The organism is Paenibacillus sp. FSL P4-0338 (assembly GCF_038002365.1).
Classification (GTDB): domain Bacteria; phylum Bacillota; class Bacilli; order Paenibacillales; family Paenibacillaceae; genus Paenibacillus_AQ.
This window is the reverse complement of the sequence record NZ_JBBOCG010000002.1, coordinates 1,382,420-1,439,278: the sequence shown is the minus strand read 5'-3', so window position 1 is coordinate 1,439,278 and position 56,859 is coordinate 1,382,420. Positions and strand designations below refer to the sequence as shown.

The window sequence follows — 56,859 nt, the reverse complement described above, 5'->3', positions numbered from 1 at the left end:
AGACTTCACAATTGTGGAATATTCCGTCATATCACCAATATTGATTGTGAGCGCATCTTCAATGTCTCTATTAAGGATAACAACCCTAAATTCTTTCTGATACGCAAGTGAGCTATCTTTATGAAATAATATTTTGGGATCGCCAGTTTCAAATTCAACAAACCGATATTGGTGATTTACTGAATAATCACCATACTCCACTTTGCCTGTAGCGTACTCCAAGTTTTCTCCATCAAGGGTACTTGTAATATTTCGAATGAATAGCGTCGCGGGAATTACAAGAACATACTCTCCGAACTCATCTACCATTTCATTTCTCTGCTGTTCAGTAAATACTATTTTTGTATTCACCCGACCCTCAATCTCTTCTTCAATTGGCTCTAAATCATCCAAGCCAAGTGCCATTGAACAAAAAACAGGTTTGTGTAAAACCTCATCATATCTCAATGTCGATCTTTTTGCTTCCGAAACAAATAGCACTTCATTAGTTTCCGGATGCATGATTGTCCACTTTACATCATTCATCACTAAAGAACCTTCCGTGACATCCCCCATGCCCTTCTTTTGATTTTCTGATTCCAAATCAATAAAATATTTCAGATTCTTCATGTAGACGTTTCCTTTTTGAAGTAACTCTAAATTCTCTTTTTTGCCGAATTTCAAAAGAAATAGTGCCTTATCTTCTGCCATAGTTATCCTCCATTCATTATTTTCTATGGAAATAATACTCCTTTAATTTAGGATAATCTAGTAACTATTTGATATTTCTGCAAGAATAAATCTCATGTCAAAATGGACTGCATCGTACAGCGGCAGCGGATTATTTCCTCCGGTCGGCCGCTCGGATCTCCCGGAAACATCAGCTTGCTCTTACCGACTTCAAAAGGCTTATCCAGCGGTTGCACCTGGCCGTTCGCTTTACGATGTGTCTTCCTGGTGCGGTCTCCCTTGGAAGAACGCCACTTCTTACCGTTGACCACTTCTGACTGCTTCCATCCCTCCAGCTTGCCACCGTTGGCGGCTGCCGTGCTCATAGTTCGGGATACAGTAATAGCCCGCTCCATATTAAACGGGCCGGCGTCGCCCTTGGAAGCCGCAGCACTGACCTCTCGTACAAGCAGCGCCCGCTCGGATGGTGTCTTCCCCTCCTTGATGGCCTTCTGAAAAGCCCGGGTCATAACATCCGCGCTTGTCCCATTCATATCGGGGACAAGCTTATTCAGGTTCTTGGCAAACCGGGACGCCGCCTTGTTTTTCGTGGACCAGGTCTTGTCGGTGTTAAGTACCGTCAGCTCAGACTCGCCGGCCAAGTGATACAGTGGCGTGAAGGAATCATATACCGCCTGCTCAAACTGGACAGTGAACAAATCACCGGACTGTACGGACTGTAAAACCTTGCCCAACTCCCCGATATCAATCAGCAGCTCCTCGCTGAGCTCCTCAATGGCATAATGAAGGGCCTTCCCCTGCAGCTCAAGGATCTCGACTATCCGATTCTCTCCCTGCTTGTACAGCTCCTCCAGCACAGCCCGCTCCGCATGGGTCAGTTCAAGGCTGTCCAGAAACTCAGTGTCGTCCGCTTTTGCGATGAGCTCCCAGCAATCCTTACACATGATCGGTTACCTCATCATGACTCTGCCGCAGCAGGCGCTTGGCAATCGTGGCCACCTGCTCCTGCAGATCGTTCACATCATAGTCAGGTTCAGGCACGGTTATAGCCGGCTGACTGTTCAATAGCTGTGCTATTGGTGTGTCGAGGTATTCCGCACTGTACTTGGATTCATCAATGGTAGTATCCAGCACTTCCTCAGCGATCGGAATCAAATCCCGGACCAGCATAATACCGTTGTCTGCAATAAAGTCCAACAATGCCTTGCGGTCTTCTGGATCAATGATACGCGGCCCGCGCAGGGTAGCCCGCACGCGAAAGATGCCCATAGCCGGAAACAGCCGTTTATTGAAGATCTCATCCATAATCCACTTGCGGTAAGGCTCGAAGACCTGTTCTTCTGCAAACCGCAGCGCGGCCTGCGCCGTGGCGCGGTTGTAGTCGGAGCTCTGGCCAACCAGGATCGGAGGCAGTCGGAACGATGATAGAATGTCAGCTTTCTTGTCCTTACCGTATTCCAAGAAAAGGGCATCCTGCTGGAGCAGATCATTCAGCTTGTCCAGTTTGATGGCCACCTTCTCGACTTTCTCATCCAGCGGTCCGCCCGTCTCCTCCCCGATCGCTTCCAGGTAGAGTATGCCGCCCTGAGACTGCGCGCCCTTAACATTCCGCAGCAGCTCCATAGATTGATTGGTCAGTCGGCCATTGGTCACGGTCAACAGCATAGAAAGCATGCGGCCATTACTGAAGTAGGAAACGTTCAACTCCTCTGCCTCCCGGCTGCCGACCACTCCAGGCGCGTTACCGAACCAGCGCGGCTCCCCATATGGACCGTCATTCCCCAGCTTCAAAGGGATAATCTGGTTGCCCTGACCCTCTGTTCCGAACGGCCTGAACCATACCACTGACTGCCCGCGCTTCATAGCATACTTCCGGGAGTAAATATCCTGAGAAAACTCCTCAACCTTCTTCGATGACCGGATCAGGCGCTTCCGCTTGATGGTCACTTTATCCGTCTCCCGGGTACAACGAACGAATTTAGGATTGATCCGGTACAGTGTAGGGAACTCACTGCCTGTAGGCCAGGCGACCTCCACATTTGCATTCCCGCTGCTCTCGATATCTTCAATAAGGGAACTGATAATCTCATCCGGTGTATCCTCTAGGTTACAAGTCTCCAGAAACTTGTCAGCCTTGTTCCACTCTTCCAATGCCGTCTGATCACTCTCCCCCGGAATGTACTCCAAGGCAATGCCGTAGCCGGCGATATTTCGGCGGTATGCTTCAATACACTGCGGGATGATGTTACTGTTCTTGACCAGCAGCTTGCAGGAAGCAGGGTCATTGCCAGGAGGAAACGGCAGTAGCCCATGCTGGTCATATAGGTTCTCAAAGCTATCCGGCAGCTGCGCGCTGGAAGGGATATGCCGGTCTTCTGCCTTTGATATCTGGAACCACTGTGCTTCTCCACTCATGCGTTACACCCACCCCACACCATGATCTGATCGCTCCTCTCTGTCCTTTTTCCGCTGTTTCACACGCTGAAGCAGGTAATCTGTATGAATACCATATCGGCGCGCATCACAGGTATGGTCATTTTGCTTGATGGGCTTGTCCTCGCCACGCTCGGCGGCTTTTTCATCCCACACGTAAGACACCAACTCCTGAAGGGAATTGGTGTTATCAGCACAGATATATAATTCATTACGCTGGAACCGGTTGGACACGGTCTGAATACCATCCAGCACTGTATTCACAGCAGCCTTAATGTTTGAAATGCCCCGTTTCTGCAGCTCAATAATAAAAGCCTTCGCTGACGGGTCGATGAAAATTGCATACTCATCGCCGTCAAGAAAGGCTTCCAGATCATCAGCGTATTCGCCATTTGTTTTCTCACCCTTGCGGCGGATGTTGTGATAATACTCATCCAGCTCATAATAGACGTTCCCGCTTACTCCGTATTTCAGGAACGCTGTCGGGTTATTGGCCCCATAGTCGATACAAATGAACTTGCGGTCAAACTTTGCCGGGAACCAGTCCCGTGCCTTTTTATGGACCGCGTCATTGAACTTCGAGAAGATGACTCCTTCGGCCATAACCCACAAGCCCAGGATATACCGCTGGTAGAAGATCCCGCTGTACATGCGCCGGTAACGCTCGCGCACCCGCTCAGAGAGGGACAGGTTGTCCTCCATCGTGAAATGCAGGTGCAGCGCGTGCTTCTTCTGAAGCTGATCGAGCCATTCCATCTTAAACCAATGATACGGACCTGCAGGGTTGCAGTTAAACCACAGCTTAGCACCATCCACAGAACAACGAGCAGTCGCCTGGTCAACGAAGGACTTCGGCATCAGGGCCACTTCATCAAAGAACATACCGGCCAGTGTAATCCCCGCGATCAGATCCTGCGAGCTTTCATCTCGGCCGCCAAACAAGAAAAACCGGTTGCTGATCAGCCCCCGGGTAACGGTTAATACATTTTCAGATCGGTTATCGTGAACGTGATACCCACGGCTGGCCAGCATGCGCTTCAGCGGCCCAATCACGTTACGCCGCAGCGCACCGATGGTCTTACCAGACATACCGAACTGCTCACCAATGAAGGTGTCCATCGCCCAGGCAATAAAAGAGAACGACATGCAGACCGTCTTGCCAGCACGGACCGAACCATCACAGATGATTGCGTCCTTGTCACGATGAGGGCTATCCGGCGTCCACCAAGTCAGTACCCTCAACTGTTTATCCGAGAAAGGTGACCATTTGAACGCCGGCGGCTTGAGTTTAAGCTTCGCCATCGTCGCTCCACACTCCCGCCGCCATACCCTTCAGGGCATCGATAAAGCCATCATCCTCGAAGTCTTCCTTACCTCCACCGCCACGGAGCATCTGCAGCTCATACTCCATGGTTTCAATGCGGATACGCTTCTCGTCGTCGGTTAACCGATTCTTCAGCTCAATGGCCCGGATCTTCTGGAGCTGGATACGGGTAAGAGCTTCTTCCAGCTTCACAATGTCGTCCAACTTCCGGAATCCCTTCTCCTCGATCTTCGACTCCATCATCTCATTTCGAGCATGCGGAATCTTCTTCGTGATCCCGGTCTTCTCATCATGGATGGTTGCGACCTCCTTGATAGCCTTCAGCTCATAAAGGACGTTGCGCTCCGTTTCGGTAAGGCCATCCATCAGAGCTTTGATCCGCTGCATCATGCGGCGCTCCCGAATCGTCAGGAGATAAAGGGATTCATCAGCTTGGACAATTGGATCAGTGTCCACCTGATCGATGAGCTGCTGCTCGATTTCGGTCAAGGTATCTAGCCAGATGGTTTCATGTTCACCAGTAGTGACGGCCTTCTTGTTACCAGGCGGCCCGCCGGCCCCGCCGCTGTTCCCCTTTGCGTTCTGATTACCTGGGGGAGCGCCGCCGCGGTTACCGACTGCATTTTTGTTCCCTTTGGGGGCGCCGCGTTTAGTAACGTTACCATTAGCTTCATTGGTAACGTTACTATTCAGGTCAGCAGCCCACTTATCCTGGGACTTCCACTTTCGGACCTGCGTTTCTCCTATAGAAAGAGCATAGGCGATGTCTTTTAGCTTCATCGTTCCGCTGCTCTCCAGCCACATTTCCTTTGCCTTGTCCCGCTCGGGACTACGTTCTCTGGCCATTCATAAATTCACCACCTCCAGAAGAGAGCATGTCCAATAAAAAAGACCAGACATAAATATCTGGCTAACATAATAAATATGAAAATAGCCCCCCACGGGCTAAGAAGGCTTTTTCTCAAAAAAAAGAAGGGAGGTCGAAGAGTTATGAAAATCAAGCAAATAAGTAAGCTAAAGATTAAATGGATGCGGAAATATATATTGCACAAATTAAACTTCAGCATAAATCTGCTTGGATTAATAATTATCCACTTCCACATGGAAATTAAACGAAACTCTTAGTGTGGTAGCCAGGGAGAACTCGCGATTCCCTCTGGCTGCTTCTTCCCCTCCGTTAATTAATAAATATAATAAAAATGAGCAAAAAAGAACCTTTCTTCATATATTTATTCCTTAAATCTCATCCTTCTGCAGCTCAATATCTATTTCAATCAGCTTCTTCAGATCTTCCACCGTCTTAATCTCAATCCGGCCGTCCTGGAAGTCCTTGACCCACTTGGCTATGCCAGCCTTAACAATCTTCCGGTACTGCGCCTTGCTTTCGAGGATACCGGCCATGATTTCAAGCTCATGTTGCAATAAAAGTTCATCTTTTGTTCCCATTGCGTTCCCCTCGGCTTCCGTGTATATTTGGAAACGAGACAGCGGATGTCTGGAAATGCCACGCGTGGCGCGCCGCTGTCTCAGCCGGGGGATACCCTGGGTGAGTGGGAGGACGTTAGCGCGTCCTCCTTTTATTTTAGGCAAAAGAAAAACCGCCAAGAATAACGGCGGTGGATAATAAGTATTATTTTATAAATAGAAATTTCTATTTGACGCGTTCCTTCGTAAGCTCTACATACCACTGTCTGTCTTCATCATCTTGGAGCTCAATCTTTTTCCCGATAATCAAATCATTACTACCATCGTCTACTTCATTCTCAAATGTAATAAAACCACCATTGGGCATATATGCTTTGGCTATATAATAAGCTCTTACGCTGGAATCGTGCTCCTCCCCCTCGCTGTCAACGTAACCCACATCACGTGATGATGCTAAAATATCAGCTTTCACACGATAATTCTTTGCTTCAGATCCATCCGGAAACATATTCACATAATATTGAATCTCATAATATCCTTTTCGTTGAAAAAAACTACCAATCGATTTACTTCCGTAATTATTGATTAAATAATCTCCTGCAAAAACAAGAACTACCAAACAAACTATAATTACGTTCTTGATTTTTCCGTTGTCTTGATTTACAGAAAAACAATAGATAATTGCGTTGTACAAGACAACAGCAGCCAAACAAAAAAACCAGAATATTTCCACAATTCCATACCTGGTATATTGATAAAAAATTGCGCATGAAAAAAAGGCGGCAGCAAATAACGACGGATTATATTTTTTCGGCAATTTTATCAACCCTTCTTATTTAGAAGTTTCATATAAGAAGTTTACCATAAAATTACTTGAATCAGTCGCTCAGCTTGGTTATATATAACCCTCTGTTAACCTATTTAAAAGCAGCACCGGCTCTGTTCCAGTTGTAGCCTGATATCTCTTCTTAATTACATCACAAAATACCGGATCAAGCTCCATTGTCCTGCAGGAGCGGTCAAGCTGCTCGCAGGTCATCATGGTAGAGCCACTGCCGCCAAAGAAGTCAGCAATGGTATTCCCGCGCTGGCTGCTGTTCTTGATCGGTATGGCCAGCAGCTCCAATGGCTTCTGTGTAGGATGAACGTACTTGGTTACATCCCCCTTCGAAACCTCCCACACCGTTTCCGGCAGTGGATCTTCTGCCGGTAAACCTGACCGCCAGACCGTAGTCTGAGTACGATCGCCGTACCATGCCGGGGCCTTGCCCTTCATATGGCCATAAAAGACCGGCTCATGTTTCCAGCGGTATTGAGCCCAACCGAAAGTGGCCACGTTCTTGACCCAAACGCACTGGCAGCGCACCGTAATTCCTGCGGCGTTCATCGCGTCCTCAAACTCCCGTTGATATGATGAAGGATGGAAGACATAGATTGCTGCGGTTGGTTCCATGGCCAGCGCGTACTGTTCAAAAACAGTATGCAAAAAGCCCGCAAACTCCTCTGCGGGCATATCGTCGTTCATTATTGAGCTGGTGCCAGCTTCAGCCAGGCGGGCAGAGTCGCTCTGCACCGCGACATTGTACGGCGGGTCCGTCACAACCAAGGCCGCCTTCACGCCGTCCATCAGCCTGGCAACATCTTCGGCATCCGTAGAGTCACCGCACATAAGGATATGCCGGCCAAGCTGCCACACATCACCGCGTCGCGTTTCAGGCTCTTTGATCTGATCGAGAGATCCCTGGACGTCGAAATCATCTTCAACAACCGGCTGATCAATCTCTGTATCAGGTGTGTTCGCAAACTCTTCAATCAGCTCCCCAATCTCATCCGGCTCAAAACCGGACAACCCCAGGTCAGCCCCACCTTCCTGCAGCTCATTCAGCAGCTGCGCCAGTGCCTCCTCATCCCAGCGGCCAGTAACTTTGTTCAGTGCCAAATTCAGCAGCCGCTCCCTCTCGGGGTCCAGGTTGACCACAGAAACAGCCAGCTCCGTACAACCTTGCTCATTGACCAGCACCTTATAACGCTGATGGCCACCGACCATGTTGCCGGTCTGCTCATTCCAGATAATAGGGTCGACATAGCCGAATTCGTCCAGGCTGCGGCGGAGCTTCTCGTACTCTGGATCTCCGGGCTGAAGGTTGACGCGGGGGTTATAGACAGCTGCGTTAAGCTGCCCGATCGGTATGATTCTGATGTCCATATGAATTCTCCTTTCAAAAGAAAAAGCACCGGTTAGGGTGCCCAACGCTCACTATAAAATTTTTCCTTGTCTTCAGATTCAGCAAATCTATTTAGCATTTGTTCCTCGACATCAACAGTTCGGACCCTTCCATCTGTGTAGTCAATTGTAACTTGTAATGCATCCGAATCCACTATAAACGACTTAATGACATTTGAATTAATTTCAAACTCCATTGTCTAATTCCCCCCTCGCAAGTTATCTTACCTCACCAGCAGATATCGGAATACATATTTCGTCAAACAATGCCTCAATTCAACTGGCCCACTTTGAGTTGAGTTGGTTTTTCATCTTTGGGTAGGCGTAAACTCAGCGAGAGACGAAGAGAACCTGACCGCTCTGCTCTTTTCCACGCGGCATCAAACAAAAACACGTCCATGAATTCGAGGCCTGAGAATGGCTTACAAAGGGCTGATTATAAGCACAGGAAAAACACCCGCTAAGAGTGCTTAGAACCTCAAACTTCTTCTAAAGGATAGTACTTTTTATCCTTAGTAGAGTTTATTACACCTGATAACTCCATTCCTATTAACTCATTCGCAACTTCTTCTTCGCTTATCATATAGTAATTGAATGCGTGTGAAGATTTATAGATTTCCGAAATGCTTAGTGGTGGATTAATGCTTAGTACTTTAAGAACCGCTTCTCTAATTCTTTTCTTTTTTGAAGAGCTCATTAATCGTCTATTTCCAGATTGCTTCTCGGTTTCTTCTGCCATTAGTTTTTGAACATCTTCAATCTTAATAGTGGTTTTCTCTTCAGAGCCTTCAGAGAGTAACTTCAATTGACTAAGAACTCCTTCTCTCCATTCCTGAGTTTCAGTTATTTTTACTAGCAGTTCATCCTTTAGTGTTGTGACTTTTTGTAGTTCAATAGAGAATTGAGCAATTATAGATTTTTCATCTTCAACTGATTTTGCAAGATTCTCTGCTGCTGTTCGCATCTGATAAACATTCTCTTTTTGTGCCGAGCTATCCACATAAGTATAAATAATCGCTAACACTGCGAGAATTATTGAGACTAGCGTCGATCCGACGCTTATCCCGAGGATAGCTTTTTCAGAATCATAAAAAATAATGGTGCATAACGTAGCAGTACCAAATAAAAATAACATTATTACAAAAATGTACATAAACTCTCTCTTAGAACTCATGATTATCCCCCCAGACATCATATTTCGACGTCCAGGAAGTTTTTCCCTTCTGACATTTCACTCTGCCACAAAACTGTGCTGTTCCTTCCCATCGGCCCCAAATGCAGCCCTTGCATTTAGCCGGCTGCCGGGGCGGATCTTTTAGACGCCGCTGCTGTTTCCTTTTCAAATCAATTCCCCCAATAGAAAAAAGCCGCCCAATAATGAGCGACTTCGGAATATGTATTCAATTTAATCGTGCTTTCACTGATCTATAGAAAGGCGTCCGCTCCGCATCCGCAGCAAATGCGCTGCGCTCTTTACTTAAAATCTTTACGGACTTTGTAACAAAGGAGAACAACTCCATTTTACTGAGACAGTGAAATAAGAGTCAAAGCCACTAACACTGAATAATAGACTTGAGTACATCAATTAGCATAATATGCTTTAAATTACTCACTATTTCACTTAGGCGCTCGTCTTAGCATTATTGACTTTTTTAGCAGCGGTCATCTTCTCTCTCATTTGCAGAAGCATTTCGATAAGCTCTTCACGGCCGATGAGACGCACATTATTTGATTTCGCCAGTTTATAAGCCTGCTCAGTATAATCTCTATTCGTTACAACCCAGGCAGCCGAAGCGCCATAATGTGAAACAGCTCCACGAACTTCTTGCACTGCCTTCAATCCAACGTTCTTACTGTACCGCTTAGCCTGGACTACTATCCGCTTACCATCTTTGGATAGAACCAGATCTGCACCGTAATCACCGGCTGCTTGTGTAACTTCAGCTTTGTATCCTTGAGATCGGAAGAGGTGTCCAAGGTATTGTTCAAACTGTACACCTTCCATTTTATCAATCTCAGCAATACCAGATTTCTTTAAGCGTTCGGCCCGCTTCTGCCCTACCACAATCATCAATGCAACTACAACAGCCACACCGACAGCTGCTCCAACGATAGCACCTTGCAAGGTTTTGGTTAAATAGTATCCTCCGAGTGCTAATCCCATTGCTGCGAATCCAGCCAATCCCTGAAACAACTCCTCTTCCTGCTTCGCCTTACTCTTTCTTCTTGCCACTTGAAACCCCTCCGCGAATATGATCGTACAGGACTGTATTCGTCACAAAGGAAGGAATTTCCTCTTTTGATGCCGAACTTTTGAACCAAGGGAGGAATATGATGAAAATTGATGATAGTATTTATGAAGAAATATTTGGAAAAGTTTTTCACCTGCTTATTCTTTTAGCTGCAGCTATAGCATGCCTTAGAATTCTAGCTAATAGTTTACTCAATATAAGAAAACCGAGAGTGGATTTGCACCAATCAGTGTTCTCGTATTTTTCTATGTTTTAATATTAACATGGGATTTCAGTCAGATGATAATCAAGCTAAGTTTAAATTGCATTCATAATATGTTCAAATTCAGCATGTATGTTTGTCAATAAGCTAGACTGTCAAACTAATTTACATAAGTCATATTAAAAATGGAGTGGTATGCATGACAAAAGAAGAGATGGAAAAGTACTTTTTCTCCCAAAAATCAGTAGAGGAGATAGTTGATACTGCAACTATAGTTGTAGACACAAATGTTTTATTATCGGCTTATCAATGGAAAGAAGCAGCATTTAGGGAAGTTTTAGACGTATTAATGAGAGCATCGAAAGTGGGCCGTTTAAAAATCCCTTTTCATGTTCTGGAAGAATTCATGGATCAAAGACCAAAATTGATTACTGCTGCCATAGATCGTATTAACACAGATATTTACTCAAAAATTCAAAAGCCTAACAACCTTTCTTCAACCTTACCCTTGATCGGTCTACTTTCAGAGCATAGTGAGTATATTCAGAGTGAAGAAAAATATAATAATAGTTATAAAGAATACCGTAAAAAAATTGATGAATTATCTTCTAAATTGAGAAGTTTCTTCCGAAAAGATCCTGTATTGGATTCTCTGAGGTCGATATTTGAAGTTTCATGTTTTACCTCAATAGACAAAACTGACAGTCATATTATTAAAGAGGCCTCTGACAGATTAGTCAGTAGGAAGCCTCCATTAACTGGTGGTGACTCTGGTAAAAAGGAAAACATGTATGGAGACTATTTTATTTGGAAAGATATACTTTCTCTAAACGACGATGTTATCTTTGTCAGTACTGATTTCAAAGAAGATTGGTACCATCTTGATTCTAAAAAAAATCCAATCTCTCCAAGAAGAGAATTAATAGAGGAATTTTATGAAGTAACCCGAGGAAAAACCTGTTGTATTATTTCCTTGGCTGATTTTATACAAGCATCCGCTCCTACTGCGAGTGAGGAAATTATTATTAATCTTATGGAAAACCAAACCCTTAATACTAATACTGTAACTACTGAGAGTACACAGTCTAATCAAACCAATCAAATTTTCATGCTAACATTTAAACCTAATGAAAAGAATGGCTTCAAAAAATTAGCTCAAGATGTATACTCTTTTTTGTATTTTATCCATGATATTAAAATTTTTGCACATAGTGATATTTATATGGATCCTCACGCTAACAAATATGAATATCTCTATATCAAGTTTAAAATTGTAGATGGTAGAATTCCTTCGAATACTCTACTTAAAGGGCTTCAAAACTGGTCAGGAAGTGGTAAGTCTTCATACCAATTAATAGATATTGAAGAGATCCTTAATGCTGAAAGTATAGAATTCACAAATCTTAACGCAAGCTATAATTAATGTTGAATTAATTCATGATTAATAACAGAATACAAAAAGCAACAAACTAGACTACCTTAGTTTTGTTGCTTTTTGTTAACTATTAAAATTCATTAGTGTCCTGCTCAAAAAAACCCATCAGTTTCAATGTATTCGCGCTACTCTCGATTCCTTCAGCGAGCTTCCTCTGAATTGTACTATCACTCATACCATACCGAAAAAACATTACTGTCTCTTTAAATGAATGACCCGCAATATATCTGTGCTGTATTGCACGCTTTGCATCTTTGTCTTGAATCAATCCCACCGCCCGCAGAATTATCTCAGTATACAGCTGATATTGCTCGTACACCCAACGCTGCTTTTCCAACAGAATGACAGCATTTGCCGCCTTATCAGCATGCAGTTCATCTTGATCGATCCTACGAGCAACTTCTCCATCGATGCCAACTTGCTGCAGATCTTTTGTGTAATTTTCATAGTCAGCCATCAGCAATGTCATGCTTCTATATTTACTTAGCAGGAATTTTGTCCGTTTAATCTCAACTTCGTTTGCTTTTGGGAAAAGCTCGCTTTGCTCAAAAATCCCCCATGCCATCGCCATCCCCCACTCCCCCTGTGTTATAATGTCAAGAGGAATAGTATGGTAGAATGACCCCCGCCCCGGCCAAGGATATGGGGGTCTTTATATCTCATCGGTTGTTAATGCCCGCAAGCTTCTCGCGCAGCTCCGCATTCTCCTGCAGTAGCCGGGCGTTATCTTCCAGCAAAGTTTTATAATTTTGCACTGAAACCTCTTCCTCCCCCACCACCCGCAACGTCCGGACCTCAAAATTTGTCTTCTCCAAGTAACCTTTATTCACTAATTGCTTGACCAGCGAATGTGCTGTGGAACGAGACTTGATCTTAAGGAGATCCGCAACCTCGGAAACCGACGGGGCATATCCCTTTTGAGCGATAAAGCTTTTTATAATATCAAGTGTCTGCTGCTGCCGGTTCGTTAATGGCTTGATTTCCATGTCTTTGTTCCTCCATTCCTGCAGAGATCTTATCCCAGCAGTTCCCGCATAACGGCGGCTCAATGGGCAATCCCATACATCCACATTCACGGCCATCACAACAATATTCCGGGTCATACTCTATGGTTGTCCCGCACTCCATGCATTTCCAAGACTCAGACATCATTTATCTCTCCTTATGGTATGTGCCTGCTTAAAATGGGAGATCAGTTACCGTGAACAAGTGCCATACGAATTGCCCCGTTTTCACCGTTGATACAAATTGGGCGTTGCCTTCATTCGGAAGACTCCATCCGGTACCTATAACCAGGTACTGCAGCGTGTTTACGAATGGTTGATCTGGATTGTGCTTCAGCACGTACATTGCTATCTGCCCTCCGTACGCCACCGCTGAAACTATGAAACTGTTTACCGGAACCTGGAGTTCTTGAACGTCTGGTGATGGAGTAACGATATATTTATGAATTACTGAATGTTGCATGTCTGTTCCCTCCTGGGGCATTAAGCTCTGATATATTCGTTTAGCAACTTCCCCCCGCCGATTAACCGGAAATTGCTCATGATGAATTTTTCGATCTCATCCCGGGTGAATCCGGCGTGCTCAGTCTCATTCTCGAACTGCCAGAAATGCTGTAAAGGTTCAAGCTTTTCAGGATACTTGTTCTCAACAATCTCCAGAATTTTCGACCAATGTCCAACAAAAGGGCAATCATAGAATGTGTTGTCAGAATTATCGACCACCCCTAAGCCGGTTGCTCCATGCCCCTTGCATTTGTGGTCAAACTCCAGTTTTGTGTACTTCTCTGTTTTGTAAATCTGCTCAAAGATGGCGGCACATTCTGTTGCCCAGTCATTGAAGGTGATGGCCTCAACACCGGAAGCAGTTACATAGTCTTCAAGAACCGATTCAAGTTCTTCGTCCGTCATTTGATATAGGAAGTCGTACATTGCAAATTGCTTGGCCTTATAGAATTTCCCTTGAATAAATTCTTCAACGTATTTCTGTAGGAAGATCCTAGTCAAAGCTAACGGGTCATAGGTGAAACTGAGTGTTTTCATGCGGCCGACTCCTTCCATATTATTGAATCCATTCTCCTAAATCTTCGTATTAGTTTTGAGGTGATAGAATGACGCTAAAAAAAATATGGCGTTGGGTAAAAATTGTATATTCATTACTTTTTATTCTTTCAATACTTGCGTTGATTTCTGTCTTAGGGTTCCTAATGACTGGTATATTGCTTGATAAGAACTCTCTACTCAATGCCGCTACGATGAACTCCATAACCCTGATAATGGGTCTTGTTTCGTTACCCGGCATCCTGGTTCAATTGATGTCTTTGCTAGAAATCAATGAAAAAAAGAAATTTACTGCTACCACCAAATGTCCAAACTGTAGACACCTTATTGATTTGAAACTTACCGAAGATTGAACGGATGGGATTTACTCCATCCGTTCTTTTGCCTTCAATCCCATAACGGGATCTCCTTTATCCGAACCCGCAGCCCCTGGAGGGGAAGTTCCTTCCTGCCTACGATGAAGTAGTCCTCTCCGTTATGCTCAATCCGTGAGCTCACCCATCTGGCATCTTCCCCAGGCTCCGTCAGCAGATACTCTATATAACCACTGCTGGAAAAGTAAGTCCCGTCCTGCAGGCCGTACCGTCCATCTGAACGCTTGTGCAGAACCCCCTCTTTCAAAACCGGAGCTACCGTAAACCGAATCAGACGCCGAGCATCGTTCAGCTTGCCTTGAATCTGGTAGAACATCCCCCGAAGATACATTTCCTCCGGATTTTCACTGCTATATATTCCATCATTCTCAGCATCCTGAATAAGTTTCGATACCCGTTTCAGCTGCGGCTCCAAATTGACCAAAGCCGATTGAATTTTCTCCTTCATATAAGACCCTCCTGTAAGAGAAGAAGCAGCTTACGCTGCTCCCCCGTCACCCTTCATCATTTTCCGTTCAACCCGCTTCTTGTAGGCCCCCCACTTGGCCGACAGCACAGATGGGCTCACTTCCTTCTCCTGGGCAATCTCCTTCCAGGTCTTATTAAGCTCTAGCCGCTCCTGCAGCAGCTCGGGGAAAAGAATCGGCGTGCCGTCAATCTCGATGTCGTCATAAATGGGCCGGTTGGTCAGAATGAAAGCTTCCAAGGCATCCTTGCTGACCTCTTCAGGAGCGTTAGTTCCTTCGGGGTTCTGCCCCTCGCCCTGTTTCTCTTCACCAACATTCTCTCCAGCAGCAGATCCGCCCTCAGCGCCGCTGCCACCACCTTCACCGTTCAACCACTCTGGTTCCAGACTCTCGTTCTGGTCTCCATCCACATGCTTAGGCTCGTTCTCTGTTCCGTCCTGCTGCCCTTCTGACTGTTCTTCTGTCTGTTCAGTATCAGAAGCTCCATCTGGCTCAGAACCTTCACCAACCGTGCCACCTTCGCCCTCCTGGTCAAATAGAAGGACCTGATTGGGATCGTTCCCTTCCCGCTGCTCAATGTCCACAACAACACCGGAAGCATCGGTGGTCACACGGCGACCGGTTACTTCCCGGTAGATCTCCCCATCCTCTTCACCGAAATCAAAGGCCGCCTGCGGATCTCCCATGAAGACATTGATCTTCTCGCCCTGATTACTGCTCAGGAACAGGAAATTCTCCTGCATGACTCTCAGCGGCAGCAGCAGCTTGATCTCTACCTCCGTGTCACCGACCTTAATCCCCTTCGCTACTGTCGCACTGAATTTCGCATAATCCTTAATCATTCTGATCTCATCTCCTATGGTTTTATTGGAGTTGCTTAATTTTGACTTCAATCCGTGGCCTTGCGCTGTACCGCTTCTTCACAAACGCGTCCACAACCTGGCTATCGTCCTTCCAGATGATCCCCTTCAGCGCGTCCTTGACGCCCTTCAGGTAGTTGTCTGCATCCGGTTTGGTTGTTGGCAGGATCTCTCCGCGTTCAGCAGCCGCCGCTTTCTTCTGGCTGAAACTCTTAGGCGTAGAACGATAGGCTGTGACAGCAATACCTAATGCTCCCTCCAGCAGAGCAGCTGGCGCGTACTCCCGGGCGGCCAGCCGAACGTAGTCTTTATAGTCCCTGGACTTGGCCGGATCATATGCCCGGGTGAAGCCTCCGGCAGTACTGAATTTCGGTCTACCTTGGGCGACGGGTTCGCCGTAAACGGTGAACTGAATCATTCTGCTTTTCTCCCCTCTGTCTTGGCGGCATCATCGATGTATCCAGTACAAACACCGTCCCCGCCAGCTTTCCGCCGTCGTCCCAAACGGTGAAGTAATTCCGCCGCTGGAAGAACGGATCAATCGGCTTGCGTGTGCTCTTTGTCATCTGGTACCGCCCCCCGTTTCCGCTTACCGATCGCAAGCTCAAACTCTGCAACGCCTTCGTCGATCTCCCCCGGCTCCAGCTCCGCGAACTCTTCCAGGAGGTCCATGCGCTCCGCTGCTACGCCCGTGGCGATATAATGCCGGCGTAGCCAGTTATACACGTGCCAGTAATTGCGCCCGCTCATTACACACCCTTTTTGATCTTCTTGGGCTTGCCCGTCTTACGACTAACCAAGATCAGTTCTTCAGGTGTGTCACGCTCTATAAGCCAGCTTTTCGGGTCAACCCGGTCAAGACCCGCCAGCATTTGCTTCTGTTTCCTGGTCGGTCGCTTTCCCTGCTTCATTCATTTCCTCTCCCTCACGCCCATTTGCGCTTGTACATGTCCTTCACATTCCCCGCAGGTGGCTGGGGCTGTTCCGAATGAGCACGCTCATAATTAGCGAATTTGTTGAAAGCCTTTAAGAACACCAATTCCACAGTGCCCACCGGGCCGTTTCGTTGCTTAGAAATAATGATTTCGATAATATTCTTCTTCTCAGCATCTTGGTTGTAGTAGTCGTCACGGTACAAGAAAGCTACGATATCGGCATCCTGTTCAATCGAACCTGATTCACGAAGGTCACTCATCATCGGGCGCTTGTCCTGACGTTGCTCGACGCCGCGGCTGAGCTGGGACAAGGCAATCACTGGAACCTCAAGCTCCCGAGCCAGTTGCTTCAATGTCCGGCTGATCTGGGATACCTCTTCCTGGCGATTCACGCCCCGCTGCCCCCTGCCCTGAATAAGCTGCAGATAATCGATGACAACCATGCCGAGACCTTTTTCCTTCTTCAACCGCCGGCATTTGGCACGAATTTCGTTAACCGTGATACCTGGCGTATCGTCGATATGGATATCCGCCTCAGATAATGCCCCCATTGCAACGGCCATTTTCTCCCAATCATCTTCTTCGAAGTGTCCAGTCCGCATTCGACTGGCGTCGATATTCCCTTCAGCGCAGACCATACGCTGAACCAGCTGAGGGGCCGACATTTCGAGGCTGAATACAGCGACCGTCTCCCCTGCTCTCACCGCGACATTCTGGGCGATGTTCAGGGCGAACGCTGTCTTTCCCACCGATGGCCGAGCTGCAACGATGATCAGATCATTTCGTTGGAAGCCGGACGTCATCTTATCAAGATCATCAAACCCAGAACGGATGCCGGTTATTCCTCGTGTCGATTCCCGCACATTGTACCGCTGCTCCGCATCTTCCCATACCTGCATCAGTGCATCTTTAATTCCAACAAACTCACGGGCCGGAACTGATTGATCGGAGAGTTTCGAAACAGCGTGCTCCGCCATAGCGATAAATCCCTTCACATCCTGTTCCTCGCCCGCATTGCGCAGCAGCCCCATGGCCGTATCGATCGCCTGGCGGCGAAGGAACATATCCAAAACCCTCTCGGCATAATAGCTGGCATTCGCGACAGTCGGCACAGCGCCGGCCATCCGGGCGAGATAACTCACACCTCCGACCTTTTCAAGCTCTTCGCTGTCCTTGAGTTGGGATGTAAGGCTGACCATGTCGATTGGGAGCTCAGCGTCGGTCAGCTTGCGCATAGCCCGGAAGATACGGGCATGGCCTTTGTCACTGAATTCCCCACCCTGCAAGATATCGGCAGCAGCCTCATAGGCCGTCTGGTCCAAGAGTGCGGCTCCGAGTACTGCCTGCTCTGCCTCCAGGTCCACCGGCGGTTGGATGCCCATTTGCTCGAGCATTTGTTCCTGGTTAAGCATCTGCTTCACCTCGAATCTTCCGCTTTACTTCTTCCCAGTAGCCCGGTGGGGGTGGCTTACTCGCAGCGCTCCAGGAATCCAAATTAGCAAAATGCTCTGCAGTTGACTCCTTCATCCGCTCCCGCTCGATCTGCTCACCGAGTCGGCCGCGGATCTGCGATATTTTTGGCGGGAAATCATTGGTCATGATGTGCTGACGAATATTGGAGTAAGCGACATCGTAGGGGATATCGTGAAGCATCCCCAGGTCTTCCTCCACCGCTTGAAGACTGGCGTCGAAATTGGCGTACCGCTTCTTGATTTCCTTGTACAGCTTAGCGACCTCCAGCTTGTTCACGGGCCTCCTCCTCTCTGATCCAGCGGTCCAGATCATCAATCTCTTGCTGCTGCTTCGTCTTTTTAGGCTTCTGAGGTGCTTGCTTATCTCCCGGGGCGACTCCATCCATCGGCGGGCCGGTAGTTTGGGAGTTAAGCCAGGCTTTCTCAATTCCGTCCACGTAATACAAAAAGCTTGTCGGGTACTTAAAATTTTCACCTTCACGTTCGCGCTTTGCCTGAAGCAGGCTCTCCATAGTTCGGATGGTAAAAGGGTTAGGCGTACCTCCGGCGACCATCTTACCCATGGCTTCACGTTCACGCGGGGAAATGTGAATATCAAGTCTGTGATTCAATTTGCAAAAGGCATTTAACAGCTCGAACATATCTCCTGGCTTGTCTTGATCAATCTCATCAGCGAACTCATTGTCAGTAGAAGTAGTAGTAATAAGATCTTTTAATACAGTGTCCCGAAAGTGGTTCCCTGAGGTTACAGCTTTCGGAAAGTGGTAACCTGACGTTACAACTTGAGGGTCAACTTCCGAAAAGTTGTTCCCAAAGTGGTTCCCTACGGTTACAACTTCCTGCCCTACTTCCTCCGACCTGTTACCTGAGGTTACAGGTTTCGGTGATCCAACAAGTTGAAAATGAATGGTATAGCTTCCTCTTGAAGACCCCCGGGGAGGTGGTTCGTATGCAATGATTCCGGCTTCTACCAGCTTGGAACGATAGACATTCAGGGTCTTGCGGGTTGCAATTCCTGTCTGCACCTGAAGCTCTGTGTTGGTCATTTGAAAGGTTTGTAGCCAGCCTAATTTGCTGGATTTTCGCCACAATGCAACAGCAAGGGCGAGCCCTTCCGGGCCGAATTCCTCCGGGCCTCCAATCGCCTCGAACTGATTTAAAAGACCGGAAAGGGATGGTTCTCTAGCTGTGTCTGACATATATTCCCCCCTCCCGTAGGAGCCCATTTCTATTTAGCTCCGCACAATCTTAACGAACTCAATTGGCATGCTGGTAAATTCCAGCCCCGATTGAAGTCCGCTCGTCAGTGCATCCATACTCCGCGTCATCAATGGTCCAACGGATTCCGGCTTAGAAGCCGCCAGAGCAATGCAAAAGCCTGCTACATAAGCAGAAGCAGTCAAGAAGTGCAGAACGGCCTCTTCTCCTTCGTCCGTTGCTGCCTTCATCTTATCCAGCATAAAGTCAGTGATTTCGCCAGTTTGCAAATTAATTCTCGAACGCTCTTTCGTTTCTGAACTGTTACTCATATTGCACGCTCCCTCATCGTTTTGTCCTTCCACGCCTTGTCCCCCAAACATTGTCTGGGAGGTACTTCATAGTGCCGGCGGCCCTGCACGAAGGTGACAAACAGGTCTGTCTCTCGCTCATAGTACAGGCCGTTCAAAATCGGTACCGGTTTGACTGGCGACTTTGGCTTAGGGTCAATTAGTGCAAATAGATCAAGCTGGTATACCTTGCTCATGGTTGAGTTCCCCGCTCATCTTGGATATAAATGAAGGGATAGGCTGCTCTGACAACCCGGAAACCTGGGTGCGCAATGGCATAGTACGCTCTAACAGCCTTTTTAAAAGCCGCTTCGTCCACCGTTCGCAAGGCCCACAAACGTTCACTGATCATGCTCTTCCAGATCCACTCGCCCAGCGGGCCGTTCATCGATCGGCTACCCGGACAATGGCGCCGGTCAGCTCCGTAATCTCCCGCTGGAACAGATCAGCATCGCTATTGCCGTCAGACAGGTGCAGCAACCAGATCTCATCTACATTCCGGGTATCATTGGCTATCAGAAATTCCTTAACATGCTCCAGGCTGAAATGAGAGCGAAGCAGCCGCTTCTCCTGAGCCGGATGAAGTTCTCCGGCCAGAACACGGCGATTGACAATATCAATGGAATAATTGCACTCAATCATGATGTGAGTAAGCCCCTGGAACTTGTACCGGCAGTAATAGGAGTCAGTGAGGAACAATAACTTGTCACCGTCCTGATTGGCCAGCAGCCAGCCCAGTGGCTCCGCTGCGTCGTGCTCTACGCCGAACCCCATAATCGTCCAGGTCCCAAGCGTAAGCGGCTCCAGCGGCGGAACAGGGCGTAAACGATGCCCGGACAGGCCAAGTGCATCCGCCGTCCCGCGGCTGGTATACACAGGGATACCGGCGCGCATGACATCTGCCGCCGCCCGGCTGTGATCGCCGTGTTCATGGGTGATAAGGCAGCCGGCTATATCTGTCATCCGAAAGTGAAGCTCCCGCTGAATCGACTTATAAGGAAAACCAGCTTCCAACAGAAGCACGGTGTGGCCGTCCGATATACGGTAGGCATTACCGGCACTGCTAGAGCCGAGGCATTGGATGTCGATCATTAAAAATCCATCTCTTTATCCATAGGCGGCACATCGTCAGTAAAGTCATAAGGATCGCTAACAGCCGGCTTGATATCAATCATTTCTTTGTTTGCATGCTCTGCAATCTCTGCTTTGACTTCTTCAGGCGTCACATCAACACGCTCTTCGTATTCATTTTCAGTCGATCTATTAATTGCATCGACCAACAAATCACTGTCGTCACTGGTGTTGATGTAAGCCTTGGCCGCACGGTTGATTACCGTCCGCTTCGCCATTTCCTGGGGAAACTTTTTGTGTACAGCTTGGCTCGTTTTGGATTGACTCCAGGAAGCGTCAACTTCCTTTTTCGTCATGATCGTGAGGATATCTTCATCTTCAGCCGACTTCACGATGGCATACACACCAAGAATTTCATTGTCCCGATTCGAAAAATTGGTTTCGTGCTTAACCAATTTTTCGCGTCCCCCAGCCACTTCATACTCAAATACGTCGCCCTTATAAATTACATTTGCCCAGATATCCTTGACGTTGGACAATCGTTTAAGAACAGCCTGTGTTCCAAAGTAGGAGCGATTAAGCTGAAGCTTGCTGCCGTACACGATGAAGTAGCATTGTGTCTTGGCCGGGCTTAGACCTTGCACAACCATATCCAGCAGTGCATTTGCGACAGATTCCCGCGTACATACCTCCAGCGCAGGCTTGCCATTCTTGTCCTGAACCTCCTGGAGCTTGAAGAAGGCGCTCTTTAACGCGTTGCTCGCATTGTAATTCGGGGGCAAGATCAATCCATCTTCCTGCAACCGAGTAAGGCTCCGATTCACATCGTCGGTGATGTCCTTTTGAATAATCGCCACCTGATTACCTGTACTCATTTCTTAAATCGCCTCCTGTATGGCTGCCGTCTCGATGCGCAGCTTCTTATCTGCTTCACTTACTACCAGCCGGATGACCTGAGCGTCCGTTCCTATCAGCTTGGTTACGGCCTCAGCATTATCCACGAAGATCGGAGCGCTGAAGCCGTAATGCTGGCTGAGCGTGTTGATGATGTCCAAGCCGACATTGATGCGAGCGGCATTATTAAGCCCGCCCTCGTACGGAACGCCCTTGTAGAGCGTGTCGCAGACCTCTTTTAGCCCACCATTGACCTGCTCTTCGAATAGTCGGAAACGCGCCAATTTAAACTTGCTATTGATCTTGGCATCCAGCAGATTAACCTTGGTGCGGGTGAATTCTTCACAGAGGAACAATTCGTGCTGCATCCGCTCGTATTCGGCTGCCAGGCTGCTCTCCTGCTGCTCCAACTCAGCGACACGTTGCTGCCCGCGCTTAACGCCGTCGAACTTAGCCAGGTCACGTTCCATTTCCTCGACTTCAAGTCGCAGCCTGCCGATCTCTTCCCGGACGCCCGCAGCCGCCGATTGGCTGGATTGTCGAAGCTCTACAATCTCCTGCTGAAGCCGGGCCGCCTCGGCAGCCTTGCCAGCATACTCCGGATCTACTGCCGGGTCCTTGACGCCCGCCCGCAACTCAGTAAGCTCGGTTTCTGCTGCGGTGATCTCTGTCTGCAGAGCAGCCAGGGTGTTGTTAAGATCGTCAATATCTAATTGAAGCCGTTTGGCTTCCTGCTCAAACTTCTCAGCATCGGCAACGGCAGCCTTCCCATCCGCGTTAATACGGGCCTTCCGATCGGCAAGGCGACGATTAAAATCCGCCTCTGCCTTATCGTGAGCTGCCTTGACCTGATCCTCTGGTAACTCCTGCCCGCAGGCGGAGCAGTGCGCAACGTGATCACCGACAGGTTCAAAGATCACACCTTTCAGTTCAGTAAACTCTGCCCGCAGCCGATCTGCTTCCTGACGGCGCCCTGCAGCCAGACGTTCATTCTGTCTAATCCGCTGCTGCTTGTCTTCGATACTCCTGCGGTACTGGTCGAGCTTCGAATGTTTCAAGTTGACTGCATTCCGCTTCTCAGCCAGCATATTCAGCACCGATGATTGCAGACGGGATTTTATTCCAATTTGCTCTGCCTCGACTTCACGCAGGCGCTTCTCTTTCACTGAAATTTCACCGCCGGAGAGAATGCGAGATATCTCCGCCTCCCGGGACTCAATACGGTTGCGTAAGAGGGCCACATCTTCCTTTAGGAGTTCCTCGTCCAGTTCGGCAACATCAGGCATCTGCCGCTGAACCTCGCTGATGCGTACTGGCAGCTCCTTAATCTCCTTATTAATGGCTGTGCTGCGTGCAGCAATGACCTTTTTGTGAGCCTCCAATTCCCGGCCTGCCAAGATGGCCGGCAGCACAGCGAGCTCCTCGTTACTATGAATGACCTCGGCATCGGTCAGATCACCGGACACTTTCAGGAGCACCTTGCGGCGCTCCTCCTTCTTCAACACTTCGTTAAAATACGAAGGGCTGGTCAGCAGCCGGAACAGGTCCTCTTTGATGATAGAGTCAACCTCACCCTGGAATTCCCGCATGCTGAGTGGGACACCGTCAACATAATAGGTGGTGGTGTGGCCCTCGAAGCTTTCAACCGGTGCGCCACGCTTCTTCGTCCATTTCTCGGCGTATACCCGACGGAATATCCGCCGGCTGCCATCCACCAAGAGGGAACCTTCAATTTCATGCTCCAGTTTATGCTGTTGAACCATGCCGACAAAATTCAGCTCTTTGATCTCGAATTTCTGTTCTGTACGATTCTCACTGTCCTTGCCAAACAGGAGCCACAGGAAACCGTCGAAGATTGTGGTCTTTCCAGTAGCGTTATCGCCATAGACATCAGCGTCCCCGCCGTTGACGGCGAGGACAAATTCTTTAATCCCTTTAAAATTACGGAGCGTCAGGCGCTCCAGTATGATTTGCTTCAAGCGATTTCCTCCTCGATAGCCGCATTGCATTCATCGTGCAGCAGCGATTGCTGATCTGGTGTTTCGGGATAACGAATACCATCCAAGTATGTCCGGATCTTATACTCCAGCTCCGCAAGCTGTTCATTGCTGAAATGATGCTGGATGGATTCCCCGCCTTGCTGGATACTCAAGACCGGAGGGTTAAAGTAGGTCTCCGAATCGATGGAGAACTCAATGAATTCCTCAGATAAGAGAAATGAGTGCGTTCCACGCATGGATGATTCCCCCTCTTGTGTAGTTGGCCCCCACCTGCTAAAATGGGGGCAAGTAAATTTGATTTTCAAAGAACGAAGATGGCCGCCTGCCTGCGGTCATTTTTTATTTCTGCAATAAGGGAACTGGAACATCGTGCTCAACGATACTCTGCCAGTCGATGATGACCGGCGCATTCTCCACGCTTGCGATCAGTTCACCATTTTCGTCTTCAACATGAAATTCAGAATGAACATGATCCTCGTAATTCACTCCAACCTGCCGGATCTCAATGACTTCCCGGCCATCCATTTCCGTGCCAACCTCAAAAATTCGTGTCGGGTTACCAATAACCGTCAATTTCCGAATAATTTGCATACGCCGCCTCCTTTCTATGTACTTTTCAAGGTGGGCGAGGGAGTAACTGCACCAATGAAGACGGTCCCTTCGGCTCCCTTGACCTATGTGATCCGCCACCACCTTGGATGCGTCAGCCGCATCTTGGAATCCCGGACGGAGGAAAGGTTATTTCTAAGGTCCGACATTCCAAGACAGTGGCTGAGGCCGCTGTCCTTCCTGCTTAAATCCTAGCCGCTGCCGCCATTTGCTGAATGATTGAGCGGCTGTATAGCTTCCCTTCGAACGGGACCAGGTCTTCCTGACTGCCAGTAATCGCACACCCAGGAACATACTTGCGGAAGATAATCTTGTCATCGTCCACGAAGATCTCCACGGGGTCCTTAATCTCCAAATTCATCGTTCTGCGCAACTCAATTGGAATAACGATCCGTCCAAGCTCATCAATTTTGCGTACAATTCCGGTAGATTTCATATTAGTTAGCCTCCGTAGATTTTTTTTTTTGATAATGTTCAGAAAAGGCAGTTTGGAGCTCAGGAGGAAGATTAGAAGTGACCTCATCCCATGTATCATAAGTAGCTTGGGCAATATCCCGTTTGCGCACCAGCTCCAGAACCTCATAACGGGTTGATGTTGAAGAATAAATCGATTCGCGGAACCGGATCTCAGCAGCAGCCCTTTCATCGCTCACCTGTTTGAATCTTTCAGCCAGCGCCTGACCGAAATCTTTAATCTGCTGCTCAGTCACGCTGCACCCTCCTTGCGCTTTTCACTTTTCGGGGTTAAAATGGACACCAAGAGATTCTCTAACCGAGATTTCAAACCACGTGACTGCCCTGGCCGGCGGTCATTTTTCATTTCAGCTTCAGCTACACGAATCATATTGTTCAGATAACCCTCCGCAAAATCTTGTTCCCCCGGCAACATTGCATCCGGATTCTGACGGATCAACTGAAGGTTATGCTTTGCAGCTTCACCAACTCGCCGCGCTTCGGCAACCAATTGCTCTCTTTCCACGGTGTTCCCTCATTTCATATATTTTTTAGCTTTCAGTTCAGCCCGGTGCTCTTTCCAAGTTCCCAACCAACTGAAGGAATACTCTTTACATAACACTGCAGCCAGATGAGTCAGCGCTGTAATTGCCTCTACCGTCTCCATAAGCAGCCTTTTTATCTGCTGGCGCTCAGTGTCATTAATCTGCTCATTGGTCTTGCTGATCGGAGCTAGCCCCGAAGCGTCCAGCACTTCCCTCATCTCTTCGAGTGTTTTGATTAACACGCTGGCTCGATGTAGGTCCACATTATCCAGCCAAGGAGCAGAAGCACCCCCGGTGACTTCCGCCGCCGCAGCCAGAAAGAGTTGTCCATCATCGTAATGTTCAACCGCTGCTCTCATGACCGGTTTGGAAGCTTTTCTGGACCCTCGTGCAATTTTCCCTACTAATGATGCATCAGCGTTAACAATGAGCCCCGCCTTCTCCCGAGTGTCACCTGATCGTTTCAGTGCTTGTTCTAATGCTGGTCCGAATTGTCCGATTGCCAACTTTTGATCCCCTCCTTTGTCCGGTTATGTGGGTTATATCGGACATAGGCCTGAAGTATAATGTTCTTAAGCAATTCCCCTTGCCGAATCCCCCACCCGCCGTAGCCGGTACAGCTCGGCGGGTTTCCTCTATCCCGCACTCTCTTCCTTAGATTCCCGGCCAGCTGCGATTTCCGCTTGATACTTGATGTTCGTTTCTGCCAGCATGCGGTGGAGCTTATCCCACGCCTGTTGTGACATCCCTGGGTTATGCGGTCCTTTTGAATGTTCCACCGTTTCCTCTCCAGTTATTTTTGGGAGCCGTTTCTCCTTCATTTAGATCACCTCCTCAACAGAATGTTCTTTAAAGGAACATTCTTCATTAAAAAAATTTTCCCATGGAAAATCTAATGCCTTAGCAATTGCTTTTGCAGCTGGTACTGCTGGAGTTTTAATTCCAGCTTCAATATTTGTATAATAACTTCGAGAAATACCAGCTTCGTCGGCTACTTGTTCATGAGTTTTTTCTAATAATTCACGAAGTTCCTTCAACCAGATTCGCAAGATTCACACCTCCAATTGTTCCTTAAAGTAACTTGATAATGCGATTATATGTTACTTTAAGAAACATGTCAACTAAATTTGATCCTTATAGGAACATTCGTTTATTGTTCCTATAAGGAACGTTATAATAGCTTTATTCTTATAGATGGTGTGGTGTATATGGAAATAGTCGCTAAGCGTTTAAAGGCTGAGAGAGAGAAATTAAAAAAGTCCGATTCCAAATGGACACAAGAGTATGTAGCTGATCTTGTTGGTATAGCAAGACCTACATATACTGCCTATGAAAATGCAACTAAACTGCCACCGATCGACACTCTGAATAAGCTTGCTGACATATTTGATGTCGACACCGATTATTTAAGTGGGCGTTCAAACATACGTAAAAGACCAAATACAAGTATGTCTTTCTTTGGTGGTCCAGATAATTACACATCTGATGAGATTGAAGAAATGGAAGCAGCTCTCTTGCGATATAGAGAGATGAAGAAACGTGCTGCTGAGCAAACTAATCAAAAATTATGAGCAAATCCTCCAACCGATGGAGAGTATTCAGGTGATAGCGTGCAAAATGAAGTTAGAACAGGCGTTAACCAAGCAAAGCAAAGCGAAGAGGGAGCAAACTGGTTTTTTGCCGAAATATTCATTGTTTCTGTTGTTTCTGGCTTCTACTTCTCTTCTTGGTGGGTCTTTGGAGGAATTTTGTTAGGCTCAATCTTGCTTGCAATTTATAAAAAAACTAGACTTGCTTTATTAATCTTATTAACAGTTGGCTGCGGTTCAGTCGGTTGGATCATAGGATCTTGGTTTGATAGTTCGGGCGCTTCTGTAGTTCTTACTATTTTTAGTTTATTGATATCCGGAGGCTATCATATCTGGGCCTATCGTTGGATGGAAGATAATTAGTAATTCTGTTAAAAATCAAAAAAGCCAGCAATGGCTTTTCTTTTCACACAAAAATAGAACGTATGTACCCATAACGGAGGTTATTACATGATTTTTTCCAACTACTTCAGAACTCCTCTGGAACAATGGATTGAGGAACAGTACCTGTTAGGTGGCATCTTGACTCCACACGATCTTGATATAGACAAAATCGCGATGACCTTTGGAGTAGACATCATTTATCACGATAATAGCCCTTTCAGCGAAAATGAGGATAAGGTTATCTTTCTCGACAGGCGGGATGATTACATTGAGCAGCGAAAGATCTTTTTCCACGAGCTTTGTCATGTAATTCGTCACTCCGGTGATCAGCGGTGGATGCCGGAACTGTTCCGTGAAGCCCAGGAATATGATGCGAATCAGTTCGCTCTATATGCAATGATCCCATTCTATATGCTTGAACAGATGCAGTTGCCCGTGAACCGAAGTCAAGTGATTAGCTTGCTGGTCAGCGAATTCCACGTATATCTGGATTTTGTTAAATTACGCCTCAATCAAATTGAAGATCGAATAACCGAGTCAAAATTAATGTCGACCTTTACATATACCGGGAAGTCTTCGGACAATCATGCTACAACCATTAACGAATCCTCTATGACTGGCCTCGATTACCTCCAGCAGCCTCGTATTCGTTCCTTGTATGGATTAGAAGATCTCTCCCGCCCGGAAGCCTTGGTCATCGAGCAACGTCACGGGTTCAACTGGGATGAGCCTTTGCTTCTCAATGTGGAGCGATCCTACAAGCTTCATGATTCGTCATTCTATCGTTCCAGACAAGATGCTACCGTTCTCCCTGGCGATCTATCCCTCCCCCCAAACCAAAGAGGATACGTAACGATCAACTTGTCACGTGTAGCCTGGCGACATGGCCAGAACGTAACACGCCTCATTCTACCGATAGAAGCCGTCGATGACGCCCTCAATTTTTAACACAAGGAGTGTTGGTTTTGAAAACAGCCATTTATATACGTGTCTCTACAGATATGCAAGTCGAAGATGGCTTCTCCATTGAAGGCCAGCGTACTCGTTTGAATAGCTTTGCTGAGTCGCAGGACTGGGAGATCTATGACTTTTACATTGATGACGGGTATTCTGCTAAGGATCTCAAGCGGCCTGAAATGCAACGAATGCTGCAGGACATGGAGGATAAAAAGTTCGAAGTGGTTCTTGTCTATAAACTTGACCGACTTACCCGATCCGTTGCTGACCTTCACGCTCTTCTAAAGACATTTGACTTATACAGCGTCAAATTTAAGAGTGCTACAGAGATTTTTGAGACCACTACAGCCATGGGGCGGTTCTTCATTACACTCGTCGGTGCAATGGCTGAGTGGGAGCGTGGAACGATCTCAGAGCGCGTGCGCTTTGGTATAGAGCAGATGGTGCGCGAAGGACGTAGACCAGGAGGTGTATTGCCCTACGGGTATACTCAAGAAGGCAAATTAATCCCCGAGGAAAGTGTGCTCATTCGTGAAGCCAGAGATTTATATATGACGGGGCTGGGATATAAATCCGTCGCTATGCGGCTAAATCGTGCGGGTAAACTACGAAGAGGCCAAGAGTGGACTTCTGCAACAGTTGCTTATACGATTGAGAATCCATTTTATGCTGGAATCATCCGATTAGGCTCTAAAACTGCAGAAGGTAAATATGTGAATTCTAAGCGGGACGAGAGAGTAAAGAATCTGTACGGTGATTCTCCATACCCGGCGATATTTACTCGGGCTGAATATGAGGAGACTAAAAAATTCATGGATCGTAAAACGCACGGTGGGTACAGTCAGATCAAAACGTATTGGTTCAGCGGAGTACTACGTTGTGGTCGCTGCGGAGGAGCCATGTTTGGGCGGCTCACGACAAAGCGTTCAACGACAAAAGGAATAGTCCGGACACAATACTACATTTGCTCGAACAAGCACCATGGCAACACCTGTGATATGCCTATTTTTCGTCAGGTGCATGTGGAGCACCTGGTCATGGAATACATCAATAAAGTTCAAGAAGATATGGACAAGCTTAAGATGGAATCCTTGGAGATGGCCGCTGAAGAAAGTAAGAAGACGACTGAGATCGATAAAGCCAAACGGGAGCTGGCAAAGATTGCAGAGCGGCGAGAGAAGTGGCAGTACATGTTTGTGGAGGGCTTGATAACTAAAGAAGCTGTCCGGCAAAAGATGACTGAAGAGGATGCAGCAGAAAAAGAAGTGCGGCAGAGAATTGCCAGTAATCAAAAATCATTATCTGGTATTCCTAAACTTGTAGAACTCGCAGGTTTGGCAGAGGCTTGGCACTATTTGGATGATGATGAGAAAAAGGATTATGTCTACACAATTTTCAATCGCATTGAAGTGAATACGGATCTAACGCGCCCGAAAGGTGTTAAAAACAAGTTCTTTGATGCTTATATTCAAGAGGTGTTGTTTAATTAATGCCATTTTATAATCGACGGGGAACCGTCATGGCCGGTGTTCATCGCCTGCAGCATATCCAGACATTCAGCTCCACGCACCTCGCCGACGACAATCCGGTTCGGCCGCATCCGCAGCGAGGTGCGGATCAGGTCACGAATGGTGATCTCCCCCCGCCCCTCCGTGTTAGCATTCCGGGTCTCCAGGGAGACCAGATTCGGAACCGTAACGATCTGCAGCTCTGCCGAATCCTCCACCGTAATGACACGCTCCTGCGGCGGGATGTATTGCGATAGAGCATTCAGAAAGGTTGTTTTCCCTGAGCCAGTCCCCCCGCTGATGAAAATATTGTATTTGGCAGTAACCAGAATCTGCAGCAGCTCAGCCGCTTCCTCCGAGAGCGCTTCACGTCTCACCAGCTCTGCCATCGACATCGGTGTCTCCGGGAATTTGCGGATGGTCATGGCTGGACCCTTCAGCGCTGCAGGCGGCAGTACGATATTGACACGCGAGCCATCCTGCAGCCGCGCATCTACAATCGGCGAGGATTCATTGACCACACGGTTGACGCCGGAGACGATAATCTGAATGATATCCTCCAGTCTGCTCCCCGATTCAAAAGCCAGCGGCAGCCTGCGGATCATGCCCTCTTCCTCAATAAAGATCTCCTCATGGCTGTTGATCATAATCTCGGTGATCGCCGGATTATCCACCAGCGGCTGAAGAATATCCAGCCCCCGGAAGGAATCGAACAGCTTCTTCACCAGCCCGTGCTTCTCCTGGGCAGTCAGGAGGCGTAATTGCTCCCGCTCCAGAATGATCCGTTCGATATAAGCTGCCAGCTCATCATTCCCGATGACCGAGGTAACATCCAGCCCTGCCCGGATATCGCTGCGCAAGGCACGGAACATCTCTTCATTCATACAGGAATCCCGGTGAACACCAAAGGCAATTCTGGCTCTACGATAGCTCTGGAGAGCTGCTGAATACCGTCGATGAATTGGGGAGAGCTTAGGCAGAGTTCTCCATAATGCTGTAAACCCCAGGATGGAATATACGGAAGTACAGCATCCAACCGGAGGGCAGCGGATAGCGGACCTTCACTATCTGCTCCGGTACAGCCGTTCATAACGAATCGGCTCCTGTTCACCAGCTCCGGCTGCATGCCGGAGTGCGGACTGGCAATATAATCGAGCCAGCGTTCCGTCTTACGGATACTGGCCTGGTCATTCTTCAGCACCCACAGCAGAATGCCGCATCTGTTCAGAACAGCCTGGGCCCGCTCCTCCTCAATAGCGCCGGTGTCTACAATAACCACATCATAGCTTCCAGCTCCGGCCAGCCCCTCCAGGAGATCCATTGTATCCTGCCGCGACATCTGGAGCATCTCCTTGAAATTCTCCACCGGCCGGAAAGCATCACACCGCAGACTGTCATGTCTGAACGCATAATCGGTCCATTTCGGCTGCCCTCTTCCTCCCTTATTCTCTGGCCTTCCGGCCTTAAGCTCATATAAAAGCCGCTCCAGACCGGGAACATGGCTCCCCGGCATACGCAGGATGAATCCGCTGCTGTCCACACTCTCCAGATTAAGATAGAACACGGACAGGCCAACTGCTCCAAGCTGCTTCGCCATGTTCAGTGCTACCGTGGTTTTGCCGCTGCCGCCGCTGGCCGAGACGATCCCGAGCAGCAGCGTTGCTTCCTTAGGCAGAGCAGCCGTCCGGACACGCTTCTGATCGCTCAACTGGAGAATCGCTTCCATTAGCGCCGGCAGAGCCTGATACTTGGCAATATGCCTTTCCCCCGCCAGATCCCGGCCATTCGGCAATTCTCCGCCTTCACTTAAGACAGCCCAGGGAACGGTACTTCTCCCTTCCACCAGCCAGGCTTCAATGAAAGACGGGTCAGCGGCAACCGCATCCGGCAGCTCGTCACCTGTCATAAATTCCATAAAAGCGTCCAGTCTGCTGAAAGCCGTAATCCGCAGCATCTCTCCATATTCGCTATGGTGAAGATAATGAAGCAGCGGTTCAATATACTGGCTCTCCCGGACTGCAAGTACGATTCTTGCCGTCATGAAATCCTCCTCCTCTCTTGGATACATAAGAAAAAGAACAGCAAAAAAGCACCGCCAATAACCGTGAATACGGTCATTGAACGGTGCTTCCGTTACTGTTCCTGTAATTTACTGCTATAGTAGCATATATATAAGAGGTCGGCAATAACTTTTTCTCCACTATTTGAGAGAATCCCTCAGAATCCCCCTTACCGGCTACAGAAATCTGCGCTTCATATCCGGTGTCGGCAGCAGACACTGCTCATCCCGGCCGAACCAGCGGTAGCGGTTCCTGGCCACAATCTTGTACATCGCGTTACGCAGCGGCCCAGGAATCAGGATGAACACATAGGCGGCAGGCCACGGAAACCGGAGTCTGCGGGCAATCCTCAGCACTGCAGCCGATTTCGTATAATACTTGCCGTCTTCTATCAGTACCACAGTATCCAATTGCTGCTCCGGCAGACCGCCTGCCTTAAGCAGTTCCCGGGCCGCATCACTCTGCAAGGAGGCAAATTTGAAGTTCGCCTTGGGATCACGCGGAATAATGAACCGGACGATTCCCTGGCACAGATGACAGACCCCGTCAATCAGCACAATAGATTCACCCTGTATTCCCTTCCGCTCCTCAGCCACATCACCGCCCCCTTCCTCTTACGCATAGTGTAACATTTAGTTCCCCTTTTGAAAAAAAACAAAAAACGCGGGATAGCTCCCGCGCCTACAACGTCCGTTCGTCTAATTATTCAGCAATTGCTTTGTTAATCCATTCGTCCCCGGTCATTTGCTCTTCGAAATCAGCAGTGAAGGATTCCATGCATTTGCAAATGAAATCTTTGCGGCATACCGGACAAGGAGTCTTGAGCAGGCGGCTGATGTTCGTCATTTTCCATTCCGGAAACCGGTTGTAGAACGCGCGGCACTCCGTTCCGTCAGCAAGCTTGATAATGAACTCGTACAATCCTTCCTTATCATTGCTGCTGGCTTTGGTCACATTCGTAATACTCGGTTTGTAAGACATCTTCATCACCCATTATTTAAATTTTTGGTAGTTAATAGCACGCGCGACATTAACAGATACTTAGACATATTAAAGAATTTCCGGGGTGATGTCAACCAAAGTACAAGCTCCTGCACGCTATTTACCACACTTCCGGCCTTCTCAGACTCTATTTAGCCATTATTCCCAGCTTTGTCCATTCTTACCCGTGGTTCTGCGCTCAACATAATGAAAGACCAGACATTGAATGTCTGGTCTTTCAGATAACCATGCTATTCAATTTCACATTGCTATCTATCGCTACAAAACGTTCAACTCAACCTCAATGTTTCCGCGGGTCGCCTTGGAGTACGGGCAGAAATCATGGGCTTTCTTAGCCAGATCCTCTGCCACAGAGCGCTCAATACCCGGCAGCTTCACATCCAGCTTCACGGCCAGCTTGAAGCCTCCATCGCTCTCGTCCTTGCCGATCAGCACATTCGAGGTAATCTCGACATCCTGCAGCTTTACGCCTTCTTTACGGGCAATATTAGCAAGGGCACTCTCATAACACGCACCATAGCCCGCCGCGAACAGCTGCTCCGGATTTGTGCCGGCACCACCAGGACCGCCAAGCTCCTTCGGGATTTTGAGATCATGCTTCAGCGCTCCGTCGGACGATTCCACCGAACCTTCACGGCCTCCGCGAACCTTGGCTGAAGCTGTATATAGGGGTTTTAGTTTCAATGTACTCATCTTTAACTCTCTCCTTTTAACACAAATTTTGTAAGAACACTTATCCTTAACTTAAACAACCTCACATTTTTGAAACGATTGGGGCAGATTGTTACCTTTTAAAACTTGCTTCCGGCGGTGAATAGTGTACAATTAAATTGTGATAAATCAATGTTCGGGAGGAATCATTCATGAATGTCCATGATTTTGAAGCCAACACCCTGCGGGGCCAGGAAGAATCACTCTCCAAGTACAAAGGCAAGGTTCTGCTCGTCGTGAATACAGCCAGCAAGTGCGGACTTACCCCGCAATATAAGGGTCTCCAGGAAGTGTACGATAAATTCAAAGACCGTGGTTTTGAGATTCTGGGCTTCCCAAGTAACCAGTTTGCCGGACAGGAGCCGGGTGAGAGCGAGGATATTGCCGAGTTCTGCGAGATCAATTACGGTGTATCCTTCCCGATGTACGAGAAAATCAATGTCAAAGGCGCCGACGCCCATCCCCTGTTCAAGTATCTGACTAAAGAGGCACCTGGTGTACTCGGCTCGAAGAGTATCAAATGGAACTTCACCAAATTCCTGGTGGACCAGGAAGGCCGTGTGCTGAAGCGGTTCGCCCCGCAGACAACACCTGATCAGATCGAAGAGGATATAGAGAAGCTGCTGCGCTAGAGCGGGTTCAACAAAAAAAGCTGATATCCTTGAATCATCAAGGATATCAGCTTTTTTGAAATATATGCGGTAGAGAGGACTCGAACCTCCACGGGTATACACCCACTACCCCCTCAAGATAGCATGTCTGCCATTCCACCACTACCGCGCGGTGTGTCTAACGTTGATGCATTGTTTGAGGCCAACATTCAATATTATAAATCGGTAAAATAATCCTCGCCGCTTTCCTGAATCGTTTGGGGCTGCTTACCCAGGATTAGCCAATCCAAGCTCACATGAAAAAATGCAGCAATCTCAATCAGCTTATGTGTACCGGGCGTAGATTTGCCGCGTTTCCAGTCTCCCATATTGCCGGTGCTGATTCCGAGCTGTGCACAGAAGGATTTCTTCGTAATTCCTTGCCGTTTAATCAATAATACAATACGTTCATAGATGGATTGCATCAGCCAACTGCCTCCCCCAACAGCAAACGCCCTATTACTGCCTACGGCTGGGCCATCAAGCAACGTCTGGCAGAACTGCACTTGGATCAGAAGAAATTCTGTGAATTACACGACATCCCACCCTATCGGCTGTCCAACCTGATTCACGGCACCCGCAAGGCAGACAGATACCGCCGTCAAGTCGCAGAGTTGTTGAACCTGCCGCCATCTTAGTACCAACTGGAACAGCAGCTCCCCAGGTATGAACCGACCGGCATTATTCTTCTTGTAGCTACTCTTATTCCATCTAATCCTGGAAAAATCCTTCTTTTCGCGCTTACACCACTCCATCTACAAAAAAACTCACCGGCTGGCATTATCCAAGACTGCCGTCCGGTGAGTCGTTAACATCGTAATTTTTATGAAAATACGTTTTAGAGCACCACCGGATCAGGTCATCCCGCTCTTTCTCATGAATCTTGATTAGCTGGTTCAGGACAAAAACCCGCTGCACAATATCCCCCGCAAAACGCAGCTGATTCGTGTAGTAATCGATTTCCCTTTGATAGGCCGAGTACTCTCCGTTGTTATGGGCAGAGTAAGCTTTTAACAATTGAAGGTGAAGGTCATAGATCTCAGAGTAATTCATTACCGTAGACTACCTCCCAGGTAAGGCGTTTACTAGTATTGTCTCCAAGATTGATAGGATTATACGATAGAGCTCCACTCTTCCTTTAGAATCGCATACTGATACGCATCATGCCATACAGGCTGCCCGTCATCTGTTCTTCTGAAAAAGGCTTTTTTCTTGAAATGACCCTCACGGCGCATATTCAATCGCTCCAGCAGTCTCCAGGAAGGTGCATTCTCAGGATTACACATAGCCGCCACCCGGTGAACACCCAATGCTTCAAATCCATATTGTAAAATTCTTTGGCAAGCCTCAGTGGCATAACCATGTCCATAAAATGCAGGGTTAAAGATGTAGCCTAGCATCCATGTTTTAAATTCAGCAGGTTCTTTTTGCTCAAAATAAATATGACCGATCATTTTATTGGTATCCTTCAAGCTAACGGCCCAGAAACTATCTCCACCCGCACGTTCCCTGGCTATATTCTTGCATTCCTCTTCACTGCTTACACCGCCCGGCTCGTATTCCAGCACCTGCTCTAATGACAAATACTCGTGTAAATCGCTCCAATCGTTTTCTGCAAATTCACGAACAATTAGCCTTTCCGTTTCCAGTAACATAGGATCGCCCTTTCATCCATCTTCGTTTCTTCCATTCTAAAGGTTTCAGGTAATTATCACCAGCTATAGCTTGATCAAGTTAGAATTCTTTGTAAATCACGTATTTCTTTCCATGAGACTAAATTAATATTCTCTTTTCTAAGCACTTTATTAATATCAGGATCTATTAGTAATAGATACTCAATCCCACGCTCGAAATAACAATTCGTTACAGACTTCAATTCTTCAGTTATTTTCGATGGATGTATAGTTAATTGTGTTATACCGGGCTTAATATTTTTGAGTAGCGTGAGCAACTGTCTCTTCATTTCTTCATATTCCACGGGCTTACAGCAGTAGGGCAAAGAAATTACATCATCAATAAACAAGATCCCACGTTTTCTTCCTGAATTAATTCTAATGCGAAAAGTTTCTTTTTGCTTGTTATTAAAAAATGGTTGTTCAATTATTCTTGTTGGTAAGTTAAAGGGGAGACGATATTTCTCGCATAGATCAAAGGTTATTTCTAAAAAATCATTGCCCGCATATAAACCCATAAGACTACCGCTATGACTATCAAGATGAGTTGGGTCAATTCCTAACATAGTGGCACTTTGTATCTGAGCCTCTAATTCAATTCTAACTTCTTCATCATCGGCATTTTCCTCTATGTATGAAATGTCAGTATGGAAGTTACCATCCTTATTGATTAAACTTTTCAATGATCTTTCTTGAAATACTGGACGATATAAATGATACTCACCGCTTGTTAAGGTAAGATGAATCCCGATATTATCTAGAATGTTTTGATTACTTAATTCAAGGGCTTCCCGCGCTGCTGGACAGGGAAACATTATAGATGTTGAGGTTATAGCTTGTTGTTCAAATAAACTAACAATTGCTTCATTAGTTCCCTTAGTTATTCCGAAATCATCAGCATTAATTATTAACAAACGGTCATCTGAAGAAAAACCTAATTTGCTTATCATAAAGATCTCCACCTTAATAAGTTTTTTGCAATCAAAAAAGAAAAACAGCAGGAATACAAAACACATTGTCGTGTGCGTATCCCTACTGTTTCAGAAAAATAAAATTAAAATAGTTAAACAATATTTATCGAAAAAAAAGCAAAAACCCTTGAACTACCAAGGATTTTTGCTCATTTGAAATATATGCGGTAGAGAGGACTCGAACCTCCACGGGTATACACCCACTACCCCCTCAAGATAGCGTGTCTGCCATTCCACCACTACCGCGCGGTGTGTCTAACGTTAATGCATTGTTTGAGGCCAACATTCAATATTATAAATCGGTTGCGCTCAAAAGTAAAGGTACCTGCTTAAGATTTTTCGCCGTCCGTATCCTGATCCTTGCGGTATTTGGTAAAGGCCAGATATTCCTTAATAAAGTTCTTCTCCTCCGGCAGCAGCTCTTCGGTTTGGCAATTCAATTGCCGCATTTGGCCAAAAAAATAATCCTCGCCGCTTTCCTGAATCGTTTGGGGCTGTTTGCCCAGGATCAGCCAATCTAAGCTCACATGAAAAAATGCAGCAATCTCAATCAGCTTATGCGTGCCAGGTGTAGATTTGCCGCGTTTCCAGTCTCCCATATTGCCGGTGCTGATTCCGAGCTGTGCACAGAAGGATTTCTTCGTAATCCCTTGCCGTTTAATCAATAATTCAATACGTTCATAGATGGATTGCATCAGCCAACTGCCTCCCCCAAAATATAATACGTAAAAACGTTATTTTTTATTGAAAAATGACGTAAAAAAGTATATAATTAACTATTATTATATCTTTACCTATTTTATATCATAGCGGCTGGATAGTCGATACGAGGTGAGCAATCTGAACAGCAAACGCCCTATTACTGCCTACGGCTGGGCCATCAAGCAACGTCTGGCAGAACTGCACTTGGATCAGAAGAAATTCTGTGAATTACACGATATCCCACCCTATCGGCTGTCCAACCTGATTCACGGCACCCGCAAGGCAGACAGATACCGCCGTCAAGTCGCAGAGTTGTTGAACCTGCCGCCATCTTAGTTCCAGTTGGAAGTAGCAGTTCTCCATATGTGGGCCAACCGACATTCTTCTTGTAGCTAATGTTATTCCACCTGATCCTGGCAAAATCCTGCTTTTCCCGCCCACTCTATTCATACACAAAGAAACCTCTCCTGTGAAATGGCTGAGCCGACTCCATTTCACTATAAGAGAGGTTTCTTTCCTGTTCTTTGCGGTCACTTACCCAATTTTAGTGAGTTAGCCTTTGACCGCTCCGCCGGTAAGTCCTCTGACCAGGGTCTTCGAGCCGAACAGGAAGAGAATAATCAGCGGCAGTGTACCCAGCGTAAGCCCCAGAATACTGGCTGAATAATCCGTGCGGAAGACCGTTGACAGATTAGCAATTCCCAGCGGCAGCGTGTACAGCTCAGGCTTGTTGATCGTCACCAGCGGCAGCAGATAACCATTCCAGGACCCAAGGAAGGAGATTAGCCCCAGGGTACTGATCGCAGGCATTAGAAAAGGAATAACAATTCGGGTGAGAATACCCGGTTCCGAAGAGCCGTCGATTCTTGCGCTCTCAATGACCTCTGTCGGGACAGAGGAGCGGATGAACTGGGTCATGAAGAATACGCCGAAGGCATTATTCAGACCGGCCAGAATCAGCGGCGCATGAGTGTTGTTAAGGTGGAACCACTTCATCTCCATCACATATGCAATCAGACCCAGATGACCGGGGATCATCATCGTCAGAAGAATGAAGCCATACAGTGCATTTTTACCCTTAAATTCATATTTGGCAAAAGCAAATCCGGTAATCGAGGCCACCCCGACCGTCACCAGAGTGAACAGTACAGCAACATAGAAGCTGTTCCAGTAATTCCGCAGGAAGCTGGCAGACATGATCGTCTTCAGGTTCTCCACCAAATAACCGCTGGGCAGGATCGGAAGCTGCTTGAACAGGTCTTCGGAATAATAGGTGCCCATCACAATCATCATATAGAACGGGAAGAGGAACGCGATAGCGATCAGAATAAGCAACAATACGGTAAAGAACTTCTTCGCTCTCATTTGTCGTCACCGTCCCTGTTGATCCATTTCATGCCAACCACCGAGAACAGGGCGATGAACAGGAAGGTGCCGTAAGCTATAGCCGCCCCTTTGCCGTACTTGAACGCACTGCCGTTGAAGGAAGCATCGAACATGTACCAGATCGGTGTGAAGGTGGAGCCGTCAGGCCCTCCTACCATACTGGAGCCGGAAGCCCAGCCGCTGAACAGCAGCATTGGTTCTTCCACCAGTTGCAGGCCGCTGATAATGGAAGTAATAATCAGGAACAGATTGATCGGCTTCAGCAGCGGAATCGTAATACGCGTGAACACATCTTTGGAGGAGGCTCCGTCGATTACAGCGGCTTCATAGATGGAGGTGTCAATACTGGCCATCCCCGCCGTGTAGAACATCACGAAATATCCAAGATTTTTCCAAAATACCATCAGGATAACTACCCAGCGGGAGGAGCTGGCGGAGCCCAGCCAATTGATCTTCTCCTGAATGATGCCCAGCTCCATCAGCATATTATTGAAGAAACCGCCCTGCCAGTCGAACAACAGAGAGAAGATAATCCCGACCGCGACCGGCGTTGTCATATAGGCACTGAATACACTTAGCCGGAAAAAGGTTTTGCGGCGGATCAGCTTGCTCTCGATAAGGCTGGCTACCAGCATGCCCATTAGGACAAGAGCCGGAAGATATACCGCCATGAAAATAATGACATTCAGCAGCGATTTCCAGAAGAAGGCGTCATGAAAAAATAGCTGTATATAATTACCAAGTCCGATGAAATTCCGGTTACCGTACAAATCCCAGTCTGTAAGACTGATGTACAACGTAAACAGGATTGGGAACAAGCTCAGTACGGCATAGGACAAGAAATAAGGGGTAATGAACAGGTACGGCCATTTGTTTTTACTGCTGATTCCATTTGATTTCTGCATCATTATTCAAATGTCAGCTCAGGGTGATTTTTCTTCAACTGTTCTTCCCACTTATCCAGGGCCTGCGCGGCATCGAAGCTGTTATCCTGTGCCATGACCTGCAACACCAGCTCCGACGAGCTGTAAATATCCTGATCGTATTTAGTCACCGCTTTGGACTTCATGTTCGGGAATACCTTCTCCACCCAGAACTTTCCTAGATCCTGTCCGCCGAAATATTCATCCGCCCCGGATGACAGCTTGGAGGTATCCTTGAAGAACGATTTCAACGGTAAAATGTAATCGGAGGTAGCGAAGTTGGCTTCAGCGCCTTCGTCTGTACCTAACAGCCAGTTGAGATACGCCCAGGCAGCATCTTTATTCTTGCTGTCCTTCCAAATACCGATAGTAGTACCGCCGTATGGATATCCGCCTTCCGGAGGCACCATCAGACCCCATCGGCCGTTGCTGGCCTTGTCGTTAGGCTTAATTACGAATTCTGGAGACCAGTTCGCTGCAGGATAAAAAATCACGTTGTCTTGCGAGTACGAAGCATTCCAAGTCGGAGACCACATCGCCAGCTTGCCCTCAGTGTTATTGTCGCGGATGGACTGCAGCTGAGTGAAGATCCTAAGCAGCTCTTGGGTATTCACCTTGGTTCCGTCAACAACTGCCGTTGTACCCTGGTTGGAGAGGATGGTATACGAATCCATGAGGCTTCCAAGCATGAATGTCTTGCCGCCGCTTTTCTCATAGACTTCCTTGCCCTTGGCAATAAAGGCATCCCAGTCAGTGAACATTGCCGTTAATGCATCAGGATCATCTGTCCCGAAGTATTCTTTAGCCAAATCACGCTTGTAAGCCAGCGCTCCAGGCGAGCCGGATTGCTCTAGACCCACAAGCTCTCCCTTACTGTTCGTCAGCAGCGGAAGCTCGAAGTCGAGCAGATTGGAGGTGTCGAATTTGTAGGGCTCTTCGGACAAGCTTTGCAGTACGTTAAGCTCATACAGAGCGCCGCGGAAGGCCGCTTCTCCCCAGATAATATCCGGCAGCCCGGAGCCGGCAGCGATGGAGGTCTGGATTTTTTTCAAATAATCCCCCGCCGAGACTTCGACGAACTCCAACTTGACGTTCGGGAACTTCTCGTTGAACTTCGCTCCGGTGCCTTCGAACCAGGCCTTGTCCCAGCCCCATACGGTCAATTTACCGGAAGCGTTCGCAGGATCACTTGAGTGATCCGCACTGTTTGTACTGCCGGAGTCTCCCGAAGTGTTGTTGCTTCCGTTGCCGCAGCCGGCCAGCACCAAGGTGAAGCATAACGTTAGAACAAGCGCTATAACCGATGCTTTTTTACTGAATAGATTGTGCAATTTAAGATCCCCCTTGCATCTGTTGTGACAGCGGGCGGTTCCTGTTAATGTCTTCCGTCCGTCTGTATAGTAGAACTATAAGCTTGAAGGGATCACCTAACAATTAGACGATCTGATGGTTTTGTATAAATAATGATAGTGCTTTTCACTCGGACGGTTGCTGCAGGACGGGCAGGAGAACAGACACTTTGGTGCCTCCCTGCTCACTTGACCGGATGACCAGGCGGCCTTCCTGCCCGTACAAATACTCGATTCGCTCCCGGATATTCCATAATCCAATCTGCTTCATAGCCCCTGAAGGGAGACGCGCAGGCGGCAGGGTTCCATTCATAATAGACCGGGCCTTCTCCTGGCTCATGCCGCAGCCGTCATCTCTGACCGAAACCAGCAGCCTTCCGCTGCGCTTACGGATAATGATCTCTATACGGCCTACAGTCTCTTTCTCTGAAAATCCATGAAAAATAGCATTTTCCACCAGCGGCTGAATCAGGCTTTTCGGAATATAGTCACCCTTCGCTTCGTCTTCTACGCTCCAGACTACCTCGAACCGGTCTGCATACCGGTACTTCTGAATCGTTACGAAGTGATTAATAATGTTCATCTCCTGCTCCACCGTGATATACAGACTGGTATCACCAATATTGACAGCATCATGCAGAATGCCAATGAAGGATTCAACCATTTCCTCAATAGCCGGGTAATTCTTTTTGCGGGCCAGATACACAACCGTATTTAGAGTGTTGTAGATGAAATGGGGATTGATCTGGGCGAATAACAGCTCTGCCGTCATTTTACGTTTCCAGCGCTCCTGCTCCACCCTTTCGCTCATCTGCCGCTCAATATCACCAAGCATCGTCTCAAAACCATTCTTCAGCACAGACAGCTCATCATTGCTGCGGAACGAGAGCTGAACATTATAGTTGCCCATAGACACCTGCTTCATCGCTTTGGTCATCTGCAGGATCGGACGGATAATATTCGAGATGATGGGGAGGAACAACAGGAAGCAGAGCACCAGACACAAGGCGAGGAAGATGGCCCAGTAGCGGACAATATAACCCACCCATTCATAGAACCGTTCATTGGAGGTGAACGTGGAGACGGACCAGTCCGATTTCTCAAAAGCGCTGGCCAGATAATAACCCTTGTCATGCTTAACGACTTGAATGTCCGGGCTGTCTGCGCTCAGCGTAGGGGCAGGCAGCTCTGTAGCGGTGCCTTGCTGGTAGAGCAATGATTGACCCGGGCCGATCCAGGCTACCTGGTCGAAGGACTGGCCCAAGTACTGGAATAGACTCTCAAAAGCAGTGTAATCAATATTTAATAGCAGCACTCCACCATACTGGGGATCGAAACGGATAAAGAAGCTGACGATTTTTTTGCTGTCGGGGTCGAGAATAATATGGGGAGCTGTGAACCCGCTTTTGGCATTGCTCTTCAGCGCTTCCTGATACCAATCCTCTTGCAGCAGCCGTTCAAAATAAGGGTCGATATACAGCGAGGACCAGAAAATCTTGCCGTCCGAGCGGACGATGGCCGAGCTCTCAAGGTAGTCACGCAGTACATTGAATTTAGTCAACTGGACGACGACATCTCTGTATGCGCTTAGCTCATCATACGTAGAGGAGTAGTTCAATCTTGCAGCGAACCGCTGAAGCAACTCATCGTTGACCATATTTGCGGCATATTTCTGTACATCGTCAATCAGGTGATTCATCTGATTCGTGGTCTGCTCCAGATGGATCGTATCTTCACGCAGGGCTTGCGCTTCGAGAATCGAAGAGAACTGCTCATACGCCAGTGCACTGATGGCCGTTACCGACAGCGTAACGATCAGAATAACGCTGCCGAGAATTTTATTCTTAATTTTTCGCATAGCTATTCGCTGCCCCTCTGCTGCAGGAAATCCTTGGGCTGTATACCCGTGGTTTTTTTGAAGACCTGACTGAAGTATTGGCTGGTTTTGTACCCTACTTTCTCCGATACCTCGTAGATTTTGTATTCACCGGTCTGCAGAAGCTTCTTCGCCAGCCCGATCCGATACTCCGTTGTGTAGTCGAGCAGAGACTTGCCCGTCTCCCGCTTGAAGGTTGTCCGAAGATGGATGCTGCTGATCTGCAGATGACCTGCGACCGTCTCCAGGGACAGATCGGGATCGGCGTAATTCCCGGCAACATACTCCATCGCCTTGTTGACCCAGCGGGAATACTGCTTCTGGCTCTGCCGCTGCTGCAAACATTCTTCAAGCATCCGGTACAAGCTGTTAACTACTTGCCGCGTGTCTGTACCCAGCACTTGATCAGGGCTGTTGCTTCCGTCCTTGCTTCTTGCTCCCCTGATCTCACCCATGACGGCGCGCAAATCTCCCAAATACGCCTGAGCGGCGATCTGGTCCAGACCCGTCTTCAGCCGTTCCAGCAGACTCCGTTCGGGGGATAACAGATATTGTCTGACCTCTTGGGCCATACGGGTAGCTTCCCGGGTTGAAGCTGCTTGCTCCAGCAGAAACACAGCACCGGGCGGCAAAAACACAGAATAATCATAAGCCTGCCTCATCGCCGCATATCTGAGGTCCGGCGGTTCTGCGCCATTACCTGCGGATATTATCACTCTGGGAAGGTTCCCCCGATAGAAAGACTCCAGGCAGAGCAGAACTTGGGCCGCGAGCTGCCGCAAGTTATAATGCTGGAGCAGCAGACTGCTGGAAGAGGATAACTTAAGCAGCAGGATGTATCCGCCTTCATCCATCTCCAGAAGTTGAAGCTCCTCCAAGTCCGTTGTCTGACGGCGGATCTCTTCTTCGACATTCTTCCATACGAGGGCCGTGCCACTACGTGCATTACTCCGGCTGCCGTCCAGCTTCAATGCAGCCTCCAGCTCGAAATACAGCAGCCCGGGCTGACCCTGCTGATAATCTGCCACGAGGCGGTGCAGCCGGGATTCCTTATTCTCTGCAGGAGCCTGATACTTGCCGGCCAGCATATCCTTAAGCAGGATATGGAGCGCATGTCCGTGCCCTTCTTCCTCGGCAGCTTCCGCTGCCAGACCTTCCTTCAGCAGCTTCAGCTGTTCCAGCAGGCGGCCCCGGCTAATCTCATGCTTAAGCAGATAATGGGCCGCGCGCAGCTCCAGGGCCTGACGGGCATAGTCGAAATCCCGGTAAGCAGTCAGAAAGATCAGCCGCGTTCTTGGGGCAAGCTGGACCACATGCCGTCCCAGCTCCAAGCCATCCATAGGTGACATGGAGATGTCGGTGATGATAATCTGCGGCCGTAATTCCTCGAACATCCGTAGCGCCATACGCCCGCTGGTCGCCTGAGCGACCACCCGGAAGCCATTCTCCTCCCACGGAACCGATTGGTAGACATGATCAAGTGCAAGCGGCTCATCATCCACAAGCATGACCGAAATCAATGAATTCACTGTAGAAATCCCCCGTTCCTGTCGAATCCTGATATATATGCAGGTATAACGGAACATGGAAGGGCTGTCAATGGAAATAGATTCCCTTTTCCGATAAGTTGGTCTACTTCGGATACGGCACTTTAAAGGGTGAAGTTGCCGGGTAGATTTGAACCACCTAGAAGATGCAACTGTGAGGCGCACGCAAAAAAGGCGCTTCTATCAGCGCCTGAAATGGATTCTTATTCAGCTCCTTACTAAGCGTCGCGATGAATTATCACTTCACTTTTTCAACATGGAATTCACTTCTGCTTCGCTATGTAACAAATCAGAAACAGTAGGTTGACCTCCTATTGCCCCATGTTTATGTGCTTTGAAGAAAGAATGTATAAGCGAACCTATATCAATGATTGCAACTTGTTCACTGAAACAGTTTATATCTGAACATATGGTTAATGAATACCCAACTTCTAGAAGATATGACTTAAAGTACCACTTTTTCCCGAATATCCATTTTTCACTTGCCATTTCGTCTCCTTCGACGGTAGAGAAACTTTCAAGTGGGATGGTCATCCCCTTGCCAATGGCTTTAATATAACTTTCTTTCGCTGTCCAAATCCGAAAGAACTGTAATAATCTATGCTCACCCATTTCAACTTTCAATATAGACCGGTATTCATCTTCCCTGAAAAATCGTAGCGCCAAATCGAGATGAACCTCATCTATTCGCTCTACATCTACTCCAATTTGGCTGGAAGGACCTGTAGCCAGAACGACCCAATCCCCAGAATGGGAAATGTTGAATCCAAGTCCCTGCTTGTTACCAAGCAGAACTGGCTTGCCAAAGCAATTAACAGCGATACTTATATCCTCTATAGGTCTATCCATCATTGAGGATAACACCATTCTCATTAACATATCTCCGGTTACACCCCGTAATTTATCTTGTAAAAATCGGAATTCCAGGTGCTTTTGACGTCTACCCTCCGGAAGATATGACAATATAGAATCCAGATATTTATAAGGGAATTGGGTTATCTGAACAGCGAATACTCTAACCAAAATTATCTCTCCCTGATTGATGAGTCGATATGTCTTCCCATCCTTACAAATTGAAACAGTAATTCTGATAAACTCTTGTTATACATCATCATTATAGATAGCTCTATGGTTAAAAATGCTTATAGTTCACCACAAACATTTTAGTCCCCTGGTAATCGTCATAGACTGTTCAGACCCGACTACCTGTGCCCACCAGCAGGACGGCTGGCTGAAGAACGCCATGATCCAGATGTGTAAATCCGATATGGATACGCGGGATGTAGCCTATCTTAATAAAAGTACGTTTAACAGCCACTACTACTGTAGTTGAGGAGGACATACATCATTAGCATCAGTGGCTGTTAAATAAGTGTTACTCTCTTATAACGTCTATTTCCTTGGATACACAAGCATAGGTCCTCTGCTTTACATTGGATGTATATTTCCAGTACTCATTCAGACACCAAATTACGCGGATTGATTTTGAGAACGCCTCCCGAAGCGACCCATGTACTAAGCATGGTAACCGCCATACACAGTGGTGCTATCATAATAATTTGGAACCAGTCCATTACGATATCAATTCTTACAGCTCCTCCTTGGGATAAGGCTGGACCAATGAAGGATGGAGTTAAGAGCACGGCTGTAACGATTCCTAATCCACATCCAATAATCGTTACAAATTGAATTCTATAGATCAAAGCTTTTCTTATTTCAAAGGAAGACATTCCAAAGGATTTGTAAATCCCGTAATTCTTCTTCATATTAAGGATATTGATTAAGATTGCATTGAACACTGTAATAAAACAAACACTAACTACAACTATACTGATAATATAGGTTACCAGCTTAATTACAGACTTAATAGAGGAAAGGAAGGTATCTCTGAATCTCGAATTGTTTACAATTTCTAATGAATCTTCGTATTTCCCCTTTAATTCTTGCTCAAATTTCGCTACATCCACATTCTCCTTTAACTTCACTTGATGAACCCTCTGCATGCCAATTTTCGAGGTCTTAATGTCAGCATTTAGGATTCTAAACATATATCCGCCACTGCTCATCGTTGAAAAAACACCCGAAATCTTTAATTCTTTATTTTCCCCTTCAATATTGGCTAAAAGGGTATCTCCTATCCCCATGTTAAGCCTCTGGGATAATTTATAACTAATTGAAACTTCATTCTGATCAGAAGGATTTCGGCCTTCCGAATTCGTAATGCCCAAAAGCTCCATATCTCCGGCATATGCTGTTCCTACAATGTTCTTAGAGGCACTATCATCACTGATAAAGATGGAGGAGTTGATCAAATAATTCATAGGAACTACAAACTCCACGTTCTCTTCCTTGGATAATAGCTGATATATATCATCATTAGTCATTTCCGTCCTGTTCGAATTCCCAACGGTCAGATCACTGTAATCCATCCCCATGTAATTCGGATCCTCCAAGGCATTTTCCATACTGGAGATACTTACGAAAGAAAACACCAATATAACACTTGTTACAAAAAGAACGATTACGAAAAAGATCATTTGTCTCACTTGAGAGAATGTATCCTTTATTCCAATCATCATGGATACCGGCAATCGTCTAAGTGCCGATAAAGAAATGCCTGTTCTCTTTAAGTTTTTACTTGCCGGAGCCCCATAACGGATCGCTTGGGATGGTTTAACTTTCGATGTTTTTGAAGCCGCAACAAAAGAAACACCAACCGTAAACAACATTAAAACAATGAACGTCACTATGCCTGTATCCAAGGAGGTCCCCGAGCTCTGCGTCATTCCTAACGCCTTCATCAAGCTGTCCGACAGCACCCCAACAATAGGTATGCTTAACATTGAACCTAGAGGAATAGCAATACACCCAATAATTAAGTATTGCAGCACATATGTAAAAATAATATTGACCGAAGAGAAGCCCTGGGCTTTAAATATCCCAATGGTTGTATAATCAGACATTATTGAATTTGATATTGCAAAGAAAATTAGAATAAAACATACTGCAATAACTATTAAAGCAAGCACTAACATAATAGCACCAATGCTTTCTTGCGTACTAGTATACTTGAAAACAATATCATTATAATCCAGTTTATATCCGGTAAAACTTTGTCCAAGATACGTTTCAAAGTCATTCCAGATTCTAACTTCATCCTTCTCGGAGTATTCCAGATAACGAATTCCAATGACATAGGATGTAGATTCACCGGTGAATATTCGGTTTAGTTCTCCTGATTTAACCCATACTCTGACTGGATTATGCTGAGGAGAGCTGTACTGGGGATCAATTATAATTGCAGACACTTTATATTTTTTTGAGCCTTCAAAGGTTGGCAAATCAATGCTGTCCCCTACGTTAATCTTATTCTCGTATGCAAATGTAGTCGGTAGCCAAATCTCATTAACTCCTGGTTTTGACCCCTCGGTGCCTTCAACAATTTTTAATATATCCTGTGTAACAGTCCCGTCAGGAACTTCAGCTATAAATAAACTAATATCAATTTTTTTATTAAAATAAGCATTCCCCTGCATGAATTGTGCAGGCACGAGGTAAGTGCTTTCTACTTCCTTTTGTGATTTCCAAAAAGCCTCAACGTCCTTATTCCTGTTAAGAACACTATCGTAAAAAAGTAAAGTATGAGAAGCATTTAGGTCTTTATACATTTTGTCAAAGGGTTTATCAATTATAGAAAGAATAGAGATCCCTAACGAAAAGACTAAAGAGGCCAATAAAACTGTAATGGCAATCAAAACCTTTTGCGTTTTATTCCTCTTGAAGTTTGCAAGACATACCTTAAATATTGATCGCATAATTACCACCCCTTATCCATTAAGAAAGAATATATTTGTTCTTCCCTCTCTATACCATTATCCTTTGAATATTTTTCGAGATTTAACTCACTATTAATCTCACCATCACGTAAAAACAGAATTCGATTCGCCCGGCAGGCTGCCTTGACATCATGCGTAACCATTACAATAGATTGCCCTTTGCTGTTGATATCTGTGAATACATCCAAGATTCTTTGACCTTGTGTTGAGTTCAGTGCTCCTGTGGGCTCATCTGCAAAAAGCACCTTAGGTGAATTGATAAGCCCTCTTGCAATGGCTATTCTTTGTTGCTGTCCGCCTGATAACTGCGAAGGCATTCTTGATGCCTCCTGTTTGATATCCATATTGTCCAAAAGCTCCCTGGCTCTCTTCTCAACATCTTTTCTATTTTTTTGTGCAAGGTATCCAGGCACCGTCACATTTTCAAAGATGGATAGATTGGGTACAAGATTAATGGACTGGAAGACAAACCCGATTTTTTCACGTCTCAACTGAACCATCTTTTTTTCTTTTAACACATCAATTCTCATATCTTCAAACCAGACCTCACCCTTGGTTACATTATCAAGTCCGCTTAGAAGATATAACAGGGTAGATTTCCCGGAGCCTGAACTCCCCATGATTACAGTAAAATCCTTTTCATAGATATCAATGGTCAGATTATTAATAGCACTTACTTCTACATCAGCACTCAAATAGGATTTATATAGATTTCTGCATTTCAGAATAGCCTTGCTCATAGCAATTCCTCCTTTTGATAATTACCTTATAAACATTGAATATAATGGAATCCAAGGATCTGTTGCCTAATCAGGACTAGAAATCCTTGGATCTAATTACTACATACTCTTGCTGCAGGTATAATGGGATCTTCCCAGTACATTTATATTTAAGTTTTCTTTGACTTTCACAATTTTAATATTATTAAAACCAACTTTATTCAATAATGCAGAGAGCTCCTCCTCCAGATAACTTCTTTGGATAATGCAAAAATCATCTCGCTCCCAAACCTCACTTTCCTTAAAGTAAACACCCTTCATAATCCCCAATCGATCGTTAGCGTTGTAGATCGTCTTATAGGTGACTACCAGTTCTGGTTCTATTATGGAGTAACTCTGCTTATCCCAGATGTACTTATAGCCCTCCTCATTCCTCACATCAAAATACAATACTCCCCCGGGCTTCAAAGCTTGTGCAATATGGATAAAGACTTTCTCCAGATCTGCTATGTTAGTAATATGATTAAGACTATCCAACGTACATATAGCAGCATCAAAGGAAATGTCATAACTGAAATCCCTCGCATCTCCCACTTTAAAAGAGGCCTTAGGCGCATTAATCTTTGCATTTTCAATCATTTTTTCCGATATATCAAATCCTTCAACAACATAATTCTGCTCACTGAGTTTCGCTGCGATCAAACCTGCACCACAACAAACATCCAGTATGACACTATTGTCAGGTATAAATGGAAGAAGCGTTTTCTCAAGGATAGGATAATTAGACAACACTATATCATTCCAATATTTGATATATAAATCGGAAATGACATCATAAGGTGCACCCATAATAATAAAACCTCTCTCTCATATTCAATATTGTTAACGATTAGCCGTCAGCTCTTCATTGATAATCAAACATAAGTCACGCCACACTTCATTCAAGAAAAAGTGCCCTCCTTCAAAGTCAAAGACTTTGAAGGAGTGTTTCGTATAACGCTCCCATTCCAAAATTCCGGGCTTATCTACATGAAAGTCCTGAATGCTATAGAATAATACGATATCCGAATCAAAACATACTGCCGGTTCTTGGAATTGGTACTCTTCAATGAGGCGATAATCATTTCTCAGAATCGGAATGAAAATCTTGAGCAACTCTTTCGACTCAAAGAATGATGCTGGTGTGCCTTTAATCCCCTTCAAATACTCAATTAACAGCTCATCAGACTTTAGGTGAACCTTCTCAGCTTTGTAAAAATGATGAGGGGGCATACGTCCAGAAACAAACAGGATCGCCGGTTGCGGTAGACCTTCGGCACGTATAGCCGCTGCCAACTCGTATACAAGCACTGTGCCCATACTGTGTCCATACAAGGCATATGGCTTATCTGAAGTAATCAGCGGGCGAATCATCTCCAGCATATCTTCAACAGCTTCCTGTATACTGCTATGAAAAGGCTCGTTCATCCGTTGCCCGTGTCCAGCCAGTTCCAAATAATAAACGTTTGTTTTAGGATCGAGTATTCCTGTCCATTTACCATAAATAGTCCTGGCAGAGCCACCTGCATAAGGAATGCAGAATAAATTATAGCTGCCCATTAGACACTTCCTTCAATTTCCTTTTCTCATTATATTTCTCAACTAGCTGGGCAACTTCTTCATCAAACGCTTGACGAACACTTTCCATATCGGAATCAAACTTATACAACACTAAGAAATTTAGTTTATCCTTCACAACTCCGACCAGACCATAAAAACCAGCGTAATTTAATTTCTTTTGATCTTTGTCGTCTAACTGCTGCATGGTATAATCCCAAATCTGACTATACTCTTCCTCAGCATTTCCTCCATAGTTCAGCAAAATTGGAGAATAGAATGTAGCAGGAGCCTCTTTAAAGATTGTTTTATTTTTGGATAGACTAATAAAATTGACATTATGTTTGTTAATATTCTTCACTGTATTTCTGATTACATCGGCTACATGGGATGGATTCTCTCTATCCGCCGTTACGATGAATGGTACTGCATCTAATACTAAGCCCACTACATCGGAGAAGTTTTTACCTTCGTATCTACGGTTTTGGAAGAGCAAATCAAATGGCACAGCTTCCAGATCCAATATTCTCGCCACCACAAGAGCATATACCTGCAAAGCTAACTCAAACGGAGCATTAGCATCATCTTCATCGAAATTGAAGAGACTCAAATCTATGCTGTAGCGCATTTGCTGGATTCTATTTTCTTGAATATTATTGAATTTTTCTATTAGAATATCGGTATATTCAAGGTATCTGTCTAAGTCAAACATGCTGTGCAACTGCTCTATCTCCATACCAACCGGGCCTTTATTGATTTGCTGCAAATATTGCTCATACGTAGTCGCTGCTTCCATTGCATGTTTTACACCTTTTTGTAATTCCTTATAACGCTGAAGAATTTGACGCCGGATGGCCTGTCCAGAAGAAATATCAAATATAGAGTGATCAAATTGGAAGAACAGATTGTAATTTTTTTCATTCATTTTAATCAGCGTTACATGATACATTGGCTTATCCAATTGCTTAAAGTTCGCAGCCCACTCAAACTTTGCTATTTCCTCCATGACCCTGGATTGAGCGCCAGGTGTTAGTCCGGATAGATCCAACTTGGGAAGGGATAGTTTCAGAGGAGGAGAATACTCTTTCCACCGATACCCCTCGTTGTATTCATATAGACAACTACGCAGCAATTGGTGATTGCCCACAACATCACATAAGGCTTGCTCTAATAAATCTTGATCCACCATTTCATTAAATTGCATCATGTACAACTGTAAGCGTACTTCTCCGCGGAAATGAATTTCCTGGATATTACTTAGATCAAAGCGATTAATAATTGGCTGGCTGGTAACGGCTAGGTTAAAGAGATCTTGTCCTGCCTGTATATGTTCTTCAACGTTCTCGATAACCATCTTCTCTGAATTAAATAGAACACCATGCTTTATCAATTGACCTAGATTAATAGGTTCAGACAACTGTTCGTACAACGACAATTCATAAATATAATGCGGCAGAAGTTCCTCAGACATATGAAGCTTCTGAAGATACTGACGGGCAAAATCTACTCCGCCGGTTGCCGCTTCATCTACAAACAGAATATTAACGGGCTGCTCTCCGCCTAAGACGCGGAAGATCCACTTTGCTCCAAATGCTCCGGTAAGATGTGCCTCCAACTGTTCAACAGTTGTAATATCATTGCTTTTACCTTCAGATTGTCGATTCATATATGCGGCTAACAAATGAATGGTTGGATATTTATATACTTCATTCATCAATAATTTGTAGCCCTCACGTTCCAGATCCGTTGTCATTTCGATCAACTTGAAGGAATCTCCACCCATTGCAAAAAAGTCTTCTTCGCGTCCAATGTCTTCTCTGCCTAAAATCCCCTTCCATGACTTCTCCAACAATTGCTCCAGAACCTCAAGCTCTGTAACCTTTACGATTTCTGTCTTTGTCTTACTGGAAGCCCCAACCGATTCCGGTTTATCTGAGAATAAAGGGAATTCGCAAGGATTCAGGATAACTTGGCGTATACCCGACTCTAGCATTGCTCCCAGCACAGCAGGTAGTTCCTCAATAATCCCTTCATTCTCTAAAGGTAAATAGAGGCGGTATACATCTGCAGCAATATCCAACTCATCATTTGCTACAACCCATTTCGTTAGCTCAGAAGACCAATGATTGGCTTGAGAAAGAGAAGATATCATGATTCGCGGCTTCTGATTATCCATTCTGGTTATAAGTTGGTTTACAGCAATGGATAAGTCTACTTCCTCCTGATGCGCGACTCTTACTGCATGCTGGCTGCATTTCTTATTCGCCAATGCATCCCATAACATTATTCCATCCACATTTGATAGCGTATTGAGCGTTGCTTCCAGCGCCCTCTGCAAGGAGTCCATATCGCTTCCGGCAATGACCGGCAGGCAGGTTACCCCCTCTTCCGTCAGAATCACATTCTCCAATCCTTCAGTCTCTTCCATGATCACCCGGCGGCCAACAAGCATACCTACATCAAGCAGCGCTCCATACTTGCTCTGATCGGGATATGCCGTTACCATCTCAAGACCTAACTGAACGAATTGTCTATGCCATTCCTCTACAGATATTAAAGGTGACAGTTCGCGTTCACTTTCATCAAAATGCCACCATCCATCGGCCAATCCCCAGATAAGATCAACAAAGCGTCTGGTGTGGACTCGTTCTATAACACATAGCAGTCCCCCCAGCTTCAACAATCTATGAAGATGATCTAGACTTTCCGAAATGCGATGTGTTGCATGAACAACGTTATACGCAACGACTATGTCGAAATGATTCGCTTCAAATCCTTGCTGCTGTGGATCTTTCGTAATATCAAAAAGTCCGGTTGTGAGGAATTCCAAGTTCTCCTCATGCGCGTATGCTCGAATATCCTCCAAGAATGAACTTGATACATCTGTAAATAAGTACTCGACTTCTACTCCCTTGAGAACCTCTGTTACTTGGCGCAGGATAGTACCAAATCCGCCTCCAACCTCCAGAATACGGATTCTGCGTTTTTCGCCTACCAGCTTAGACAGCATTTGTGCGAACATCTCAATCATAAGCTCTTCTTCTTTGGCCTGAAGAGTCCCTTCATAGGTGCGTTGAAGCAATTCATTGTTTCCTTCAGGATACAATACGCCAAGAGATGGGATCTCACCTCGAAGCGCAGGCTTAAATTTACTTACACAGTGAGCTAGTAGATCCAGTTGTCCTGAGAAAAGATCCGTCATACCTTCAATTTCCGCACGAATTTCTGTAGGCTGACGGAGCTGTTCTGTTCTCTCAGTAACCCTGAAGCTTCCTTTATCTTTTTCTGCTTCCAGAAGACCATCCTCACATAAGATATGGAGGAAATAATCTGCAAATCTAGCAAGCGGGTCAATGACTCCCAATCCTTCTTTGAAGGTATTGATGTCAAACCTCCGCCCTGTCTTCATCAGAAACACTTCATTAATATAGTCAAACACCAGACGAGCGGAGTATTCATCAACTAAACGGTGAGTACCGGATAAATCTTCAATTCCAAAGCGTTCCATATACTGCTGTTGCTGAGCTTGCACATCCTCCAATGCCTGAACAATCGTTTCATCATAAAAGGATCTGGAATCCAAGCGATAAGGCAGCAGACTTACCTTCGTATCCTTCTCGCGCTGGAGAGTTTGGGCTAATGCTATTGGCAGCCGGTTCTCAGGACTCAACACAACCAGATGGCTCCCGGAAATAGATGAACTTTGCCTCACCTCACACGTATCCAAATTACGAAGCCGAGGAACCATTCTTGATCCGTTGTTATAGGATACGGCTGGATAGTTACTACCATCTACAGCAAGTTCCTTTTCAATTACAGATGCCCATTGTTGAACATAATCAACATGGTTAGACGGTACACCTGCATCTACCAAACGAATAACTAAGCCAGGCTGCTCCGTCATTAATGCCCTGACCAAAGTAACGAGCCCAGGAGCATGATTGCCTATAGCTGCAGGACTAATGACTACAACTTCTGGTAGCGAATCATGAAGTTCCTCCTTTATTACATCAGCCAGCACGCGAAGCTCCTCTTCAGTGCTGCGGACATCAGACTGAATCACCATAATCGTGTTTGGCAGCATAGCATGATTCTTCAGGTCCTTGAATAGGCGGCGCAGATCGGTTTCGTTAGCAGGCCGTATGGCAGAATCGTAGAACCCATTGAACGAATACTCGCATCCAATATTGACAAAAATCCCTCTCCACTTAGGCAAGCTCTTAAATAAATGAATGGCATGGCCAACATCTTGGGTCAAAATCAAACTGGTTCTCTGCTGCACAGAAGGATTAATCTGAGGCAAAAAGGATGGCTCCCAAAGAACCTGACTCACTTTCGCTGCCCCGTTGCCAGTATCCTTATGAATAATATCTTGTGAAGCGTTATTATGCTTGGCTCCGCTTGTTATTCCCTTTAGCAGACTATACGTATCTCTGCTTCCAATAGGGAATTTCTTAGCATCAAATGGATAATGAGGAAGCGGCTCGTGATTACGAACTTGTTCCTTATAATAAGCCTTCCAATCTGGAGCCACTCCACAACACCATAGTTCTCCTAAGCGTTCCGCGAGAAACGCATCATCACTCAAAGGCTCGTTGGGATGGCGTAAAATATTGACTACACCCGCAGTCTTCTCCGTTGCCGCCTGACGAACAAAGGTGGATAGAGTCCGTCCCGGCCCCACTTCAATGAATACAACTCCTGGATTCGTTAAGATGGTCTCAATTCCACGGGCAAATTGAACGCAGTTGCGCACGTGCTTCGTATAATAAGAGCTATCGGTAGCATCCTGAGGCGTGATCCAGTCCCCCGTCAGATTGGATACATAAGGAATTGCCGGCTCCTTAAAGGCAACCTTGGCGCACACCTCACCAAATTCAGCCAGCATACCATCCATCATTGACGAGTGGAAGGCATGGCTGGTCTTTAGCCTGCGGTACGTCAAGCCCATCGAAGCCAATTGAGATTGCACCAGCTCAATATCTTCATCCGAGCCAGCCACCGTACATTGGTTCGGACTATTGACAGCAGCCAAAGACACGCTGGCAGGCAGCAGATGCTCCAGAATGGCCGCCGAGGCACTGACACTAAGCATGGAGCCTCTAGCCATGGATTTCATAAGACGCCCTCTGGCCATAACAAGCTGGATTCCTTCTTCAATAGAGAACACTCCAGCCAGACAAGCGGCAGTGTACTCACCCAAACTGTGGCCAATCATTCCATAAGGCTTAATTCCCCAAGACATCAATAGACGCGCCAATGCATACTCAATAACGAACAAGGATAATTGGGCAAGATCCGTCTCTTTCATGATCTCTTCATCATTTGCCGCCGGATCTAGAATCAGTCGCCTAAGCGTGTACTCTCCACTTACTTCTGCAATTTTTAAGCATGCCTCTAATTCATTACAAAACACTTGCTCCGTCTGATACAGATCACGGGCCATACCCACATATTGAGATCCTTGTCCCGGGAAAAGGAAAATGACTTCCGCCTTACTATTAGACACTGTATTCTTGCTTCCCCGCTGAGAAGCTTCGCCTTTTATAGCTGCCTCCAATCCTTCTGACAGCTCTTGATAATTGCGATAAGGCAGCGAGAAACGTTCCTTTAGACTTCTGCTCCCTGTATGTAAGCTGTACGCCAAATCCGTAGGGTTAATCCCAGCGCCAGCATGATTAATAAATGTAAGGTAGTCCTCTTTCATCTGGTTCAGAGATGTTTCAGTGGCAGCCGATAGACTTAGCACATTCCATTCTCTGCCCGGTCCCGAAACCTCTCGTTCCGGGGCTTCTTCTAATATAATATGAACGTTCGTGCCACCGATACCAAAAGAGCTGACACCCGCCCGCAGAGGATAATACTCAGCATTCTCTGTGGACTCAAGCTGTCTGTTCCACTCTTGGGATTCAGTTATCATCCGAAAAGGCGTATTTGTGAAATCAATATTAGAGTTTAATTTCTCGAAATGTATACTTGCTGGAATAATCTTATTTTTAAGAGCTAACGAGGTTTTGATAAAGGATGCAACACCGGCGCCGACATCAAGATGTCCAATGTTAGACTTTAGGGACCCTAAACCGATGCTGCCGGATTTAGAATCTACAGACTGGAATGCCTTTTGCAGGCCCGCTATCTCAATCGGATCTCCCAATATAGTTCCGGT

Annotated in this window: 64 protein-coding genes, 2 tRNA genes and 2 pseudogenes (2 of these 68 only partly in view); 8 read left to right on the top strand and 60 right to left on the bottom strand. The window is 46.4% G+C overall.

The window, feature by feature from the left end; translation table 11 throughout:
• From MKZ07_RS30245 to MKZ07_RS30195, 11 genes are all read right to left on the bottom strand, one after another.
• Positions 1-690 carry the 5' portion of a hypothetical protein gene (locus MKZ07_RS30245; RefSeq protein WP_341029219.1) on the bottom strand. 48 nt of this gene lie to the left of the window's left edge, so only the first 690 of its 738 coding nucleotides appear in the window; its start codon is at positions 688-690; its stop codon lies off the left edge, out of view.
• A gap of 92 nt (positions 691-782) precedes the next feature.
• Positions 783-1,613: a phage minor head protein gene (locus MKZ07_RS30240; protein WP_341029216.1), complete on the bottom strand. Its 831-nt coding sequence runs from the start codon at positions 1,611-1,613 to the stop codon at positions 783-785.
• On the bottom strand, positions 1,606-3,084 hold the full coding sequence (locus tag MKZ07_RS30235) for a phage portal protein (RefSeq protein WP_341029215.1): 1,479 nt from the start codon (positions 3,082-3,084) through the stop codon (positions 1,606-1,608). The genes MKZ07_RS30240 and MKZ07_RS30235 overlap by 8 nt, the downstream gene beginning before the upstream one ends.
• Before the next feature lie 3 nt (positions 3,085-3,087).
• Entirely contained in the window at positions 3,088-4,404 is a 1,317-nt protein-coding gene (locus MKZ07_RS30230) for a PBSX family phage terminase large subunit (protein ID WP_341029213.1), read from the bottom strand.
• Positions 4,391-5,272 (bottom strand): phage terminase small subunit, encoded by an 882-nt coding sequence (gene terS, locus MKZ07_RS30225; RefSeq protein ID WP_341029211.1) that lies wholly within the window; start codon positions 5,270-5,272, stop codon positions 4,391-4,393. Before terS ends, MKZ07_RS30230 begins: the two co-directional genes overlap by 14 nt.
• 390 nt (positions 5,273-5,662) lie before the next feature.
• Positions 5,663-5,872, bottom strand: a complete 210-nt coding sequence (locus MKZ07_RS30220) for a hypothetical protein (RefSeq protein ID WP_341029209.1) — start codon at positions 5,870-5,872, stop codon at positions 5,663-5,665.
• A gap of 205 nt (positions 5,873-6,077) precedes the next feature.
• Complete coding sequence (locus MKZ07_RS30215) at positions 6,078-6,668, bottom strand: hypothetical protein (protein ID WP_341029207.1); 591 nt, start codon at positions 6,666-6,668, stop codon at positions 6,078-6,080.
• Positions 6,669-6,746: 78 nt separating this feature from the next.
• On the bottom strand, positions 6,747-8,057 hold the full coding sequence (locus MKZ07_RS30210) for a site-specific DNA-methyltransferase (RefSeq protein ID WP_341029206.1): 1,311 nt from the start codon (positions 8,055-8,057) through the stop codon (positions 6,747-6,749).
• 32 nt (positions 8,058-8,089) lie between these two features.
• Positions 8,090-8,272, bottom strand: a complete 183-nt coding sequence (locus MKZ07_RS30205; protein ID WP_341029203.1) for a hypothetical protein — start codon at positions 8,270-8,272, stop codon at positions 8,090-8,092.
• Positions 8,273-8,553: 281 nt separating this feature from the next.
• Entirely contained in the window at positions 8,554-9,249 is a 696-nt protein-coding gene (locus MKZ07_RS30200; RefSeq protein WP_341029200.1) for a hypothetical protein, read from the bottom strand.
• A 447-nt stretch (positions 9,250-9,696) separates the two neighbouring features.
• Positions 9,697-10,308, bottom strand: a complete 612-nt coding sequence (locus tag MKZ07_RS30195; protein ID WP_341029198.1) for a restriction endonuclease — start codon at positions 10,306-10,308, stop codon at positions 9,697-9,699.
• Between the two features lie 420 nt (positions 10,309-10,728).
• On the opposite strand from MKZ07_RS30195, the gene MKZ07_RS30190 reads away from it, so the two are divergent.
• Positions 10,729-11,952, top strand: a complete 1,224-nt coding sequence (locus MKZ07_RS30190; protein ID WP_341029197.1) for a PIN-like domain-containing protein — start codon at positions 10,729-10,731, stop codon at positions 11,950-11,952.
• An 82-nt stretch (positions 11,953-12,034) separates the two neighbouring features.
• Here MKZ07_RS30190 and MKZ07_RS30185 read toward each other — a convergent pair whose 3' ends face one another.
• The 26 genes from MKZ07_RS30185 to MKZ07_RS30060 form a co-directional block, all read right to left on the bottom strand.
• Positions 12,035-12,535 carry a hypothetical protein gene (locus MKZ07_RS30185; RefSeq protein WP_341029195.1) on the bottom strand — a complete coding sequence of 167 codons (501 nt, stop codon included), beginning with the start codon at positions 12,533-12,535 and terminating at the stop codon, positions 12,035-12,037.
• Positions 12,536-12,623: 88 nt separating this feature from the next.
• A complete protein-coding gene (locus MKZ07_RS30180) occupies positions 12,624-12,950 on the bottom strand; it encodes a LexA family protein (protein WP_341029193.1) in 327 nt (108 codons plus the stop codon).
• 193 nt (positions 12,951-13,143) lie between these two features.
• Positions 13,144-13,431, bottom strand: a complete 288-nt coding sequence (locus tag MKZ07_RS30175; RefSeq protein WP_341029192.1) for a DUF7352 domain-containing protein — start codon at positions 13,429-13,431, stop codon at positions 13,144-13,146.
• 20 nt (positions 13,432-13,451) lie between these two features.
• Entirely contained in the window at positions 13,452-14,009 is a 558-nt protein-coding gene (locus tag MKZ07_RS30170) for a hypothetical protein (protein WP_341029190.1), read from the bottom strand.
• Positions 14,010-14,414: 405 nt separating this feature from the next.
• Positions 14,415-14,849: a DUF5348 domain-containing protein gene (locus MKZ07_RS30165; protein ID WP_341029189.1), complete on the bottom strand. Its 435-nt coding sequence runs from the start codon at positions 14,847-14,849 to the stop codon at positions 14,415-14,417.
• 30 nt (positions 14,850-14,879) lie between these two features.
• A complete protein-coding gene (locus tag MKZ07_RS30160) occupies positions 14,880-15,710 on the bottom strand; it encodes a hypothetical protein (RefSeq protein ID WP_341029188.1) in 831 nt (276 codons plus the stop codon).
• 22 nt (positions 15,711-15,732) lie between these two features.
• The gene (locus MKZ07_RS30155; protein WP_341029187.1) at positions 15,733-16,146 is read right to left on the bottom strand and encodes a RusA family crossover junction endodeoxyribonuclease; all 414 of its coding nucleotides are present in this window, start codon (positions 16,144-16,146) and stop codon (positions 15,733-15,735) included.
• Positions 16,103-16,294 carry a hypothetical protein gene (locus tag MKZ07_RS30150; RefSeq protein WP_341029186.1) on the bottom strand — a complete coding sequence of 64 codons (192 nt, stop codon included), beginning with the start codon at positions 16,292-16,294 and terminating at the stop codon, positions 16,103-16,105. The genes MKZ07_RS30155 and MKZ07_RS30150 overlap by 44 nt, the downstream gene beginning before the upstream one ends.
• Positions 16,266-16,454: a hypothetical protein gene (locus MKZ07_RS30145; RefSeq protein ID WP_341029185.1), complete on the bottom strand. Its 189-nt coding sequence runs from the start codon at positions 16,452-16,454 to the stop codon at positions 16,266-16,268. Before MKZ07_RS30145 ends, MKZ07_RS30150 begins: the two co-directional genes overlap by 29 nt.
• A 23-nt stretch (positions 16,455-16,477) precedes the next feature.
• Positions 16,478-16,639: a DUF6906 family protein gene (locus MKZ07_RS30140; protein ID WP_341029184.1), complete on the bottom strand. Its 162-nt coding sequence runs from the start codon at positions 16,637-16,639 to the stop codon at positions 16,478-16,480.
• A 14-nt stretch (positions 16,640-16,653) separates the two neighbouring features.
• Entirely contained in the window at positions 16,654-18,075 is a 1,422-nt protein-coding gene (dnaB, locus tag MKZ07_RS30135) for a replicative DNA helicase (RefSeq protein ID WP_341029802.1), read from the bottom strand.
• Positions 18,068-18,412 (bottom strand): hypothetical protein, encoded by a 345-nt coding sequence (locus tag MKZ07_RS30130; RefSeq protein WP_341029181.1) that lies wholly within the window; start codon positions 18,410-18,412, stop codon positions 18,068-18,070. Before MKZ07_RS30130 ends, dnaB begins: the two co-directional genes overlap by 8 nt.
• Positions 18,390-19,334, bottom strand: coding sequence for a hypothetical protein (locus MKZ07_RS30125; protein WP_341029178.1), 945 nt, complete (start codon positions 19,332-19,334; stop codon positions 18,390-18,392). The genes MKZ07_RS30130 and MKZ07_RS30125 overlap by 23 nt, the downstream gene beginning before the upstream one ends.
• 33 nt (positions 19,335-19,367) lie before the next feature.
• The gene (locus tag MKZ07_RS30120) at positions 19,368-19,664 is read right to left on the bottom strand and encodes a hypothetical protein (RefSeq protein ID WP_341029177.1); all 297 of its coding nucleotides are present in this window, start codon (positions 19,662-19,664) and stop codon (positions 19,368-19,370) included.
• Positions 19,661-19,879: a hypothetical protein gene (locus tag MKZ07_RS30115; RefSeq protein WP_341029175.1), complete on the bottom strand. Its 219-nt coding sequence runs from the start codon at positions 19,877-19,879 to the stop codon at positions 19,661-19,663. Before MKZ07_RS30115 ends, MKZ07_RS30120 begins: the two co-directional genes overlap by 4 nt.
• A gap of 187 nt (positions 19,880-20,066) precedes the next feature.
• On the bottom strand, positions 20,067-20,774 hold the full coding sequence (locus tag MKZ07_RS30110) for an MBL fold metallo-hydrolase (protein ID WP_341029173.1): 708 nt from the start codon (positions 20,772-20,774) through the stop codon (positions 20,067-20,069).
• Positions 20,774-21,628: a recombinase RecT gene (locus MKZ07_RS30105; protein ID WP_341029170.1), complete on the bottom strand. Its 855-nt coding sequence runs from the start codon at positions 21,626-21,628 to the stop codon at positions 20,774-20,776. The genes MKZ07_RS30110 and MKZ07_RS30105 overlap by 1 nt, the downstream gene beginning before the upstream one ends.
• A 3-nt stretch (positions 21,629-21,631) precedes the next feature.
• A complete protein-coding gene (locus tag MKZ07_RS30100; RefSeq protein ID WP_341029167.1) occupies positions 21,632-23,626 on the bottom strand; it encodes an AAA family ATPase in 1,995 nt (664 codons plus the stop codon).
• On the bottom strand, positions 23,623-23,883 hold the full coding sequence (locus MKZ07_RS30095; protein ID WP_341029166.1) for a hypothetical protein: 261 nt from the start codon (positions 23,881-23,883) through the stop codon (positions 23,623-23,625). The genes MKZ07_RS30100 and MKZ07_RS30095 overlap by 4 nt, the downstream gene beginning before the upstream one ends.
• Before the next feature lie 103 nt (positions 23,884-23,986).
• Complete coding sequence (locus MKZ07_RS30090) at positions 23,987-24,238, bottom strand: hypothetical protein (RefSeq protein WP_341029164.1); 252 nt, start codon at positions 24,236-24,238, stop codon at positions 23,987-23,989.
• A gap of 202 nt (positions 24,239-24,440) precedes the next feature.
• The gene (locus MKZ07_RS30085; RefSeq protein WP_341029162.1) at positions 24,441-24,692 is read right to left on the bottom strand and encodes an AbrB/MazE/SpoVT family DNA-binding domain-containing protein; all 252 of its coding nucleotides are present in this window, start codon (positions 24,690-24,692) and stop codon (positions 24,441-24,443) included.
• A gap of 1 nt (position 24,693) precedes the next feature.
• Positions 24,694-24,966 carry a hypothetical protein gene (locus tag MKZ07_RS30080; protein ID WP_341029160.1) on the bottom strand — a complete coding sequence of 91 codons (273 nt, stop codon included), beginning with the start codon at positions 24,964-24,966 and terminating at the stop codon, positions 24,694-24,696.
• Positions 24,963-25,235: a hypothetical protein gene (locus MKZ07_RS30075; protein ID WP_341029158.1), complete on the bottom strand. Its 273-nt coding sequence runs from the start codon at positions 25,233-25,235 to the stop codon at positions 24,963-24,965. The genes MKZ07_RS30080 and MKZ07_RS30075 overlap by 4 nt, the downstream gene beginning before the upstream one ends.
• 9 nt (positions 25,236-25,244) lie before the next feature.
• Entirely contained in the window at positions 25,245-25,760 is a 516-nt protein-coding gene (locus MKZ07_RS30070; RefSeq protein WP_341029157.1) for an XRE family transcriptional regulator, read from the bottom strand.
• A 129-nt stretch (positions 25,761-25,889) separates the two neighbouring features.
• Positions 25,890-26,075, bottom strand: coding sequence for a hypothetical protein (locus MKZ07_RS30065; RefSeq protein WP_341029156.1), 186 nt, complete (start codon positions 26,073-26,075; stop codon positions 25,890-25,892).
• Positions 26,076-26,303 carry a helix-turn-helix transcriptional regulator gene (locus MKZ07_RS30060; protein ID WP_341029155.1) on the bottom strand — a complete coding sequence of 76 codons (228 nt, stop codon included), beginning with the start codon at positions 26,301-26,303 and terminating at the stop codon, positions 26,076-26,078.
• A gap of 159 nt (positions 26,304-26,462) precedes the next feature.
• Between MKZ07_RS30060 and MKZ07_RS30055 the strand changes: the two genes are divergently transcribed.
• The 4 genes from MKZ07_RS30055 to MKZ07_RS30040 all read left to right on the top strand — a co-directional run bounded on the left by MKZ07_RS30055 (position 26,463) and on the right by MKZ07_RS30040 (position 29,674).
• Positions 26,463-26,825: a helix-turn-helix domain-containing protein gene (locus tag MKZ07_RS30055; RefSeq protein WP_341029151.1), complete on the top strand. Its 363-nt coding sequence runs from the start codon at positions 26,463-26,465 to the stop codon at positions 26,823-26,825.
• A 39-nt stretch (positions 26,826-26,864) separates the two neighbouring features.
• Entirely contained in the window at positions 26,865-27,206 is a 342-nt protein-coding gene (locus MKZ07_RS30050; protein WP_341029149.1) for a hypothetical protein, read from the top strand.
• Positions 27,207-27,293: 87 nt separating this feature from the next.
• Positions 27,294-28,175 (top strand): ImmA/IrrE family metallo-endopeptidase, encoded by an 882-nt coding sequence (locus tag MKZ07_RS30045; RefSeq protein ID WP_341029147.1) that lies wholly within the window; start codon positions 27,294-27,296, stop codon positions 28,173-28,175.
• A 17-nt stretch (positions 28,176-28,192) separates the two neighbouring features.
• On the top strand, positions 28,193-29,674 hold the full coding sequence (locus MKZ07_RS30040) for a recombinase family protein (RefSeq protein ID WP_051493778.1): 1,482 nt from the start codon (positions 28,193-28,195) through the stop codon (positions 29,672-29,674).
• A 14-nt stretch (positions 29,675-29,688) separates the two neighbouring features.
• Here the strand turns inward: MKZ07_RS30040 and MKZ07_RS30035 are convergent.
• From MKZ07_RS30035 to MKZ07_RS30015, 5 genes and pseudogenes are all read right to left on the bottom strand, one after another.
• Positions 29,689-30,576, bottom strand: a pseudogene (locus MKZ07_RS30035) (CpaF family protein); the annotation flags it as partial.
• Entirely contained in the window at positions 30,573-31,733 is a 1,161-nt protein-coding gene (locus MKZ07_RS30030; protein ID WP_341029145.1) for a hypothetical protein, read from the bottom strand. The pseudogene MKZ07_RS30035 and the gene MKZ07_RS30030, both read right to left, overlap by 4 nt.
• A 195-nt stretch (positions 31,734-31,928) precedes the next feature.
• Complete coding sequence (locus MKZ07_RS30025; protein WP_076159050.1) at positions 31,929-32,348, bottom strand: thiol-disulfide oxidoreductase DCC family protein; 420 nt, start codon at positions 32,346-32,348, stop codon at positions 31,929-31,931.
• Positions 32,349-32,454: 106 nt separating this feature from the next.
• Entirely contained in the window at positions 32,455-32,733 is a 279-nt protein-coding gene (locus tag MKZ07_RS30020) for a hypothetical protein (RefSeq protein WP_036727511.1), read from the bottom strand.
• A gap of 279 nt (positions 32,734-33,012) precedes the next feature.
• Positions 33,013-33,447 carry an organic hydroperoxide resistance protein gene (locus MKZ07_RS30015; protein ID WP_036697152.1) on the bottom strand — a complete coding sequence of 145 codons (435 nt, stop codon included), beginning with the start codon at positions 33,445-33,447 and terminating at the stop codon, positions 33,013-33,015.
• A gap of 170 nt (positions 33,448-33,617) precedes the next feature.
• Between MKZ07_RS30015 and MKZ07_RS30010 the strand changes: the two genes are divergently transcribed.
• Entirely contained in the window at positions 33,618-34,097 is a 480-nt protein-coding gene (locus MKZ07_RS30010; protein WP_036697153.1) for a glutathione peroxidase, read from the top strand.
• A 65-nt stretch (positions 34,098-34,162) separates the two neighbouring features.
• On the opposite strand, the gene MKZ07_RS30005 is transcribed toward MKZ07_RS30010, so the two are convergent.
• A tRNA-Leu gene (locus MKZ07_RS30005) sits at positions 34,163-34,245 on the bottom strand.
• A 58-nt stretch (positions 34,246-34,303) separates the two neighbouring features.
• A pseudogene (locus MKZ07_RS30000) lies at positions 34,304-34,540 on the bottom strand (helix-turn-helix domain-containing protein); the annotation flags it as partial.
• Here MKZ07_RS30000 and MKZ07_RS29995 point away from each other — a divergent pair.
• Positions 34,535-34,753, top strand: coding sequence for a Rha family transcriptional regulator (locus MKZ07_RS29995; RefSeq protein WP_084648992.1), 219 nt, complete (start codon positions 34,535-34,537; stop codon positions 34,751-34,753). The pseudogene MKZ07_RS30000 and the gene MKZ07_RS29995 overlap by 6 nt on opposite strands.
• A 142-nt stretch (positions 34,754-34,895) precedes the next feature.
• Here the strand turns inward: MKZ07_RS29995 and MKZ07_RS29990 are convergent, their stop codons facing one another.
• The 5 genes from MKZ07_RS29990 to MKZ07_RS29970 all read right to left on the bottom strand — a co-directional run bounded on the left by MKZ07_RS29990 (position 34,896) and on the right by MKZ07_RS29970 (position 37,454).
• Positions 34,896-35,168: a hypothetical protein gene (locus MKZ07_RS29990; RefSeq protein ID WP_036697158.1), complete on the bottom strand. Its 273-nt coding sequence runs from the start codon at positions 35,166-35,168 to the stop codon at positions 34,896-34,898.
• 59 nt (positions 35,169-35,227) lie between these two features.
• Positions 35,228-35,770 (bottom strand): GNAT family N-acetyltransferase, encoded by a 543-nt coding sequence (locus tag MKZ07_RS29985; RefSeq protein ID WP_051493780.1) that lies wholly within the window; start codon positions 35,768-35,770, stop codon positions 35,228-35,230.
• A 74-nt stretch (positions 35,771-35,844) separates the two neighbouring features.
• Positions 35,845-36,738 (bottom strand): polysaccharide deacetylase family protein, encoded by an 894-nt coding sequence (locus tag MKZ07_RS29980; RefSeq protein WP_341029139.1) that lies wholly within the window; start codon positions 36,736-36,738, stop codon positions 35,845-35,847.
• A gap of 184 nt (positions 36,739-36,922) precedes the next feature.
• A tRNA-Leu gene (locus MKZ07_RS29975) sits at positions 36,923-37,005 on the bottom strand.
• A gap of 83 nt (positions 37,006-37,088) precedes the next feature.
• On the bottom strand, positions 37,089-37,454 hold the full coding sequence (locus MKZ07_RS29970) for a helix-turn-helix domain-containing protein (RefSeq protein ID WP_036697161.1): 366 nt from the start codon (positions 37,452-37,454) through the stop codon (positions 37,089-37,091).
• Between the two features lie 145 nt (positions 37,455-37,599).
• Between MKZ07_RS29970 and MKZ07_RS29965 the strand changes: the two genes are divergently transcribed.
• Positions 37,600-37,797, top strand: a complete 198-nt coding sequence (locus MKZ07_RS29965; RefSeq protein WP_036697411.1) for a hypothetical protein — start codon at positions 37,600-37,602, stop codon at positions 37,795-37,797.
• A gap of 216 nt (positions 37,798-38,013) precedes the next feature.
• Here the strand turns inward: MKZ07_RS29965 and MKZ07_RS29960 are convergent, their stop codons facing one another.
• The 11 genes from MKZ07_RS29960 to MKZ07_RS29910 all read right to left on the bottom strand — a co-directional run.
• Entirely contained in the window at positions 38,014-38,826 is an 813-nt protein-coding gene (locus MKZ07_RS29960; protein WP_036697164.1) for a carbohydrate ABC transporter permease, read from the bottom strand.
• On the bottom strand, positions 38,823-39,755 hold the full coding sequence (locus tag MKZ07_RS29955) for a carbohydrate ABC transporter permease (protein ID WP_063829044.1): 933 nt from the start codon (positions 39,753-39,755) through the stop codon (positions 38,823-38,825). Before MKZ07_RS29955 ends, MKZ07_RS29960 begins: the two co-directional genes overlap by 4 nt.
• Complete coding sequence (locus tag MKZ07_RS29950; RefSeq protein ID WP_341029136.1) at positions 39,755-41,101, bottom strand: ABC transporter substrate-binding protein; 1,347 nt, start codon at positions 41,099-41,101, stop codon at positions 39,755-39,757. The genes MKZ07_RS29955 and MKZ07_RS29950 overlap by 1 nt, the downstream gene beginning before the upstream one ends.
• A gap of 145 nt (positions 41,102-41,246) precedes the next feature.
• Positions 41,247-42,977, bottom strand: coding sequence for a sensor histidine kinase (locus MKZ07_RS29945; RefSeq protein WP_341029134.1), 1,731 nt, complete (start codon positions 42,975-42,977; stop codon positions 41,247-41,249).
• 2 nt (positions 42,978-42,979) lie between these two features.
• On the bottom strand, positions 42,980-44,524 hold the full coding sequence (locus MKZ07_RS29940; RefSeq protein ID WP_036697172.1) for a response regulator: 1,545 nt from the start codon (positions 44,522-44,524) through the stop codon (positions 42,980-42,982).
• 261 nt (positions 44,525-44,785) lie between these two features.
• The gene (locus MKZ07_RS29935) at positions 44,786-45,505 is read right to left on the bottom strand and encodes a 4'-phosphopantetheinyl transferase family protein (protein ID WP_445670316.1); all 720 of its coding nucleotides are present in this window, start codon (positions 45,503-45,505) and stop codon (positions 44,786-44,788) included.
• 491 nt (positions 45,506-45,996) lie between these two features.
• Positions 45,997-48,357, bottom strand: a complete 2,361-nt coding sequence (locus MKZ07_RS29930; protein ID WP_036697178.1) for an ABC transporter permease — start codon at positions 48,355-48,357, stop codon at positions 45,997-45,999.
• Between the two features lie 2 nt (positions 48,358-48,359).
• On the bottom strand, positions 48,360-49,118 hold the full coding sequence (locus MKZ07_RS29925) for an ABC transporter ATP-binding protein (RefSeq protein ID WP_036697181.1): 759 nt from the start codon (positions 49,116-49,118) through the stop codon (positions 48,360-48,362).
• 99 nt (positions 49,119-49,217) lie between these two features.
• Positions 49,218-49,946, bottom strand: coding sequence for a class I SAM-dependent methyltransferase (locus MKZ07_RS29920; RefSeq protein ID WP_036697183.1), 729 nt, complete (start codon positions 49,944-49,946; stop codon positions 49,218-49,220).
• A 33-nt stretch (positions 49,947-49,979) separates the two neighbouring features.
• Complete coding sequence (locus MKZ07_RS29915; protein WP_036697186.1) at positions 49,980-50,696, bottom strand: thioesterase II family protein; 717 nt, start codon at positions 50,694-50,696, stop codon at positions 49,980-49,982.
• Positions 50,683-56,859, bottom strand: the 3' portion of a protein-coding gene (locus MKZ07_RS29910) for a beta-ketoacyl synthase N-terminal-like domain-containing protein (RefSeq protein ID WP_341029131.1). It continues 948 nt past the right edge of the window; 6,177 of the gene's 7,125 nt are visible here — the last part of the coding sequence; its start codon lies beyond the right edge, outside the window; it ends in the stop codon at positions 50,683-50,685. The genes MKZ07_RS29915 and MKZ07_RS29910 overlap by 14 nt, the downstream gene beginning before the upstream one ends.

Coding starts and splice junctions, on each gene's coding strand:
- MKZ07_RS30240 (WP_341029216.1), bottom strand. CDS start 1,613: ATGTGTAAGGATTGCTGGGAGCTCATCGCAAAAGCGGACGACACTGAG.
- MKZ07_RS30235 (WP_341029215.1), bottom strand. CDS start 3,084: ATGAGTGGAGAAGCACAGTGGTTCCAGATATCAAAGGCAGAAGACCGG.
- MKZ07_RS30230 (WP_341029213.1), bottom strand. CDS start 4,404: ATGGCGAAGCTTAAACTCAAGCCGCCGGCGTTCAAATGGTCACCTTTC.
- terS (WP_341029211.1), bottom strand. CDS start 5,272: ATGGCCAGAGAACGTAGTCCCGAGCGGGACAAGGCAAAGGAAATGTGG.
- MKZ07_RS30220 (WP_341029209.1), bottom strand. CDS start 5,872: ATGGGAACAAAAGATGAACTTTTATTGCAACATGAGCTTGAAATCATG.
- MKZ07_RS30210 (WP_341029206.1), bottom strand. CDS start 8,057: ATGGACATCAGAATCATACCGATCGGGCAGCTTAACGCAGCTGTCTAT.
- MKZ07_RS30205 (WP_341029203.1), bottom strand. CDS start 8,272: ATGGAGTTTGAAATTAATTCAAATGTCATTAAGTCGTTTATAGTGGAT.
- MKZ07_RS30200 (WP_341029200.1), bottom strand. CDS start 9,249: ATGAGTTCTAAGAGAGAGTTTATGTACATTTTTGTAATAATGTTATTT.
- MKZ07_RS30190 (WP_341029197.1), top strand. CDS start 10,729: ATGACAAAAGAAGAGATGGAAAAGTACTTTTTCTCCCAAAAATCAGTA.
- MKZ07_RS30185 (WP_341029195.1), bottom strand. CDS start 12,535: ATGGCGATGGCATGGGGGATTTTTGAGCAAAGCGAGCTTTTCCCAAAA.
- MKZ07_RS30180 (WP_341029193.1), bottom strand. CDS start 12,950: ATGGAAATCAAGCCATTAACGAACCGGCAGCAGCAGACACTTGATATT.
- MKZ07_RS30175 (WP_341029192.1), bottom strand. CDS start 13,431: ATGCAACATTCAGTAATTCATAAATATATCGTTACTCCATCACCAGAC.
- MKZ07_RS30170 (WP_341029190.1), bottom strand. CDS start 14,009: ATGAAAACACTCAGTTTCACCTATGACCCGTTAGCTTTGACTAGGATC.
- MKZ07_RS30165 (WP_341029189.1), bottom strand. CDS start 14,849: ATGAAGGAGAAAATTCAATCGGCTTTGGTCAATTTGGAGCCGCAGCTG.
- MKZ07_RS30160 (WP_341029188.1), bottom strand. CDS start 15,710: ATGATTAAGGATTATGCGAAATTCAGTGCGACAGTAGCGAAGGGGATT.
- MKZ07_RS30155 (WP_341029187.1), bottom strand. CDS start 16,146: ATGATTCAGTTCACCGTTTACGGCGAACCCGTCGCCCAAGGTAGACCG.
- MKZ07_RS30150 (WP_341029186.1), bottom strand. CDS start 16,294: ATGACAAAGAGCACACGCAAGCCGATTGATCCGTTCTTCCAGCGGCGG.
- MKZ07_RS30140 (WP_341029184.1), bottom strand. CDS start 16,639: ATGAAGCAGGGAAAGCGACCGACCAGGAAACAGAAGCAAATGCTGGCG.
- dnaB (WP_341029802.1), bottom strand. CDS start 18,075: ATGCTTAACCAGGAACAAATGCTCGAGCAAATGGGCATCCAACCGCCG.
- MKZ07_RS30125 (WP_341029178.1), bottom strand. CDS start 19,334: ATGTCAGACACAGCTAGAGAACCATCCCTTTCCGGTCTTTTAAATCAG.
- MKZ07_RS30120 (WP_341029177.1), bottom strand. CDS start 19,664: ATGAGTAACAGTTCAGAAACGAAAGAGCGTTCGAGAATTAATTTGCAA.
- MKZ07_RS30115 (WP_341029175.1), bottom strand. CDS start 19,879: ATGAGCAAGGTATACCAGCTTGATCTATTTGCACTAATTGACCCTAAG.
- MKZ07_RS30110 (WP_341029173.1), bottom strand. CDS start 20,774: ATGATCGACATCCAATGCCTCGGCTCTAGCAGTGCCGGTAATGCCTAC.
- MKZ07_RS30105 (WP_341029170.1), bottom strand. CDS start 21,628: ATGAGTACAGGTAATCAGGTGGCGATTATTCAAAAGGACATCACCGAC.
- MKZ07_RS30095 (WP_341029166.1), bottom strand. CDS start 23,883: ATGCGTGGAACGCACTCATTTCTCTTATCTGAGGAATTCATTGAGTTC.
- MKZ07_RS30090 (WP_341029164.1), bottom strand. CDS start 24,238: ATGCAAATTATTCGGAAATTGACGGTTATTGGTAACCCGACACGAATT.
- MKZ07_RS30085 (WP_341029162.1), bottom strand. CDS start 24,692: ATGAAATCTACCGGAATTGTACGCAAAATTGATGAGCTTGGACGGATC.
- MKZ07_RS30065 (WP_341029156.1), bottom strand. CDS start 26,075: ATGAAGGAGAAACGGCTCCCAAAAATAACTGGAGAGGAAACGGTGGAA.
- MKZ07_RS30055 (WP_341029151.1), top strand. CDS start 26,463: ATGGAAATAGTCGCTAAGCGTTTAAAGGCTGAGAGAGAGAAATTAAAA.
- MKZ07_RS30045 (WP_341029147.1), top strand. CDS start 27,294: ATGATTTTTTCCAACTACTTCAGAACTCCTCTGGAACAATGGATTGAG.
- MKZ07_RS30030 (WP_341029145.1), bottom strand. CDS start 31,733: ATGACGGCAAGAATCGTACTTGCAGTCCGGGAGAGCCAGTATATTGAA.
- MKZ07_RS30020 (WP_036727511.1), bottom strand. CDS start 32,733: ATGTCTTACAAACCGAGTATTACGAATGTGACCAAAGCCAGCAGCAAT.
- MKZ07_RS30015 (WP_036697152.1), bottom strand. CDS start 33,447: ATGAGTACATTGAAACTAAAACCCCTATATACAGCTTCAGCCAAGGTT.
- MKZ07_RS30010 (WP_036697153.1), top strand. CDS start 33,618: ATGAATGTCCATGATTTTGAAGCCAACACCCTGCGGGGCCAGGAAGAA.
- MKZ07_RS29990 (WP_036697158.1), bottom strand. CDS start 35,168: ATGAATTACTCTGAGATCTATGACCTTCACCTTCAATTGTTAAAAGCT.
- MKZ07_RS29985 (WP_051493780.1), bottom strand. CDS start 35,770: ATGTTACTGGAAACGGAAAGGCTAATTGTTCGTGAATTTGCAGAAAAC.
- MKZ07_RS29980 (WP_341029139.1), bottom strand. CDS start 36,738: ATGATAAGCAAATTAGGTTTTTCTTCAGATGACCGTTTGTTAATAATT.
- MKZ07_RS29970 (WP_036697161.1), bottom strand. CDS start 37,454: ATGCAATCCATCTATGAACGTATTGAATTATTGATTAAACGGCAAGGG.
- MKZ07_RS29960 (WP_036697164.1), bottom strand. CDS start 38,826: ATGAGAGCGAAGAAGTTCTTTACCGTATTGTTGCTTATTCTGATCGCT.
- MKZ07_RS29955 (WP_063829044.1), bottom strand. CDS start 39,755: ATGATGCAGAAATCAAATGGAATCAGCAGTAAAAACAAATGGCCGTAC.
- MKZ07_RS29945 (WP_341029134.1), bottom strand. CDS start 42,977: ATGCGAAAAATTAAGAATAAAATTCTCGGCAGCGTTATTCTGATCGTT.
- MKZ07_RS29930 (WP_036697178.1), bottom strand. CDS start 48,357: ATGCGATCAATATTTAAGGTATGTCTTGCAAACTTCAAGAGGAATAAA.
- MKZ07_RS29925 (WP_036697181.1), bottom strand. CDS start 49,118: ATGAGCAAGGCTATTCTGAAATGCAGAAATCTATATAAATCCTATTTG.
- MKZ07_RS29920 (WP_036697183.1), bottom strand. CDS start 49,946: ATGGGTGCACCTTATGATGTCATTTCCGATTTATATATCAAATATTGG.
- MKZ07_RS29915 (WP_036697186.1), bottom strand. CDS start 50,696: ATGGGCAGCTATAATTTATTCTGCATTCCTTATGCAGGTGGCTCTGCC.